This is a genomic window from Pseudomonas haemolytica (assembly GCF_009659625.1).
GTDB lineage: Bacteria > Pseudomonadota > Gammaproteobacteria > Pseudomonadales > Pseudomonadaceae > Aquipseudomonas > Aquipseudomonas haemolytica.
In genome coordinates this window covers 169411-226911 of record NZ_VOIW01000007.1, presented here as the reverse complement: position 1 = coordinate 226911, position 57501 = coordinate 169411, and the positions used below count along the sequence as shown (strand labels likewise).

Below are 57501 nucleotides of genomic sequence, written 5' to 3'. Positions count from 1 at the left end.
TACAGAAACATTCAGTAGCATGGGGCCATCTTCGCTGAAAAGCGTTCAGTCTGCACCAGCAAAACGACAGACTGAACGGTCAGGTTTTGACTTGGCTCAACTCCACATGAAAGCGGCAGCCATTGGGCTCCATGGTGCTCAAACTCACGCTCCAGCCTTGGCTCTCGCAGATCCGTTGCACCAGTGACAGGCCAAGCCCCAGGCCCTCGCCGCGGTTCTCGCTGCCGCGTACAAACGGCTCGAACATCGCTTCTCGCTTCTCTTCAGGAATGCCCACGCCGGAGTCCTCCACCACAAAGCCGCTGGGCTCCAGCGTGAGGCGGATAAACCCCTGCTCGGTGTAGTGCAGGGCGTTGCGCAGCAAGTTGCCCATCACCGCATGCAGGAACGTGGTGTTGTACCGCGTGTCCAGGGGGTTGCCGGGCCGATAGATCAACTCCAGGCCTTTTTTCTCGATGGGCTCCCGCCAGATGCCAAGCAGGTCTTCGGCGACCTGGGTCAGGTTGCCTTGGGGCGATGCGGCCGCATCGTCGTGTTTGGCGCGGGCCAGCATCAGGAAGGTCTGAACCAGTTCGCGCATTTCTCCACAGGCCCGGGCGATGCGTTCCACCTGGTTGCGGCCGCGCTGATCAATGGCAGGGTTTTCCAGCAACAGTTCGCAGGAACTGGCCAATACCATCAAGGGCGTGCGCAACTCATGGCTCACATCGCTGGTAAACAGTTGCTCGCGGGACAGCGCCTGGCGCAAGCGGCCCAGGGTGGCGTCGAACGCCACCGCCAACTCGCCCACTTCATCGGCGGCGTAATCCGGGGCCAAGGGCGGGGCCAGGCCCAACAGTTGGTCACGATGACGCACCTGCCGAGCCAGACGCACCACCGGCGCCATCACCTTGCGGGCGAGCACCCAGCCGAGGAATACCGCCAGCGCCAGGCTGAGCACGAACCCCACCAGCACCACAGCAAACAGCACACGCTCACGTTCTTCGAAATCGCTTTGGTCCTGCAGCAGCACATAACGCCGGCCATCGACCACTTCGACCATGGCGTGGTACGACAGCGACTCGCGGAACACCTCATGAAAACCCGGTTCCAGATGTCGCAAATCCTTGGGCAGCTCGAAATCGCCGCGCCCGCCGCTGAAATAAAACAGCTGGTCCGGCTCCGGCCGGTGGCTCCAGTCTTCGACACTGTCCATCAACAGCAGGCGTTGCAGATCACCGCCCAGGCCCGCCGAGATCAACTTTTCTTCCACCAGGTGCACCGTCGCAACGATCCCCATGGCGAAGGCCCCAGCTACCAACGCACTCATCAAGGCAAAGGCGATGATGATCCGCTGGGCAAGGCTTTGCTTAAACTCCATCACGCCCCTCGGCCAGCCGATAACCCACACCGTGCACCGTTTGCAGCAATGGCTTGGCGAAGGGCTTATCGATCACCTGGCGCAATTGGTGAACGTGGCTGCGCAGGCTGTCGCTGTCCGGGCAGTCATCGCCCCACAGGGCTTCTTCGAGAATTTCCCGGCGCAGTACGTGCGGGCTCTTCTGCATCAACACCGCCAGCAGTTTCAGGCCCACCGGGTTGAGCTTGAGCAGGCGCCCTTCGCGGGTGACTTCCAAGGTGTCGAGGTCGTAGTTCAGGTCACCCACCTGCAGGGCACGGCGCCCGCCACCCTGGGCACGACGCAGCACCGCCTCGATACGCGCGGCCAGCTCCGACAAGGCGAACGGCTTGAGCAGGTAATCATCGGCGCCGGACTTGAAGCCCTGCAGCCGGTCATCCAATTGATCTCGGGCGGTGAGCATGATCACCGGCGTATCGCGGCGCGCGTCTTCGCGCAGGCGTTTGCACAGGGTGTAGCCATCGATGCCTGGCAGCATGATGTCGAGCACGATCAGGTCGTAATGCTCGGTTGCCGCCAGGTGCAGGCCCGACAAGCCGTCCTGCGCACAGTCCACTGTGTAGCCTTTTAGCCCCAGGTAATCGGCCAGGTTGGCGAGGATATCGCGGTTGTCTTCAACCAATAGAATTCGCATGGGCAGTGTCTCCGTACGCGGTAACGGCCGTGTTGGCTCGCGCAGCTTAAGGCCAAGCGAAGCTCAGGGATAGAGCTGAAAAGCCCGTCGATAAAGGTTTTCAACTGATTGTATGGTCAAACGAGTTTTTCACTATAGCTTCACAAACTGACCACAGTCTCAGGGTGAAGATCGCGCCCCATTGATATAAGGAACTTCGACATGGGGTTTTTCAAAACAGCGCCAATGCGCTATTTGCTGTTGATAACCGGTGCCTGGTTATTGGTTTTCCTGCTGACCCGCAGCGTGCTGCTCATGACTCACCTGGATGAAGTTGGCGGCAACTTGCTGCCAGTATTTGGCGTGGGCGTGCTCTACGACCTGGGCTTCCTCACCTATGCAGCCTTGCCGCTGGGCTTGTATCTGCTGCTGTGCCCGCCTGCGCTGTGGCGCCGCCGCGGCCATCGCTGGTTCCTGCAAGCGGTGCTGACCATCAGCCTGTTCGCCATGCTGTTCACCTCGGTGGCCGAATGGTTGTTCTGGGATGAATTTGGTGTGCGCTTCAACTTTATCGCCGTCGATTACCTGGTGTACTCCGATGAGGTGCTGAACAACCTGCTGGAGTCTTACCCTATCGGCAAGCTGCTGAGCCTGCTGGCGATGCTGGCCATCCTCCTGAGCCTGGCCCTGCGTAAACCTTTCAATGCTGCCATGGCGGCGCCGTTGCCGACAGGGCGTGGCCGCTTGGTCAATGCCTTGGGCCTGCTGGTGGTCGCCGGCCTCACCCTGCAGCTGATCAGCCAGGACAGCCCGCGTGCCCAAGGCGGTAACGCCTACAAAAACGAATTGGCCAGCAATGGCCCTTATCAATTCTTCGCCGCTTTCCGCAATAACGAACTGGATTACACCCAGTTCTACAAAAGCCTGCCCACCGAGGTGGTCGCCCAGCAATTGCGCGCCGAACTCAGTGAGCCGAATGCACGTTTTATCGGCCAAGACCCGCTGGATATCCGCCGTGCCATCGACAACCCCGGCACCTTGCGCAAACCCAACATCGTCCTGGTGACCCTCGAAAGCTTCAGCGCCAAGTACATGGGCAGCAACGGCGATGAACGCAACCTCACGCCCAACCTGGATGCGTTGCGCAAACAAAGCCTGTACTTCAATAACTTCTATGCCACCGGCACCCGCACTGACCGCGGCCTGGAGGCCATTACCCTGGCAATCCCTCCCACACCAGGGCGTTCGATCGTCAAGCGCATCGGCCGTGAAAGCGGGTTCGCCAGCCTTGGGCAACAACTCACGGCCATCGGCTACGACAGCGTATTTGTCTACGGCGGGCGCGGTTACTTCGACAATATGAACGCGTTTTTCAGCGGCAATGGTTATCGGGTCGTGGACCAGAGCAGCGTGCCGGAGTCCGAAATCTCATTCAAAAATGCCTGGGGCATGGCCGACGAGGACCTGTTCAAACAGACCCTGAAACTGGCCGACGACGACTACGCCAAGCAGCAACCGTTCTTGCTGCAACTGATGACCACCTCCAACCATCGTCCCTACACCTACCCGGACGGGCGTATCGACATCAAGTCCGGCAAGGGCCGCGACGGCGCGGTGAAATACACCGACTACGCTATCGGCCAGTTCCTTGAGGCTGCGCGTCAGAAGCCGTGGTTCGATAACACGATATTCGTGTTCGTCGCCGACCACACGGCCGGCAGTGCAGGCAAGGAAGACCTGCCGATCACCAACTATCAGATCCCACTGTTTATTTATGCGCCCAAGCTGATCGACGCTCGGGAGTCCGCTCAACTGGCCAGCCAGATCGACCTTGCGCCGACGTTGTTGGGCCTGCTCAACCTGAGCTATGAGTCGACTTTCTTTGGCCGCAACCTGTTGCAGGACAACCCGCTGCCACCGCGAGTAGTGGTCGGCAATTACCAGCACCTGGGGTTGTTTGACGGCAAGGACCTGGCGATCCTCAGCCCTCGCCAAGGGCTGCGTCGCCACGACCAGGCCCTTGGAGAGAGCCAGGAATTGCGCGTGGGCAGCGATGACCCGTTGATCCAACGGGCGATCACCTACTACCAGGCCGCCAGTTATGGCTATAAACAGCAACTGCTGAGCTGGAAAGCGCCCAAGGACACCACGCACGCGATCAGCGCTCGCTGACGCCCACTACAGCCCTTGCCTCCCCCCAGGCAAGGGCGTAACACTGGCGGCCTTTCCCGGCAACGACACCTGTTCATGTCCGACACCCTGCTGTTGATTGAAGATGACCTGCCACTGGCCGCACTGACCGCCGAATTCCTGCGCGCCGAAGGTTTTACTGTCGCTGTCGAGCACCGTGGCGACCGCGCTGCCCAGCGTATTCTCGACGAACAGCCAGCGCTGTTGATCCTGGATGTGATGTTGCCGGGCATCGACGGTTTCACCCTGTGCCGGCAGATCCGCAACCAGTACCCCGGGCTGATCCTGATGATGACCGCGCTGGATGAAAACGCCGAGCAGTTGACCGGCTTCAACGTCGGTGCGGATGACTATGTGGTCAAGCCCATCGACCCGCTGCTGTTGCTGGCACGTATTCGCTCGCTGCTGCGCCGTCACCCTCAAGCGCCCCGCGCCACCTATCAATGGGGCAGTTTTCGCCTGGACCTGAACAGCCATTTCGCCTGGCTCGATACAACCCCCTTGCAGTTTTCGGTGGCCGAGTTCGAATTGCTGGCAATTTTCGCCCGCCATTGCGGCGTGTTGCTGACCCGGGAAAAACTGCTGCAGAGCCTGCGCGGCCTGGAGTACGACGGGCTCAACCGCTCGATTGATATGCGCGTGTCGCGCCTGCGCAAAAAACTGATGAGCCTGGCCTGCCCGGTGACCATCCAGACCATTACCGCCCAAGGCTATCTGTTTGTCGAAGTCCCGCAGGGCGACCAAGATGCTGGCTAAAGTGCGCCCCGGGATGGCCGTCGTGGCGGGCACCGCTTGGGCGACCTTGACGTTTTATCTATTGTGGCTGTGTGCCAACGCCTCGGTATTTGTCGGTGAAGACAGTTTCTTGCGCCTGATGGCCGGGCCGGGCTACCTGGTGGCCGAGCAGCTCAAAGCCTTGCCAGCCGACCAACGCGAAGCGCACATGGACACCCTGCGTGCACATTTCCAGTACCCCGTGGAGCTGGTCACGCTGGATGAGGTCGAGCTGCCGCCAGAAGCCTTGGTCATGCTGGAACATCAACAGCCGGCGCTCAATAGCGACGAAGACATCACCTACTTTCCGCTGGACGACGACACCGTGATCCAATTCGGCCCCATGTGGGGTACGGCCGAGGTCAAGGACCTGCTGGAGTTCCCCATTTACTGGGTAACCGCATGCGTCGCCGGCCTGCCGGTGCTACTGCTGCTTTGGGTTGGTTTACGTGCGCACCGTCGGCGTACCGCCGAACTGAACAGGCTTAATGCCTGCCTGGGCACGCTGGCGCACACGCCCAATGTGATGTTGCCCGCCATGGGCAAGGAATGGACACCGTTGCTGCTGACGTTGCAGCAACATGCCCAGGACATCAACGCCATGAACGAACGCCATCGCGAAGTCTCCCAGGCCGTGTCCCATGAACTGCGTACGCCACTGGCACGCATGCGTTTCGCCTTGACGCTGCTGAGCAAAAGCGACGACCCGCTCACACGTACCCGCCTGCAAGAACGTTTGCACACCGACGTCGAAGAACTTGAAGCCTTGGTGCGTGCCAGCCTGGCCTTTGCCCGTATGGCCGGCGCGCCCACCGACCTGCAACATGAACCGATCCCCATCCGCGACTGGCTGCATCAGGAGTTTGCCTTGCTGGACGGGCATCAGCGTCGCTTGAGCCTGGACACCGAGCCGCCGCAATTGCAGGTGATCGGCGACCGCGCCCTGTTGCACCTGATTGTGCGCAACCTGTTGAGCAACGCCATCACTTACGCACGCGATCAGGTGTGTGTCAGCGCCGCTTACCATGGCCAGGATCATCTGGTGTTGCATGTCGACGATGACGGCCCCGGCGTGCTGGCAGAAAACCGCGAAAAAATCTTCGAGCCCTTTGTACGCCTGGGTATGGGCGGCGATGAACCCACGGGGTTCGGCCTCGGCCTGGCGCTGGCCAAACGCGCGACCCAATGGCACCACGGCGAGTTGTCGGTGAGTCGCAGCCCCTTGGGAGGCGCACGCATGACGTTGATCCTGCCACTGCGCCCGCAGTAGGCAGCGTGTTACAGCCTGTGACAGTGAAGCCTGCTGATTGCTCGTAACCTCTCCGCCTGAATCCCAGGTTGGAGAGCCCTTTCATGCGTCGCCCCAAGCCGTTTTTGCCCACATGGATGCTGTCGCTGTGCATCGTGACCGGCGCACTGTTGTCCGGCAATGCGCGTGCCTTTATCTCGGCCACGCCTTATTACCCGGGCACGATCAAGCCCAGCCATATTTCCCAAGCCGTCATGGACCAGCAACTGACGGCGTTTTATACCGAGTGGAAAGCGCTCTACCTGTCCCAGGCGTGCAGCAGCGACAGCTACTTCGTCAACGTCAGTGCCGACCACAAGCCGGTGGGCGGCGGTACGGCGCCGAACACCCTCACCGCGTCCGAAGCCCATGGCTACGGGATGTTGCTCAGCGTGATGATGGCGGGCCAGGACCCTGACGCGCAAAAGATCTTCGATGGCATGGTGCGCTACTTCGAGGACCACCCGGCCAAGTCCGACCCTGGGCTGATGGCCTGGAACCAGGTCGAAGGCTGTGGCAATGCCATTGGCCGGTTTCGTGGCGACGCCAGTGCCACCGACGGCGACCTGGATATCGCCTATGCCTTGCTGTTGGCCGACCATGTCTGGGGCAGCCAAGGCAGCATCGACTACCGCAGCCAGGCCAACACAGTCTTGGCCGCGATCCTGAAACTTGAAGTGCACCCGCGTACCCATCATTTGATGCTGGGTGATTGGGCCGGCACCGATGGCGACACCGAACTCGAATATGCCACCCGCAGTTCGGACTTCATGCCGTCGCACCTCAACAGTTTTTTTGAGATGACCGGTGATAAACGCTGGCTCGCCGTGCGCGACAAAACCTACGCGATCATCGACACCTTCATCGCACGCTACAGTGCGCGTAGCGCCTTGGTGCCGGACTTTATCAGTCACCTCGACACAACACCCACACCAGCCCGCGCCGGCCTGGTGGAAGGCAAGCACGACGGTGATTACGCCTGGAATGCGGCCCGCTATCCCTGGCGCATCGCCCTGGATTACCTGATGTATGGCGACCCACGCGCACTGGACACCCTGAGTACCTTCAATTTATGGGCCCGCGCGACCACCGCGAATTCACCCGCTGCATTCAACAGCGGCTATCACGTCGATGGCAGCGCCTTGGACGCGGCCCCAGACGATCCTGCGTTTATTGCCGCATTGGGCGTCAGCGCGATGATCAGCCCCGACAACCAGCCATGGCTGAATAACATTTGGGACAACTTGCAACACCGCTCGCTCAAAGCCCACGACTACTACGCCAACACCCTCAAGTTGCTGGGCATGGTGGTCATGGCCGGGCATTGGGAGCGGCCCAGGCCCGCGCTCCATAAAAAGCCCACGCACCTGTCTGTCCATCATTCATTCAACGCAGCTGCTGCGCCGGGGGCCCTGGCACTTATGCCGCGTGCCGAATTGACCCTGGCACGCGGGTTCACCTTCAAGCGGTTATTGCGACGCCGCCTCATAGGCTGACGTAAAAGCCGCCCATAAAAAACCCCGCCTGCATCACTGCAGGCGGGGTTTTTCAGTGCCGGGTGAGGCTGGCTTACATCATGCCGCCCATGCCACCCATGCCGCCCATGTCTGGCATGCCGCCGCCCGCTGCGCCTTCAGCCTTCGGCTTGTCAGCGATAGCAGCTTCGGTGGTCAGGATCAGGCCACCGATGGAGGCTGCGGCTTGCAGCGCGGAACGAGTCACCTTGGTAGGGTCCAGGATGCCCATTTCGATCATGTCGCCATAGACGCCAGTCGCAGCGTTGTAACCGTAGTTACCTTTGCCGTTCTTGACTTCGTTGACCACAACGCTTGGCTCGTCGCCGGAGTTGGCAGCGATCTGGCGCAGCGGTGCTTCAACAGCACGACGCAGCACAGCGATACCGACGTTCTGGTCGGCGTTGTCGCCGGTCAGGTTGGTCAGCGCTTCCAGAGCACGGATCAGCGCAACGCCACCGCCAGGTACCACGCCTTCTTCAACGGCTGCACGGGTAGCGTGCAGGGCGTCTTCAACGCGGGCCTTCTTCTCTTTCATTTCAACTTCGGAACCCGCGCCAACCTTGATCACTGCAACGCCACCGGACAGCTTGGCCAGGCGCTCTTGCAGTTTTTCACGGTCGTAGTCGGACGAAGTCTCGGCAACCTGGGCGCGGATCTGAGTGATGCGCGATTGGATGTCGCCTTCAACGCCAGCACCGTCAACGATGATGGTGTTTTCCTTGGAGATGGTTACGCGCTTGGCACTACCCAGGTTTTCCAGGGTGGCGCTTTCCAGGCTCAGGCCGATCTCTTCGGAGATAACGGTACCGCCGGTCAATACGGCGATGTCCTGCAGCATGGCCTTGCGGCGGTCGCCGAAGCCTGGCGCCTTGACGGCTGCGACTTTAACGATGCCACGCATGTTGTTCACGACCAAAGTCGCCAGGGCTTCGCCTTCAACGTCTTCGGAGACGATCAGCAGTGGGCGGCCGGCTTTGGCAACGGCTTCCAGCACTGGCAGCATTTCGCGGATGTTGGAGATTTTCTTGTCGACCAGCAGGATCAGCGGGTTGTCCAGTTCGGCAACCATGGTTTCTGGCTTGTTGACGAAGTACGGGGACAGGTAGCCACGGTCGAACTGCATGCCTTCTACAACCGACAGTTCGTTTTCCAGGCCAGTGCCTTCTTCAACGGTGATCACGCCTTCTTTACCGACTTTTTCCATGGCTTCGGCAATGATGTCGCCGATGGAGCTGTCGGAGTTGGCGGAGATGGTACCTACCTGAGCGATAGCCTTGGTGTCAGCGCATGGCTTGGACAGGTTTTTCAGCTCGGCAACGATGGCGATGGTCGCCTTGTCGATGCCGCGCTTGAGATCCATCGGGTTCATGCCGGCAGCGACGGCCTTGTAGCCTTCGTTGACGATCGCCTGGGCCAGGACGGTAGCGGTGGTGGTGCCGTCGCCTGCGTCATCGTTGGCACGGGAGGCAACGTCTTTGACCAGCTGCGCGCCCATGTTCTCGAAACGGTCTTCCAGTTCGATTTCTTTGGCTACGGAAACGCCATCCTTGGTGATGGTCGGAGCGCCGAAGCTCTTCTCGATGATCACGTTACGGCCTTTCGGGCCCAGGGTCGCTTTTACTGCGTCAGCCAGGACATTGACACCGGTGAGCATTTTCTTGCGGGCGGAATCGCCGAATTTAACTTCTTTAGCAGCCATGATCGATATTCCTTAAATACTTTGTAGTAACGGGAAAATGAGCGGGAAAATCAGTCTTCCAGTACGGCGAGAATTTCGTTCTCAGCCATTACCAGCAGGTCTTCGCCGTCGACTTTCACAGTGTTGCTGCCGGAGTAAGGGCCGAAAACAACCTTGTCACCCACTTTCACGGCCAGTGCGCGTACATCACCGTTCTCCAGGGTCTTGCCTGGGCCAGCAGCGACGATCACACCGTGGTTGGCTTTTTCAGCAGCCGAACCTGGCAGAACGATCCCGCCAGCGGTTTTCTTTTCTTCTTCGCTGCGACGGATGACGACGCGGTCGTGCAGAGGACGAAGCTTGCTCATTGTCGATCTCTCCTAATTGTGTTTTTCATCGGCCGGTATCAATTCCGGCGGGTTAAATTCCGGCGGTGCCGGTCGCGGCTCGCTGGGCAAGACGCGGAAGTCTGTCTGGTGTTGCCACCAGAAACCTTGCGGTGACCGTTACATAAGGGCGCACAAGCTTATTACAAGGGGTCGAAGCGGAAATTTTTTCGTCTTGGTGCCCGGTCAAATGCAACACGGCACCCGAAGGTGCCGTGTCAGTGAAGCGCTTATTTGCTATCGCGGTGTTCGAACTCGCCTTCGATCACGTCGCCCTCACGCCCCAGGGGTTGGCGCGGGGCCGGGCCGCCACGGGGTTGCAGGTCGTCGGCGAAGGCGCGTTGGCGAATCGCGGCTTCTTCGGCGCGCTGGCGCATCTTGCCGGCCAGCAACTTGCGCGTGAATGGCAGCAGCAGGACCAGGCCAAGCACATCGCTGACAAAGCCCGGCAGGATCAGCAGGCCACCGGCCAGGGCCATCATCAGGCCTTCAAGCATGGTCTGGGCCGGCAGTTCGCCGCGGTTCAGGCTTTCACGGGCACGCAGCGCCGTGGCCAGGCCGGCGACGCGCAGCACCAGGACGCCAAGCATCGAGCCGGCGATGATCAGCAACAGCGCCGGGAAAAACCCGATCGCACCGCTGACTTGAACGAATACGAACAGCTCCAACACCGGGAATAGCAGAAAGAGCAATAAAAAAGGGCGCATCAAATGGTTCCTCAACGCAAGAATGCCTTGCCAGTCCACCTTAGATGACGTCGCCGTTTCGTGAATTCAAGCGCTGGCGGCGGTTTTTTTCGGCCAGGCCTCAGCATGAGCCAATGAAACCAAGGCTTCGCGTACTTGTGTCGGCGTGTTGCAAGGCTCTTCAAAAGGCAACCAATAAAGGGATTGGCCGATACGCAGGTGCATGCCTTCACTGTCGATGCCGGCCAGTTGCGCAGGCTCGGTGGTCGGCAAACCGCAGAGGTCGACGTAGTGGGCGATGGCCTTGGTGTGATCGCTGTTCATGTGCTCGATCATGCTGCGTTCGGCCTTGCCGGCGAACGGGTTGGCCAAGGTCAACTGGTCGACCCAGTGGATCGCGCCAAACCCACCGATATAACGGTGACGTACCGGTTTGAGCACCCAGAAATCGAAGTCGTGGGCCTTATGGTAGTTGGCCGAATCAGGGAAATAGCGGTAATAACGCTCGGCAGCGGCTTCAATCGCCGCGCCGTCTTCCAACTTCTCGGCTTCGGCCAGGTAGGTCAGGCGCCCTACCGCCTGCACATCATCGGCCTCGCGCTCACCCACCAGCAGCGAGCACTTGGGGTCTTTTTGCAGGTTATGGGTATGCTGGGCGATGCGGCTGATCAGGATCAGCGGGCGACCCTGCTCATCGAGGCAGTAAGGCACGACCGAGCCGAAGGGAAACCCGGGCATGGCTTTGGACAGTGTGGAGAGAGCCCCACGGTATTCCTTGAGCAACAGCTCTCGGGCGTTCTTGGCAACGTGCGCGCTCAACGTATGACTCCTCGGGTGTTCCGCCGCCCATGGCATATGGGAATGGATCTCAACACAAGGTAATCAATATCCGCGCAGGTTGCCAGAGCGACCGACGCAGGTTTTACCAGGCCACGCCAAAGCCTGCGGTGTAGCGGGTCTTGCTCAAGCTGCTGTCGGAATTGCCACTGACCTCGTTGCGCTCAGCCTTCAAATTGAGCGAGGCCCACTCGGTGACCTTGTAGCGCAGGCCCATCTCGGCATCCAGGGAATATTCGGCCGGCCCGGCAAGGGGTTTGCCCAATTCACCGTTGGTGAAGAACTCAACCGTCTTGCCCACCAGGTAGCGGTTGTAGTTCCACTTCATGGCCAGGGAATAGAAGTTGTCCTTGCCGCCGTCGGCATATTCGTAATCGGTGCGGTTGACCAGCGAACCGAGGGAGAATGCGCCCAGCTCATCGTCCCAGAACTGATAGCCCGGGCCGGTACCGACAACGCGCTGGCGAGCCAGGTCTTCGACCTTGTCACGCTTGTAGGTCAGGCGACCTTCCCAGAACCAGTGCTCGGTGATAAAGCGGTCCAGGTTGTATTCCAGCGCCCAGTTGTCGGTAGTGGTGACGTCATCCTGGAATTCGCGGTTGTATTCACCCTTGCCCGTATGACGCCACTGGCCGTGACGGGCCGAGGTCTTGAAGTCGATGTCGTAGTCGTTGGTGTCTTTGTCTGCGCGCTTGTAGTCCAGCGCCAGATCGACGTTGCCCTTCCACACCAGGTCTTCGATGACGGGCTTGGGCTTCATGATCTGCTGGATACTCGCCAGCTCCACAGTCTTGGGCGCCTCGCCATTGGCCAGCACCACCTTGCCATCATCCGACGCCTGCAAGGACTTGGCCTTTTCGCCGCTGTAGGCATCCTGCTTGACCAGCAGTTCCTGGTCGCTTTCCAGGGTCTTGACCTGCTTCCAGTCCACCGGAATGGAGCCTGCGTAGGCAGTTTGGATCAGCAATTTGCCACCGTCGAAGACTTTGATCTTGCCGGTCAGGCGATCACCGTTTTTCAACCAGACGGTATCGGCGAGCAAAGGCGTGGAAGCACTGAAAACAGCAAGGCACAACAGGGTTCTGGACAACATAAGCAGATACGGGGCTCAGGGTAGGCGAAAATAAGGGCGTTATAGTGTTACATGGCTAGAACTGACTCAAGGATTTATATTGAGTTCAATTCTCAACGCCATACTTACAGACGTTTCCGACAAAACAACGAAGATCTAAACGGATACCCTCACAGTGAACCCACCTGCCGATACACCGCAAAGCCCCGCCGAGATGCGCCGCACAGCCTTGTACCTGACGTTGGCGCAGGTGCCAGCCGGCTGTGTGGTGAGTTACGGCGAGCTGGCCCACTTGGCGGGGCTGGGCCGCGCTGCCCGCTGGGTCGGGCGCACCCTGAGCCAGTTACCCGAGGGCACCCGATTGCCCTGGCATCGAGTGCTGGGTGCCGGCGGTCGGATAAGCCTGCCGGTGGGCAGTGCCTCGGGTGACGAACAACGTGCGCGTTTGCGTAGCGAAGGCGTCACTATCCTGAACAATCGCGTGGATATTCAGCGTCATGGCTGGCGCCCGGTAGAGCACAGCGGTTAGAGTGCGCGCTTTGTTTCCGCAAACCTGAGGCAGACTCCAGCCCATGCCCCGTAAAACCTGGCGCGCCGCGCTCGCCGCCTATGCCAGCCCCTCGACGTTAGTGCTGTTGTTGCTCGGTTTCGCCGCCGGCATGCCTTATATGTTGGTGTTCTCGACGCTTTCCGTGTGGCTGCGTGAAGCCGGTGTGGCCCGCGAGACCATCGGCTACGCGAGCCTGATCGGTCTGGCCTACGCCTTCAAATGGGTCTGGTCGCCGCTGCTCGACCAATGGCGCCTGCCGTTGCTCGGCAAACTGGGGCGTCGTCGCTCCTGGCTGGTACTCGCCCAATCGCTGGTGATCCTCGGATTGATCGGCATGGGCTTCTGTGACCCGCAAAAGCACCTGTCCTGGTTGATCGCCATTGCGGTGGTCGTCGCTTTTGCGTCGGCCACGCAGGACATCGCCGTCGACGCCTATCGCCTGGAAATTGCCGACGACAGCCGCCAGGCCGCCCTGGCCGCGAGCTACATGTCTGGTTATCGCATTGCCGCGCTGCTGGCCACGGCCGGGGCGCTGTTCTTTGCCGAAGGCTTCGGTTCCACCGGCTTCAACTACAAACACTCGGCCTGGACCGGCACGTATGTGCTGTTCGGCGTGTTGATGATTCCGGCGCTGCTGACCACCTTGCTCATGCGTGAACCCGATGTGCCCCTGCGCACCCAGTTGCAGGCCGGTCGCTACAGCTTCGCGCACCAACTGGTGTCGGTGTTCGTACTGATCGTGCTGCTGGTGTCGGTGCCGGCGATGTTCACCCAGCTCTACAACACCGACTTTGCCAGCGTGCTGTTCCAGGGCGTGAGCCTGTGGGAACTGCTGATGGAAGACCGCGCGTTCCTGCGCGCCATCCTCTATATCACCCTCACTACGCTCTGCCTGTCAGCCATGGGTCGCCGGGGCTTGGCGCCAGTACTGACGCCGGTCAATGACTTTATCCTGCGTTACCGGTGGCAGGCGCTGCTGCTGCTCGGGCTGATTGCCACCTACCGCATGTCCGATACGGTCATGGGCGTGATGGCCAACGTGTTCTACATCGACCAGGGCTTTACCAAGGACCAGATCGCCGGGGTGAGCAAGATCTTCGGCCTGATCATGACGTTGCTCGGCGCCGGCATGGGCGGCCTGTTGATCGTGCGGTTCGGGATCTTGCCGATCCTGTTTATCGGCGGCGTGGCCTCGGCCGGCACCAACCTGCTGTTCGTGATGCTCGCCGACATGGGCCCCGACCTGCAGATGCTGATCGTCACCATTTCCCTGGATAACTTCAGCTCGGGCATGGCGACTTCTGCGTTTGTCGCCTACCTGTCGAGCCTGACCAACCTCAAGTTCTCCGCCACCCAATACGCACTGCTCAGCTCGATCATGCTGTTGCTGCCACGCTTGATCGGCGGGTATTCAGGGGTGATGGTGGAGAAGTTCGGGTACCACAATTTCTTCCTGATCACCTGTTTGCTGGGTGTGCCGACGTTGTTCCTGATTGCGTTGCACTGGTTCCAGGAGAATCGGCGGATTCGGTTGAGTCCAACACAAGACGACTGATACGACTCGGTCAATGTGGGAGGGGGCTTGCCCCCGATTAGCAGTGCGTCAGTTATAAGATACTTAGCTGACCCACCGCCATCGGGGGCAAGCCCCCTCCCACATTTGGATCTCCAATAGTCAGATCCCCCCGCAATGTCACGCCTGTACTCCGGCAGCAACCGCCCGTACAATCCCAAGTCATTTCAAGTCCAAGCAACCGACAACGGCCTACCATGCGTACCAGTCAATATTTGCTCGCCACACAGAAAGAAACGCCTTCCGACGCGGTTGTGATCAGCCATCAGCTGATGCTGCGCGCCGGTATGATCCGCAAACTGGCCTCCGGCCTGTACACCTGGTTGCCCATGGGCTTGAAGGTGATGCGCAAGGTCGAAGCCATCGTTCGTGAAGAAATGAACGCCGCCGGCTCTCTGGAAGTGTTGATGCCGAGCACCCAACCGGCTGAGTTGTGGCAGGAATCCGGGCGCTGGGAAGAGTACGGCCCTGAGTTGCTGCGCTTCAAGGATCGTCATGGCCGCGATTTCTGCGCTGGCCCGACCCATGAAGAAGTGATCACCGACCTGATGCGCAACGAGTTGAGCAGCTATAAACAGTTGCCGCTGAACCTGTATCAGATCCAGACCAAGTTCCGTGATGAAATCCGCCCACGCTTCGGCTTGATGCGTGGCCGCGAGTTCATCATGAAGGACGCCTATTCATTCCACGCCGACCAGGCTTCCTTGCAGGTCACCTACGACCGCATGCACAAGGCCTACTGCAACGTGTTCACGCGCCTGGGCCTGAAATTCCGCCCGGTTGAAGCGGACAACGGTTCCATCGGCGGCGCCGGCTCCCACGAGTTCCATGTACTGGCCGAGTCCGGCGAAGACGATATCGTGTTCAGCAACGGCTCTGACTACGCAGCGAACATCGAGAAAGCCGAAGCCGTGCCACGGGAAACTTCCCGTCCAGCACCGACTGAGGAACTGCGCCTGGTGGATACGCCAGAGACCAAGACCATCGCGGCACTGGTGGAGAAATTCAATCTGCCGATTGAAAAGACCATCAAGACCCTGATCGTGCGCGCCGAAGAAGAAGGCAAGCTGATCGCCCTGGTGATCCGTGGCGACCACGAGCTCAACGAAATCAAGGCTGCCCAGCAACCTGGCGTGGCCAGCCCGCTGGTCATGGCCACCGACGCCGAACTGCGCGACGCCATTGGTGCCGGTGCCGGTTCGCTCGGCCCGCTGAATCTGCCGCTGCCAATCATCATCGACCGTTCGGTCGAGATGATGAGCGACTTCAGTATCGGCGCGAACATCGACGACAAGCACTACTTCGGCGTGAACTGGGAGCGTGACCTGCCGGTTCCGACCGTGGCCGACCTGCGTAACGTCGTGGCCGGTGACCCAAGCCCGGACGGCAAGGGCACCCTGGAAATCAAGCGCGGTATCGAAGTCGGGCACATCTTCCAGCTGGGCAACAAGTACAGCAAGGCGATGAAGTGCGAAGTGCTGGGCGAGAACGGCAAGCCAGTCACCCTGGACATGGGCTGCTACGGTATTGGCGTATCCCGCGTGGTTGCGGCTGCCATCGAGCAGAACAACGACGAAAAAGGCATCATCTGGAGCGACGCCCTGGCGCCATTCCAGGTTGCCCTGGTACCGCTGCGCTACGAAACCGAGCAAGTACGCGAAGCCACTGACAAGCTGTACGCCGAACTGACGGCCGCCGGTTTTGAAGTGCTGCTGGATGACCGGGACAAGAAAACCAGCCCGGGCATCAAGTTCGCCGACATGGAACTGATTGGCATCCCGCACCGGATCGTGATCAGCGACCGCGGCCTGGCCGATGGCAATCTGGAATACAAGAGCCGGACCGAAGCCGAAGCCCAACCGTTGCCGGTGGCTGACGTGCTGTCTTTCCTCCAGGCGCGTATTCGTCGCTGAAAACCAGATCAAGAGAAGTCATGTTCAAGCGAAACACCAGAGCCCTGGGGGGCGCCGCCTTGTGCGGCGCCCTGCTGGTCAGCGGCTGCGCCAATCAGATGTCGCAACGCAGTGAGCACGAGGAGCGGATCGAGCGTAAGTTGCTCGATCACAGCCTGCAGATCGATGTAGGCGAACCCAAAGTGCTGGAGCTGCCGCAACGCCGGGTTCGCATTCATGAGCAGAAGACCTTCGAGGTCACCGAATTCGAAGTCACCCGTCGTTACGACCGCTATACGCCCTACCAGCCCTGGCGCAAACTCTATGAGATGCCGCTGGGTGCAGTGGCGTTGGTGGCCGGCGTGGGCGCCAACGTTGCGAATATCTTCGCCCTCGGCAACCTGCCCACGAGCGTGACCCGTGACTGGCTGAGCTACGGCGTGGACGGCATCAACCCGTTCATGAACGTGCAATCCCACGGCCGTGCGCAACAGAACCTGGCAGCTATCGATGAAGTCCAGCGTGACAAGCGCCTGGAGTATTCGAGCCTGCCCTGGAGCGAGCGCCCGGTACAGGTCAGCGCCGGCAAGCAGACCCATGAGCTGACCACCGACCGCAACGGCATACTGCGCCTGAACCTGTTGGACAGCCCATTCGCCGAGCAGGACCTGAACCGCGTCACGACCTTGAAGATCAGCGTGGAAGATGGCCAGGACGACGTGCATACGGACTCGACCCTGGCAGTCAGCAACAGCCTGCGCGGCAAATTGCTGGAAGCCCATGCCCTGATCTACGACGACCTGGAAGATGACGAAGTGAACCAGTGGGTACACCGCGTCAAGCGCCTGTCGGAACTGGGCCTGGAAGAAGAAGCCAGCGAACTGGAACAGAGCCTGATTGAACTGACTCGCAATGATCCGGAGTTGCAGCAGGAGTTTGTGCAGGCGCTGACCAAGGATGCGGGGCGGCTTGTCGCAGATCCCGGCGCACGCTGAAACCTGAGGACTACCGCAGATCTAAATGTGGGAGGGGGCTTGCTCCCGATAGCGGTGTTTCAGTCACTGAATACATTGACTGACCTACCGCCATCGGGAGCAAACCCCCTCCCACAGTTTTAATCCGGGTATCTACCAGGAGAACTCTAACTGTTCATTGCCGCCGCTTAGGTCCAGCAAGCGCACGCCAATTCCCAACAATCGCACTGGCTTCCCCCCGCGATTGAACGCCTGGGTCAGCAACTGTTGATAACTTTCCAGATCCCGCCCTGCCCCGGCTTGCTCCAAGGTGGTCTGGGTAAAGTCATGAAACTTCACTTTGACGAACGGCTTGCCCGCCCGGTAGCTACTGTCTATACGCGCAATGCGTCCAGCCAGGGTTTCCATCAGCTCGGGCAGTTTCGCCAGGCAGCTTGAAAGATCCGGCAAATCCACATCGTAGGTATTTTCCACACTGATGGACTGTCGACGGCTGTCGTTCTGCACCACGCGATCATCAATCCCACGGGCCAGGCTCCAGAGGCGCTCGCCAAAACTGCCGAATTCGCGCACCAGCGCCAATTTGTTCCACTCGCGCAACTGCAGGCAGTCTTCGATGCCCAGGCGCGCCAGCTTGTCTGCGGTTACCTTGCCGACCCCATGCAATTTGCTCACCGGCAATATCGACACAAAGTCTTCGACCTGGTCCGGGGTAATCACGAATAGGCCGTTGGGTTTTTTCCAGTCGCTGGCAATCTTGGCCAAAAACTTGTTCGGCGCCACCCCGGCAGACACGGTGATATGCAGCTGGTTGGAGACCCGCCGACGGATGTCCTGGGCAATACGCGTGGCACTGCCGCCAAAATGCGGGCTGTCAGAGACGTCGAGGTAGGCTTCATCCAGCGACAACGGCTCGATCAAGTCGGTGTAGTCGCGGAAGATCGTCTGGATTTCCTTGGACGCTTCTTTATAGGCATCCATGCGCGGCTTGACGATGGTCAGGTCCGGGCACAGCTTCAAGGCGTGGCGCGACGACATGGCGGAACGAACCCCGTACGCCCGCGCTTCGTAGTTGCAGGTGGCGATCACCCCCCGACGATCAGCCGAGCCGCCGACGGCCAACGGCTTTTGCGCCAGGCTCGGGTCGTCGCGCATCTCGATGGCGGCGTAGAAGCAATCACAGTCGACGTGGATGATTTTGCGCTGCGTCATATAAACGGGGTGTGAACCAACGGGTGGGCAGTATCGCATTCACCCCTGTATATAGCACCAGTAGTTTGATTCTTCCTTCCAAGTGGTAAGAAATTTCCCGGATGAATTTATTTTCTCAATCGAATTTAGCCTTCCGATAGAGCTGAAAGCCTTGGCCTGACTGGTCCCGAGCGGTTCACGACCTCGCATTGGAGAGCTAACCGATTGAACCACAAGCGCTTTTCTTTGATTCACAGGTTGACACACCCGCGTTCCTCTGTAGAATGCCGACACACAGACGCGGGATGGAGCAGTCTGGTAGCTCGTCGGGCTCATAACCCGAAGGTCGTCGGTTCAAATCCGGCTCCCGCAACCAAACATCAAAAAAGGCTACTCGAAAGAGTGGCCTTTTTTGTGCGCGCCTGTTTTTCATCCGCCGCTTCTGCAAAATGCGGCCAAGGCCTTGATTTCAGAATAATTAGCGCTTATTTACGCCATCGGCGCATTAACGGTTGACACCCTGCCGCTGGGCTGTAGAATGCCGCCCACAGACGCGGGATGGAGCAGTCTGGTAGCTCGTCGGGCTCATAACCCGAAGGTCGTCGGTTCAAATCCGGCTCCCGCAACCAAACATCAAAAAAGGCTACTCGAAAGAGTGGCCTTTTTTGTATCCGGTGAAAAAGTTCTTCTGAAACAATGGCATGGCATCTTTCATGAAACCGCACAGGGTTTGTGGAGTCCATCTCACTGCACGCTATGCTCAATGCTCAAGCGCTACCCTCTACGACCAATGGCCGCAGTCGCCGCACCCGGCGATCCGCGTTAATATTTGTAATTATTTTGTCCATAGGGATTGGTAACTTGGCTGGATACCTCCATCCTGTCGCGCACAATCCACGAGGTGATTGATGCGCGCCAACTCGTCTGAACCACACGACACCGTCACAGCGGAACAACCAATCGCCCCCACCCGTTTGCGTTGGCTGGAGCTGTTGAGCAAGTACCGGCAACCCATCGGCCTGGCCGTTACGCTGCTGTTGTTTGCAATCGCCTTGATCGCCTGCCGACACCTGCTGTTGGAACTGGACCTCTACGCCCTTCACGATTCGATTCTGGAAGTGCCCAAGCCAGCCTTGCTCGGTGCATTTGCGGCGGCGGTCGCCGGCTTCATTATCCTGCTCGGCTATGAATTCTCCGGCGCACGTTATGCCGGGGTGAAGTTGCCCGCCAAGACCCTGGCCCTGGGTGGCTTCACCGCTTTTGCCATCGGCAACGCCATTGGCTTGTCGATGCTCTCGGGCGGTTCGGTGCGCTACCGTTTATATGCACGCCATGGCATCGGCGCGTCGGAAGTGGCGCACATGACGGTGTTCGCCAGCCTGGCCCTGGGCTGCGCCCTGCCGCCACTGGCCGCATTGGCCACATTGAGCAACCTGCCGGCAGCCTCCACTTACCTGCATTTACCGCAAAGCCTGCTCGGCGGCGTCGCCGGCGCCGTGCTGCTATTGTCAGCCGCATTGTGCATCGGCATCTATCGCCGCCGCCTGCCGGAACAACCCTACCCCGACAACCTGCTGGTCAAGGCCGGGCGCCGTACATTGCGCCTGCCCGGTCGGCGCCTGACCTTCGTGCAACTGATCATCACCGCCCTGGACGTCGCCGCTGCCGCCACCGTCCTTTATCTGCTCTTGCCGGAAGCACCACCCTTCGGTCCATTCCTGCTGGTGTACCTGCTGGCCCTGGCCGCCGGTGTGCTCAGCCATGTACCGGGCGGCGTGGGTGTGTTCGAAGCGATCCTGCTGGCAGCCTTCGCCGACAAACTCGGTGCCGCGCCTCTGGCTGCTGCCTTGCTGCTGTACCGGATGATCTACGTGGTGCTGCCGCTGCTGATCGCCTGTGTGTTCCTGCTGGTCAACGAGGCACAGCGCCTGTTCCAGACCCAGCAGAGCCTGCGAGTGGCTTCGGGGCTGGCGGCGCCAGTACTGGCCGTCCTGGTTTTTTTGTCCGGCGTGGTCCTGCTGTTTTCCGGCGCCACGCCGGAGATCGACTCACGCCTGGAAAACATCGGCTTCCTGATTCCCCACCGCCTGATTGACGCGTCGCACTTTGGCGCGAGCCTGATCGGCGTGTTGTGCCTGCTGCTCGCCCAGGGCCTGCGTCGACGTTTGTCGGCAGCCTGGATGCTGACCATGGTGCTGCTGCTGGTGGGTGCCCTGCTCTCGCTGCTTAAAGGCTTCGACTGGGAAGAAGCCAGCCTGATGACCATGACGGCGGTGCTGCTGGCAATCTTCCGTCGCTCGTTCTACCGCGCCAGCCGCCTGACCGAGTTGCCGTTCTCGCCGCTGTACCTGGTGGCCAGTGTCTGTGTACTCGGCGCTTCGATCTGGCTGCTGTTGTTCGCCTATCAGGACGTGCCCTACAGCCATCAACTGTGGTGGCAGTTCACCCTCGACGCCAACGCCCCGCGAGGCTTGCGCTCATTGCTGGGCGCCGCCGTGCTGCTGGTGATTGTGTCGCTGACCTGGCTGCTGCGCACTGCACGCCCGGTCATCCACTTGCCTACACCTGAAGAACTGGAGCGCGCCACCAAAATCCTGATGGCCTCCTCCCAACCCGACGGCGGCCTGGCGCTGACCGGTGACAAGGCGCTGCTGTTCCACCCTAACGATGAAGCCTTCCTGATGTACGCCCGTCGCGGGCGCAGCCTGGTGGCCTTGTATGACCCGATCGGCCCGACCCAACCCCGCGCCGAGATGATCTGGCAGTTCCGTGACCTGTGTGACATCCACCACGCCCGCCCGGTGTTTTATCAGGTACGTGCCGAGAACCTGCCGTACTACATGGACATCGGCCTCACTGCGATCAAGCTGGGCGAAGAAGCCCGCGTCGACCTGAAACGCTTTGACCTGGAAGCCAAGGGCAAAGAGATGAAGGATTTGCGCTACACCTGGAACCGTGGCACCCGGGACGGTCTGTCCCTGGAGATCTTCGAGCCAGGCCAGGCACCGATGGATGAATTAAAAGTCATCTCCGATGCGTGGCTTACCGGTAAGAATGTGCGCGAAAAGGGCTTCTCCCTGGGCCGTTTCAGTGACGACTACCTCAAGCACTTCCGTATCGCGATCATTCGCTTCGAAGGTCGCCCGGTGGCTTTCGCCAACCTGCTCGAGACTTACAACCACGACCTGGCCAGCCTCGACCTGATGCGCGCCCACCCGGACGCACCCAAGCTGACCATGGAATTCATGATGGTTGGCCTGATTCAACATTATAAGAACCACGGCTACGCCCGCTTCAGCCTCGGCATGGTGCCGCTGTCGGGTCTGCAACCCCGCCGTGGCGCACCCTTGACCCAACGCCTGGGCTCGATGGTGTTCCGCCGTGGCGAGCAACTGTATAACTTTCAAGGTTTGCGCCGCTTCAAAGACAAGTTCCAGCCTGACTGGGAACCCCGTTACATGGCCGTGCCCGCAGGACTTGATCCGCTGGTGGCACTGGCCGATACCGCCGCCCTGATCGCGGGCGGCTTGACTGGATTGGTGAAACGCTGATGATTCGACGCTCCTGGCGGTATGTATTGGCCCTTGTAGTGCTGCTTGCGCTGATCGCGGCGGGTGGCTTTTGGTACTGGAACCGCCCTGCCCCGCAACCGACCCTGGAGCAATTGCCCCAGGCCGACGGTTCGGTGATGACCCGCGTGACCCCGGCCAGCGCCGCGAAAGCCCGCGTGGCCGTGGCCGTGATGGCCGACGAAGCCCTGACCGACAGCCAATTGATTGCCCTGAGCCAGGGCGGCGCAGCGCGAATCGTTCAGGTGATCCTGCCCAAGGCTGACTGCACATTGCAGGAACAAGCCCTGCAAAGCGCCCTGGCCCAGCTTAAAGGCCCTACGACGCTGGTCAGCGGCATCGGCCCTGGCGCCGCCCTCGCCTGGCGCTGGCTGGCCACACAGAACGACGACAAGGCCAACGCCATCTCCGTAGGCTTCGCACTGTCTCAGGAAGGGTGCAAGGACCCGCTGCCGAAAACCTCCGCCCATGGCAACTGGCTGGTGGCGTGGAACGACAACCCTGACGATGAAAGCGCCAGTTTCGTACGCGACACACCGCGTGCCACCACCAGCATCAGCGACTACGACATTCATTACCCGCAAGTACTGAACAATGAGTTGCGCAAGCAACTGATCGGCTCGGACAACGGCGGCCTGGCGATTCCGGTGGTGGAAGTGCCGGCTGGCCAAGCCAAGGACACCGTGACCCTGTTCCTATCCGGTGACGGCGGCTGGCGTGACCTGGACCGCGACGTGGCCGGCGAGATGGCCAAGCTCGGCTACCCGGTGGTCGGCATCGACACCCTGCGCTACTACTGGCAGCACAAGACCCCGGAGCAAAGCGCCAAAGACCTTACCGAGCTGATGCAGCACTATCGGCAGAAGTGGGGCACCAAGCGCTTTGTGCTGACCGGTTATTCGTTCGGCGCCGACGTGCTGCCCGCCATCTACAACCGCTTGCCGGAAAGCGAGCAACAGCGGGTCGACGCGATCATCCTGCTGGCATTCGCCCGCACCGGCAGCTTTGAAATCGAAGTGGAAGGTTGGCTCGGCAACGCCGGCAAAGAAGCCGCGACCGGCCCGGAAATGGCCAAGCTGCCGGCGGACAAAGTGGTGTGCATCTATGGTGCCGAGGAAGTCGACGAAAGTGGCTGCACTGACAAGACGGCCGTGGGTGAAGCGTTGAAGCTGCCGGGCGGGCATCACTTCGATGAGAACTACCCGGCGCTCGCCAAGCGTTTGGTGGATATCATCGTCAAGCACCAGGCCAAAACCGAATAGCTCCAGGGCTGTACACAAAACCAAATGTGGGAGGGGGCTTGCTCCCGATAGCAGAGTGACAGTCAATGATGTTGTGACTGCGCCACCACTATCGGGAGCAAGCCCCCTCCCACATTTGCCTTGTGCTGTGGCTGAGATTCAGCGTGGTTCGATGTGCGCGATCATCAACTGCACGGTTTCATTTCCACGAAACTCGTTCACGTCCAGCTTGTAGGCCAATTCCACCCAACGCACGGTCGGGTTCGGCCACACCTCACGGTCCACGCCAAAGGCAATGCCATCGAGCTTCACTGAACCGCATTCGGTCTTGAGCACGACCTTCAAGTGCCGTTCGCCCACGACACGCTGTTCCACCAACTGGAACACACCGTGAAACAACGGCTCGGGAAAGTGTTGCCCCCACGGGCCGGCATGACGCAGGGCGCGGGCCAGTTCGAGGTGGAACTCTTCCACAGCCAATGTACCGTCGGAGAGCAGGCGGCCGGTGAGGTCTTCTTCACGCAGTTGCCGACGCACTTCGGCATCAAAGGCTTCGGCAAACAGTGGGAAGTTCGCCTCAGGCAATGTCAACCCCGCCGCCATGGCGTGGCCGCCGTACTTGGTGATCAGGTTGGGGTGCTGGCTGGCGACCACAGCCAGTGCATCGCGGATATGAAAGCCCTGTACCGAACGCCCAGAGCCCTTGAGCAGGCCGTCACCCGCATCAGCAAAGGCGATGGTCGGGCGGAAATAACGCTCCTTCATGCGCGACGCCAGGATCCCGATCACCCCTTGGTGCCACTCCGGGTCGAACAGGCACAAGCCGTACGGCATCGACTCCACCGGCAAGTCCTTGAGCTGGGCCAGGGCTTCGCGCTGCATGCCTTGCTCGATGGATTTGCGGTCCTGGTTCATGCCGTCCAGTTGCGCGGCCATTTCCCGTGCGGCGGCAAAATCCGTGGTCAGCAGGCATTCGATGCCCAGGCTCATATCGTCCAGGCGCCCGGCCGCATTCAGACGCGGGCCGAGGATAAAACCCAGATCGGTAGAGGTGATGCGGGCATGGTCGCGCTTGGCCACTTCGAGGATCGCCTTGATCCCCGGCCGTGCCCGACCGGCACGAATACGCTCCAGGCCCTGATGGACAAGGATGCGGTTGTTGGCGTCCAGCGGTACCACGTCGGCAACGCTGCCCAGGGCCACCAGGTCGAGCAGTTCACCAATGTTTGGCTGTGGACTGTTGTCATACCAACCCAGGCTGCGCAAACGCGCACGCAGGGCCATCAACACGTAGAAGATTACGCCGACACCGGCCAAGGCCTTGCTGGGGAACCCGCAGCCCGGCTGGTTAGGATTGACGATGGCGTCCGCCGCCGGCAATTCATCGCCCGGCAAGTGGTGGTCGGTCACCAGTACCTTCAAACCCGCCGCCTTTGCCGCTGCCACGCCTTCGACGCTGGAGATACCGTTGTCCACGGTGATCAGCAACTGCGGCTCGCGCTGCAGCGCCACCGCGACAATTTCCGGGGTCAGGCCGTAGCCATACTCGAAGCGATTAGGCACCAGGTAGTCGACATGGGCCGCCCCGAGCAAACGCAGGCCCAAGGTACCCACCGTGCTCGCCGTGGCGCCATCGGCGTCGAAGTCACCCACGATAAGGATGCGCTGGCGCTGCTCCAGGGCAGTCACCAGCAAGTCCACCGCCGCGTCGATACCCTTGAGCTGCTGATACGGAATCAACCGCGCCAGGCTCTTGTCCAGCTCGGCTTGCGATTGCACCCCGCGTGCGGCATAGAGGCGGGTCAACAGCGGCGGCAATTCACCGAGAAAAGGCAGGACGGCGGGCAATGGGCGGGGATCGATACGCATGGGGTGACGGGCACTTCTCTTCTAATACAACGGTTAAACGACAATTCTTCAGGCAACACAGCTCAAATGTGGGAGGGGGCTTGCTTCAACCGCGCTCGCCAACCAGCCACTGCAGTTGCACTTCATGCTGGCCACGGTCGTCGGTGACGAAGATCGTGCCTTCGCTGATCATCACGTCCCACTTGATTACGCGGGGCATGTCCTTGGCCAGGGTCTCGAGGACTTCCTGGGGCACGGCGGCGATGTGCACGTTTTTCAGGTTGTTGGCCACCGGCACCACCTTGCCTTCCCACACGCGCAGGCTGCCATAGGCCAGCAGGCTGGTGCGTTCAGTGCGGCGCGAGCACCAGGTCAGGCGGTCGGCATCCGGCTGGCCGACTTCGATCCAGTGCAAAACCCGATCATCCAGGCTTTTTTCCCACAGGGCAGGCTCGTCTACATCTGACAGCCCACGCCCGAACGCCAACTGCTCGTTGTACCAAAGGGCGTAGGCCAGCAGACGCACGGTCATGCGCTCTTCGGTTTCCGAAGGGTGGCGGGCGATGGTCTGTTTAACGCTCTCGTACACCGAACGGTCGAGGTCGGTGAGGTTGAGTTCGAATTTGTAGGTCGTGGACGGCTGGGCCATGAACGGGCTTCTAGAGACAAGGAAAGGCGGCCAGTCTAACCGATGGCGAGGCCATTCAACGAATACTGCGCTGCATCATCCTTATCCCTGGGGCGCTCGCCTATGTTAAAAGGCAATACACCACCGTCCCGCGCTTGTAAGGATCCCCATGTCGCTTAATGCCAAACCACTTGCCGGCCTGAAAGTCATCGAACTGGGCACGCTGATCGCCGGCCCGTTTGCGTCGCGTATCTGCGCTGAGTTCGGTGCCGAGGTGATCAAGGTCGAATCCCCGGACGGCGGCGACCCGCTGCGCAAATGGCGCAAGCTGTATGAAGGCACCTCGTTGTGGTGGTTCGTACAAGCGCGCAACAAGCAGTCGCTGACCCTCAACCTCAAACACCCGGATGGCCTGGCGATCCTCAAGCAACTACTGGCCGACGCCGACATCCTGATCGAAAACTTCCGCCCTGGTGTGCTGGAAAAGCTCGGCCTGAGCTGGGAAACCCTGCACGCACTGAACCCCAAGCTGGTGATGGTGCGCCTCTCGGGCTTCGGCCAGACCGGGCCGATGAAGGACCAGCCAGGCTTTGGCGCGGTGGGCGAGTCCATGGGCGGTTTGCGCTATATCACCGGTTTCGAGGACCGCCCGCCGGTGCGCACCGGGATTTCCATCGGCGATTCGATTGCTGCGCTGTGGGCCGTGATCGGCGCGCTGATGGCGCTGCGTCATCGCGAAGTCAATGGTGGCCTGGGCCAAGTGGTGGATGTGGCGCTGTATGAAGCCATCTTCGCCATGATGGAGAGCATGATCCCCGAATTCGATGTGTTCGGGTTTATTCGCGAACGCACCGGCAACATCATGCCCGGCATCACCCCGTCCTCGATCCACACCAGCGCGGACGGCAAGCATGTGCAGATCGGCGCCAATGGCGATGCGATCTTCAAACGCTTCATGGCGACCATCGGGCGTGACGACTTGGCGAATGATCCGCAGTTGGCCAGCAATGACGGGCGTGACCTGCGCCGCGACGAGCTGTACGGCGTGATCGACCGCTGGGTCAATTCGCTGCCGCTGGATCAGGTGGTTGAGCAACTGAACAAAGCCGAGGTACCCGCCAGCCGCATCTACAGCGCCGAAGACATGCTGGGTGACCCGCAATTCCTGGCCAGGGAAATGTTCCTCAAGGCACAGCTTCCAGACGGCAAGGACTTCAAGATGCCAGGCATCGTGCCCAAGCTCTCGGACACGCCTGGCAGTTGTGAATGGGTCGGCCCGCAACTGGGCGAACACAACAGTGTGGTGCTCAATGCCCTGGGCTACGACGCCGCGGCCATCACCCGCCTGCGTGAGGATGGCGCGATCTGATGGCGGGGGGCGCCAAGCGTCGACTGCTGCGCCTGTGTCTTATCACGGGGTTGGTAGCCACTTGGCCGCTACCGGCGAGTGCCGAGGGCACGCTGACCTGGTTGCTGCGCGACTTGCCACCCCTGACCATCTTCGAAGGCCCGAAAAAAGGCCAGGGCGCGCTGGATCAGCTGTTGCCCAAACTGATCGAGCGCTTGCCGGAGTATCAACATCAGGTCCTGCACGTCAATCGCGCCCGCGGCACGCAGATGCTGCGGGCCGCCGCGTCGACGACCTGCGATCCCTCAATGCTCTGGACACCGGAGCGGGCGCAGTACGTTGCGTTTTCGGCCCAGGCATTGGTGGTGGTGAGCAATGGCGTGATGATCCGGCGCAGCCAGCAGCAGGCCATGGCGCCCTTCATTGCCGCCGGCGAGTTCGATCTACAGGGTTTTCTCGACACGCCCGGCACCCGCCTGGGCGCGACTGCCGAGCGCAGCTACGGCCCTGTCATCGACGACCGCCTCAAGCATGCAGAGTCACACAAGCTGGCATTGCATTACGGTAACGATGCCTTGGGCAGCTTGTTGCAAATGCAGCGTCTTGGCCGGTTGGAAGCGGTATTGGGTTACTGGCCCGAGATCCGTTATCACGCCTTGCAACAGCAGATCGCCGCGGATGACTTGAGGTTTTTCCCAATCAAAGGCACCGCGCCTTACCAGCGCATCCATATTGGCTGTTCGGACACCGCCGAAGGCCGCCAGGCCATCGAACGCATCAACCAGGTACTGCGTGACATCCCCCAGGCGCAGCTCCAGCAATCCTATGCCTCATGGCTGGACCCGCAGACCCGGGCGCATTATTTGCAAGATAACCCGCGCATTTTCCAGGACTCACCCGAGCCATGAAAAAATTCGTTGGTAAATCGCGGGCAAAAAGAAACCCCGAGCAGTGGGGAGACAACTCGGGGTTAAACGTGGCCTACAAAGACCAGTACAGCAAGCTACAAGCACCGGAGCACAATGCTCGCTCTTGCTGTTACGAACTCTGACTGACCGCCGCGTAGGAAGGTTCCGAAGAAAAATAATGTTTCATGCAAGGGCGCCGCCACGGGTTTGGGCGGCGTTGCGCAAGGCAGCAATGACAGAGGGTTCAAGGCGCCCTTCGGCGATTTTCAGGTCGCGTAGCAGGCAATCCACCACATCCACCAACACGCGTTTGTCGGTCAACTGCGCACGGTCGACTTCGCGTTCAACCACGATGGCACCACCGGGATTCTTCACGGTTACCAGGCAGTCGTCCCGCACACCAGAAGTGGTCAGCGTAACCTGATAAGGGCTCAGCGCTTCACTGAGCAATAGGTTGATACTTTCCATCTCGATCACCACTCAATCATTCGAAAAAGGTTCGAAAAACAAAAATGTCACGAAGAGGCTGACATTCAAGTGACCCGTGCTCAAAGCAGAAAGTTCTACATTTCGTGTAATCCACTGCTTAAGGAAAACGAGCATGCACGTAAAAGATGACAGAGAAAAAACATCCGCTCACAGGCTAGAATCCCTGGATTAACCCGGGAGCCTGCCTTGAGAGCCGCGTCTGAACCGCCTTTGCGCATCGTCATTGCCGACGATCACCCGATTTTCCTGATTGGCCTGCGCGCCGTACTCGAGCGTGACCCGCACATCAGCATCGTCGGCGAAGCCAACTCGCCACAAGCGCTCAATGCGTTGCTGCAACACTGTGCCTGCGATGTGCTGGTGACCGACTTCATGATGCCCGCCGAACCCCAGGCCGACGGGTTGCGCCTGATCGAGCAACTGCGCCGGCACTATCCGGACCTGCCCATTGTGGTGGTGACCATGCTCAATAATGCCGGTCTGTTTCATTCCATCCTGGCGTTGGGCGTGATGGGCCTGCTGAGCAAGGCCAGCCTTGCCGATGAACTGCCGCAGGCGATCCGCCAGGTGCGTCAGCAACGCCCCTATGTGGCCCAGACCATTCGCCAGGCGCTGAGCCTGGCCGGGGAAGTCGGCGCCGATCGCCTGCACTCCCAGGAACAGCTGTCACCCCGGGAGCTGGAGGTGATTCGCCTGCTGGCCAGTGGCATGACCGTGGGCGCGATCGCCGCCCACCTGCATCGCAGCAAGCAGACCGTCAGTGCGCAAAAAGTCGGCGCCATGCGCAAGCTGGGCCTGGGCAACGATGCCGCGCTGTTTATTTATGTGCAGGAACACGGGCTGGCCTAGCCTGGAATGCGATCCATTGCTTGAGCGCATCAGCGTCCATCGGCCGGGCAATGAAGCAACCTTGCAGCCACGCTGCACCCAGTTCCCCCACGGCGTGATAGTCGGCGGCAGTTTCCACGCCGGTGACCACCACGGCGATGTCCAGCCGCTTGGCCATGCTCATGGCTCCCGCCACCACCGCTGCCTTGCGGTCGTCTTTGGCCATCCCGCAGGCGAACGCCGGGGGAATTTTCAGTTCGGTGAAAGGCAATTCCAGCAAATGCTGCAGGCTGGTGCCGCCCATGCCGAAATCGCCGATGGACAACTGGCACCCCAACATTCGCAAGCGCAGCAACCCGGTGACATGGGCGCTGTCGGTTTTCAACGTTGAGGTTTCCACCAGTTCCAGGGTCAGGCTATGGGCGGGCACGCCATGAAGTTGCAGTAAGCCTTGCAGCACCTGGGGAAAGTGCCCGCGCTCGAGCATGCGCCCCGGAATATTCACCGCCACCGGCAGCACTTGGCCGGTCTCGCCCATGACCTGGTTCGCCAGGCCAAGCGCCTGTTCCAGCACGTGCCAGGTAAACGCCTCTTCCATGCCGGCAAACTCCAGCAGCGGCAGGAACTCGTCGGGCAGCAGCAACTCACCTTCCGGCAACTGCCAGCGCGCCAGCGCCTCGACACCTTGCAGCACACCAGCCTGGCTGACGATGGGTTGATACCAGACCCTGCCACAACGCGCGATGGTGGCCTGGCTGACATCCGCCGTCGGCGGCAACTGCTCCCTGTCGCTCAAGCCCAGCAACTGGCGCACGCGCTCCCAGGACAGCACCGGTGGCCCCGGGCGCAAGTGCGTCTGGCAATCGGCCAACACCTGCCCGATCAACGTTGCCGAGGCCGGTTTTGGCAAGCACGCCAACACCTTGAGCCCCATTTGCCGCGCCATGTTCGCCACGCCTTCCAGCACATCAGGCTCGGCATTGCTGAGCAGAATCAGCACCTGGGCCAGGCGACGCTCAGCCAATTCGCGGATCAGCTCCAGGCCATCGCCCTGCTCCAGGTACAGATCGCAGATGCCGATATCCACCGGGCCTTTGCTGTCCAGGGATTGGCGGGCCGTTTCGACATTTTCAGCGGTCAGTACATTGAACACGCCGTTGGCATTGAGCATCTGGTGCAGTGCCATCAATTGAAACGGGTTGTCTTCGAGGATCAGGACATTGAGAGATCGCATAGGGCATTGAGTCAGCATCGGGGCAGATGCCTGACACACTACTCAGAAGCCCCGCACAGCCCCATAGGACATGTCCTAATATTGGGCATCCAAGTAGGGTTGCAGGTCGCGACGAAACACCTTCAATACTTCGGACAACTTCAACCAAGGCTCCTCAAGCTCGGCGCCGCGTTGCTCACGCGCGCACTTTTCCAGGGCCACGCACGCCTTGGCCAGCGGCAGTGCGTCCACCAGTGAGCAAATGCCCTTGAGCCGATGCAACGCCGCATTCAAGCGTGCAACATCGCGCTCGGCCAGGGCGCTGGCCAATACCTCATGTTCGTGGTCCAGGCTCTTTGCCAGTTCCTTCAACATACTGTGCAGCACTGGCCCGTCGGCCTGGGTCATGGTGCGCAAGGCCTGGATATCGAACGACCGCTGCGGCGCAACTCGGGCCAGCACTCGGTTCCAGTGCTCCAGGGTCACCGGCTTGACCAACAGTTCATCCATACCGGCGTCCTCGCAGCGTCGTTGTTCATCTTTCATGGCGTTCGCGGTGCAACCGATCAACGCGCAACGGGTTCGTTGTTCCTCGGCTTCGATGCGCCGGATCGCCTCGCTCAAGGCATAGCCGGACATGCCCGGCATCTGGCAATCGGTCACCAGCACGTCGAAACGCTGCTCACGCCACCGTTGCAACGCGGCCTCGGCCGAATCCAGGGCAATCACCTGATGACCGAGGAACTGCAACTGCTGAGCCAGCACCAGGCGATTGGCCGCCAGGTCATCAACCACCAGCACCGACAGACTGCGCCCTACGGGTGGCAAGGTTACGGTAGGCGTCGCCGGCACATCATCGGTGCTGACTCGATCCAGACGCAGGTCAATACACACCACCGTACCCTCGCCCACCACGCTGTCGAGGTGAATGCGCCCGCCCATCAACTCCACCAATTGCTTGCAGATACTCAGGCCCAGCCCGGTTCCGCCATGTTCCGCCGCCGTCAATGCGCTCACCTGAGTAAACGGCTTGAACACCCGCGGATGTTGCTCGGCACTGATTCCGGGGCCGCTGTCCTCGACGCACAGGTGCAGGTATTCCGTATCGGTGTCATCCCTTTGGCAGGTGACACTGAGGCGAACACCGCCCTGCTCGGTAAACTTCAGCGCATTGCCCAACAGGTTGTGCATCACCTGGCGCAGGCGCAGCGGGTCGAACCAGTAATAGCCCTGGGCGGCGGGATCAAATGCCAGGGTCAAATGCAGGCCCTTTTTTTGCGCCGTGGCTTCGAACAGGCGCTGAATGCCTTCGAAGAAACCCTTCAGCTCAGTGGTCTGCGGAACCAGTTGCAGGTGACCGGCCTCGATCTTGGCCAAGTCCAGGCTGTCGCCCATCAGCGCAATCAGCTCGCGCGCCGAACGATGGGCCACCTGCAGCGCTTGGGAAACCGGCTGGCCGCTTGAAAGGCAGCGCTCCTGTTCCAGCTCGAGCAAACCGATGATGGCGGTCATGGGTGTGCGAATCTCGTGGCTCAAGGCCGAGAGAAATGCACTTTTGGCGTAGTTCGCTTCGTCGGCGGCCTGGCGGGCATCCATCAGTTGGTGCTCCAGGTCTTTGCGTTCGTTGATATCGATCCAACCGCCCAACAGTCCCTGCAAACGGCCCTGGGCATCGAAGAAGGGCACGGTCCACTGATAGACGTGAAAACTGCCGCCGTTGAACTCCAGCTGCCGGTCGACAAACAACGACTGCTGCGTGGCCAATTGCTCCATGTGGCTGGCGTGCAGGCGCGCCGCCGTCGCCTCGGGCATTACCCCGCTCTCCATCAGCGTCAGGCCCTGGATCAGCTCCAGCCGGGTCGCCAGTTGCTGTTCATAACTCTTGTTGCAGGTCATCAGCCGCCCGGCCAAGTCGCGCACGAACAGCGGGTTGGGCATGCCGTCGAGCAAGGCGCGCTTGAACGCCAATTGGTCATTGAGGCGCTGCTCGGCCTCCAGTCGCTGGCGAATTTGGCGCTTGAGCCGGCTGTTCCATACCAGCGATACCAGGACAAACAGCAACGCCGTGGCCACCGTCCAATAGGCCCAAGGCGGCACTCGTTGCCAGACCGGCAGCGGAATCGCCACGGCGCCAATCCAGCGCATGCGCAACGCGTTCAACTCGGCCACCGGCAACGCTTCCAGGGCCTTGTTCAGAATGCTCAACAGCTCAGGCTGGTCCTTGCGTACCGACAGGCAGTTGGATGACCACTTGCCGTCGACACTGCGGCCGATACGCAAGCCATCTTCGGTGTAACTCTGCACCTCGACTTCGGTCTGCAGCGTCGCCGCCGCCTCGCCGCGCTGCACCAGTTCACGGGCCTCGGCGTAATTGTTCACCAGGCGTAGTTCGATCCCAGGGTGCATCTGGCGGATATCACTCTCCAACACATGGCGCGCCGGCAGCGCCAGGACCTTGCCCTCCAGCTGTTTCAAACCGGTCAGCGGCGTGGCATCGGCGCGTTCGACAAACACCCAGCCGGAGCCACCAAAGCCATGACTGAAGTCGAGCAGCGCCCTGCGCTCCTGATTCGCCGCGAGGGTGGTGTTCATCTGCGCCCTGCCGGTTTCCAGCCACTCCAGGGTTTGCGCGGTGGAGTGCACCTCTTCGAAGACAAACTGCAAACCGGTCATGCGCGAGATGCGATGCAGCAGGTCGACGTTCATGCCTACCCAGTGACCGTCCTTGTCCTTGAATATGTAGGGCGACATCTGCTGGGCCACCACCACGACATGAGGATGCTGCATCAACCACGTGTGCTCCAAAGCCGACAGCTCAACACGCTCACCGGTGAAACCGACGCCGAGCCCGGTGGTCCAGCGGGCGAGGATTTCCCGTTGCACCGACTCGTCGATGCCCGCCAGGGCGCGGCTCATCATCGCCCCCAGTAAAGGCTCCGCAGCGCGAGTGGCGAAGGCAAAGCCGATGGGCGCCAGCCGGCTTTGCTCCTTGATCTGCAAGCCCAGGTAAGGCCGCAGCGACTTGTAGGCCCGCACAATCACTTCATTGCCGATAAACGCATCGGCGTCGCCTTGCTTGAGTGCTTCCAGGCCGCTGTAAAGGTTGGGCGCAAGCATAATGTGGCTGTCGGGATAGGCCGCCTGCACCTTATGCACATTGGCGTAACCGTCGAGTAGCACCACTTTCTTGCCCGCCAGGTCGTCCTCTTGAAACTCGTCACGACGCAGCACTACCACCGATTGGTCGGGCATGTAGTCCTGGGTGAACTGCAACCCGGGGGTATCACGTTCATAGCCATTGGCGCTGGTCAGGATATCGATGGCCCCACTGCGCAGCGCTTCAACCGCCTGGGCCCGCTCGGCAAAGCCCAGCACCTGCATGGGCATCTGCAGGCGAGCGCCGACCAGGCTCAGGTAATCGGCACTGATGCCCTGGTAGCGATTGCGGTCGCGGGTGATATCAATCGGCTGATAGTCATCAATGGAAATGCCCACCTTCAATGTCCGATGCGCCGCCAGCCACTGCTGCTCCGCGGGGGCCAGGGGCATAGGTTCAAGCGGGATAAACGCTGGCACCAGCTTGAAGGGCAAGCTGACGGCCGCCAGGCTTGCCGGTACTTGGGTGAGCCACAGCATGCACATCAGCCGCAATGTCCATTGGATCAAAACCTGCACCGATTGGGTTTCCTTGATTGGGCGAAAGGGCAAGTATGGCTCGCCAGAATGAAAAAGCCCGTCGCGAGGACGGGCGTGGCCTGACGGATGATCAGTATTCAACTGATGACCACGATTCAATCAGAGCGGCTTACCGCGATTACCATGCTGGCTGACAAACGCCTGCACCGCCTTCAGGTCATTCGCCAGCACCGTGCAACGCTCTTCACGCGCAAACAGGTCGGTCAGGTGCTCTGGCAGCTCCAGTGCCTTGCCAACACCTGCCTTCTCCACTGCTTCCGGGAACTTGACCGGGTGGGCGGTACCGAGGATCACCATCGGGATATCCAGGCTACGGCGACATTCGCGGGCGGCCTTCACACCGATGGCGGTATGCGGGTCAAGCACTTCGCCGGTCTGGGCATAGACCTCAGCGATGGTTTCGCAGGTCTGTGCATCGTCCACGGCCAGGGAATCGAACAGCTTGCGGGTTTCGGTCCAGCGCTCTTGCTCGACGCTGAAGCCGCCACCCTGCTTGAAGCTGTTCATCAGCTCGGCCAGGGCCGCACCGTTGCGACCGTGCATGTCGAACAGCAGGCGTTCGAAGTTCGACGACACCATGATGTCCATGGATGGCGACAGCGTGGCGTGCAGGGTTTCCTTGACGTACTGGTTGCCGCTCATGAAGCGGTGCAGGATGTCGTTGCGGTTGGTGGCGACGATCAACTGGTTGATCGGCAGGCCCATGTTGCGCGCCAGGTAACCGGCGAAGATGTCGCCGAAGTTGCCGGTGGGCACCGAGAACGACACCGAACGCGCCGGGCCGCCCAACTGCAGCGATGCATGGAAGTAGTAGACGATCTGGGCCATGATCCGCGCCCAGTTGATCGAGTTCACAGCTACCAGGCGCGTGCCTTTGAGGAAGCTCTGGTCAGCGAAGCTGTTCTTGACCATTTCCTGGCAGTCATCGAAGTTGCCTTCGATGGCGATGTTGTGGATGTTCTCACCGAAGATGGTGGTCATCTGCCGACGCTGCACTTCCGACACGCGCTTGTGCGGGTGCAGGATGAAGATGTCGACGTTTTCGCAGTGCTTGCACCCTTCGATGGCCGCCGAACCGGTATCACCGGAGGTGGCGCCGATGATTACCACGCGCTCGCCGCGCTTCTCCAGCACGTAGTCGAGCAAACGACCCAGCAGTTGCAGGGCGAAGTCCTTGAACGCCAGGGTCGGGCCGTGGAACAGTTCCAGGACCCACTCGTTGCCGTTCAACTGGCGCAGGGGCGCGATGGCGTTGTGGGAAAACACGCCATACGTTTCTTCCAGGATTTTCTTGAAATCCGCATCCGGGATGCTGCCGGTAACGAACGGGCGCATCACTCGGAATGCCAGCTCGTGGTACGGCAGGCCGGCCCAGGAGGCAATTTCTTCCTGGGTGAAGCGTGGCAGGTTTTCCGGCACGTACAGGCCGCCGTCGGTGGCAAGGCCTGCCAGCAAAACGTCTTCGAAATTCAGGGCCGGTGCCTGGCCGCGGGTGCTGATGTAACGCATGACTGGCTCCTCTAAAACATTCTCGAACAGAGGCCGCCGAACAGACGGGGCCCCTGGAACAAATCGGTTAGTTCAAGTGTTCGACGCGAATCCGCACCACCGGGCCGACCACGCCTTGCAGAGCTTCCAGGGCGTGGATGGCATCGTTGATATGCTGTTCGAGCACGCGGTGGGTCAGCAGGATCATCGGCACCTGGCCGTTTTGCTCCTCGACTTCCTTCTGCATGATCGACTCTATGTTGATGCCACGCTCCGACAGGATGCTCGCCACCTGGGCCAACACGCCCGGATGATCCTGGGCTTGTATGCGCAGGTAGTAGGCGCTTTCGCAGGCTTCGATCGGCAGGATCGGGTGGGCCGACAGCGAGTCCGGCTGGAAGGCCAGGTGCGGTACGCGGTTTTCCGGGTCGCTGGTCATGGCGCGAACCACGTCCACCAGGTCGGCGATCACCGACGACGCGGTCGGCTCCATGCCGGCGCCGGCGCCGTAGAACAGGGTAGAACCGGCGGCGTCACCGTTGACCATCACCGCGTTCATCACGCCATTGACGTTGGCAATCAGGCGGTCGGCCGGGATCAGTGTCGGGTGCACACGCAATTCGATACCCGCCGCGGTGCTGCGCGCCACGCCCAGGTGCTTGATGCGGTAGCCCAGGGCTTCGGCGTAGTTCACGTCGGCGGTGGTCAGCTTGGTGATGCCTTCGGTATAGGCCTTGTCGAACTGCAGCGGGATACCAAAGGCGATGGAGGCCAGGATGGTCAGCTTGTGGGCTGCGTCGATACCTTCCACGTCAAAGGTCGGGTCGGCTTCGGCATAACCCAGGGCCTGGGCTTCGGCCAGTACGTCTTCGAAGGTACGGCCCTTCTCGCGCATTTCGGTGAGGATGAAGTTACCGGTGCCGTTGATGATGCCGGCCACCCAGTTGATACGGTTGGCGGACAGGCCTTCACGGATCGCCTTGATCACCGGGATACCACCGGCCACCGCAGCTTCGAACGCGACGATCACGCCCTTCTCGCGGGCCTTGGCGAAGATCTCGTTGCCGTGCACGGCGATCAGCGCCTTGTTGGCGGTGACCACGTGCTTGCCGTTCTCGATGGCCTTGAGCACCAGCTCGCGGGCCACGGTGTAGCCACCCACCAGTTCGATGACGATATCGATTTCAGGGTTGGTGGCCACGGCGAAGACATCGTTGGTAATCGTAATACCGGTCGTTTCGAACTGAGGCTTTGGCGAACGCGTGGCAATTTGCGCCACTTCAATCCCGCGCCCTGCACGGCGGGAAATTTCTTCAGCGTTACGCTGAAGTACGTTGAAGGTACCGCCACCGACGGTCCCTAACCCACAGATGCCTACTTTGACCGGTTTCACTGAAGAACTCCCCATGAAACGGCCGACTCAAGGTCGGCCGTGGAAAACAGCCGCGCAACTGCGGCTCTCAATTAATGACCCGTCGACGGTTCGGCGGGTCATGATCGTCAAAGGCTCGACGATTAATGCTTACTTGGCACCCAGTGCCAGTTTGGCAACTTGCGGCGCCGGCTGGTAGCCCGGAATCACCTGGCCGTCGGCCAAAACGATGGCCGGTGTACCGCTCACACCAATGGACTGGCCGAGCGCGAACTGCTTGGAAACCGGGTTGGCGCATTTGGCCGCCTTGATTTCCTTGCCGTCGACCATCTTGTCCATGGCGGCCTTCTTGTCGGCCGAGCACCACACGGCTTGCAACTGCTCGTCACCCGGCGAACCCAGGCCCTGGCGCGGGAACGCCACATAGCGAACTTCCACGCCCAGCTTGTTCAGCGCAGGGACTTCGGCGTGCAGCTTGTGGCAGTACGGGCAGGTGGTGTCGGTAAACACGGTGATGTGGGTCTTGGTTTCACCGATGGCGGGGTAAACCACGGTTTCAGCCACCGGGATGCCGTTGATCAACTTGGACACGCCCAGGCGCTCGGCTTTCTCGGTCAGGTTGACCGGCTTGCCGTCCTTGAGCTGGAACAGGTAGCCCTGGACGATGTACTGGCCATCGGCACTGGCGTACAGCACACGGCTGCCCTTGAGCTTGACTTCATACAGGCCGGCCATGGGGCTGGCGCTGATGCTTTCGATAGGCGTGTCGAGCTGCAAGTTGGCCAGGCTCTTGCGAATGGTTTGCTCGGCCGCATCATCGGCGACAGCAAAGGTGGAAACCAACGCAATGGCTGCGGCGGCGATAATCTGGGTCAAGCGCATGGGAACTCCTGAAGGCAGAGGCAGGGACGGGGGCAGAATATCGACCTGGAACACAACTCGGGCCGTCCCCTTTGCGAACCGGCAAAGCCTACCACAGTTGGGCCGGGGGGCAGACTGTGGCAGGTAAATTGGGCCGTTTCTGACAGTTTTTATCCGCGAGGATGGTGCTTGGCGTGCATGTCCTGCAAACGTGCCCGTGCCACATGGGTGTAGATCTGGGTTGTGGATAAGTCACTGTGGCCGAGCAGCATTTGCACCACGCGCAAATCCGCGCCATGGTTGAGCAAATGGGTGGCGAATGCATGGCGCAAGGTATGCGGTGACAGGGCCTTGCCGATTCCGGCTACTTTGGCCTGGTGCTTGATGCGGTGCCAGAAGGTCTGGCGGGTCATTTGCTCGCCGCGCAGGCTGGGGAACAGCACATCACTGGGGCGGCCACCGAGCAACTCGTGGCGCGCATCGCGCATATAGCGCTCCACCCACACAATCGCCTCCTCGCCCATCGGCACCAGCCGCTCCTTGCTGCCTTTGCCCATTACCCGCAACACGCCCTGGCGCAGGTTGACTTGCTCAAGCGTCAGGCTGATCAGTTCGGTCACCCGCAAGCCGCAGGCATACAACACCTCTAGCATGGCGCGGTCGCGCTGGCCGATGGCTTCGCTCAGGTCCGGAGCGGCGAGCAAGGCGTCGACGTCGGCTTCCGACAGAGATTTGGGCAGCGGCCTACCGAGTTGCGGCATGTCGATTTGCAGGGTCGGGTCGAGGGCAATAAGCTTTTCCCGCAGCAGGTAGCGATAAAAACCGCGTACGCCAGAGAGAAATCGTGCAGTGGAGCGCGGCTTGTAGTTCTGCTCCAGGCGCCAGGCCAAGTGATCGAGAATCAGCTCGCGCCCGGCATTGATCAGTTCGAGATTTTTCTCCTGTAGCCAACCGTTGAACAGGGCCAGGTCACTGCGATACGCCTGGCGCGTGTTGTCCGACAGGCCTTTTTCCAGCCAGAGGGCGTCGAGGAAGCGGTCGATCAAAGGGTGGTCGATGGCAGGCATGGGTACTCAAGCTACGCGGCACGGGGCTTGGCGCAAATTATTTAGTGAACTGTGGCAAGGGTCGCTAGTCTTTCATAGCCCGCTACTTCAAGGAACAGGAAGCTTCAATGAACGAACAACAGATTCTGCTGGCCTTCGGTGGCATTGGCGTGGCGGCACTGGGCTGCCAATGGCTGGCCTGGCGCCTGAAGCTGCCGGCGATTCTCTTCCTGTTATTAACTGGCATCCTGGTCGGGCCGGTGCTCGGCTGGCTCGACCCTCAGGAGATGTTCGGCCCGTTGCTGATGCCACTGGTATCCCTGGCCGTGGCGCTGATTCTGTTCGAAGGTAGCCTCACCCTGCACCTTTCGGAATGGAAGGAAATTGGCAGCGTGGTGCATCGCCTGGTCACGGTCGGCGCCCTGTCGACATGGGCGGTGATCACCCTGGCCACCCACTGGCTGCTGGGGTTTGACTGGATGCTCGCCCTGCTGTTCGGCACCCTGACCCTGGTAACGGGCCCGACCGTGATCGTGCCGATGCTGCGCGTGGTACGCCCCAAAGCCTCGATTGCCAACATCCTGCGCTGGGAAGGCATCGTCATCGACCCGATTGGCGCGCTGCTGGCGGTGGTGGTCTATAGCTTCATCATTGCCCGGGCCTCGGGCGACGGTTTGAGCCATAGCCTGCTGACTTTCGGCGGCGTGATCCTGTGCGGCAGCCTGTTCGGTATTGCCGGAGGCTGGGTGCTGGGGCAGATCATGCGCCGGCAGTGGTTGCCGGAATACCTGCATAACCTGGCGACGCTGGCCGGCGTGCTGGGCATCTTTATCGCCGCCAACCAGGTGATGCATGAGTCCGGCCTGCTGGCGGTCACGCTGATGGGCATGTGGATGGCGAATATGAAGGGCGTGGATGTAAGGCACATCCTGCACTTCAAGGAAAACCTCAGTGTGTTGCTGATTTCCGGGCTGTTCATCCTGCTGGCGGCGCGCCTGGACTTGAATGCCTTGATCGCCCTGGGACCGTTCGTATTGATCCTGCTGTTGATCATCCAATTTATTGCTCGCCCACTGAACGTCGCGCTTTCAACCTTCGGCTCCGGACTGAACTGGCGTGAGCGCGCACTGCTGGCATGGATCGCTCCACGGGGCATTGTGGCAGCGGCGGTGTCGGCGATCTTTGCGATCCGCCTGGACGAGGCGGGTCACGAAGGCGCGTTGCTGCTCGTACCGCTGACCTTCGCGGTGATCATCGGCACCGTAGTGCTGCAAAGCGCCACGGCTCGCCCTTTGGCCCGCCTGTTGAAAGTTGCCGAACCTGCGCCCAGTGGTTTCCTGATTGTCGGTGCCAACGGCCCGGCGCGGGCCCTCGGCAAGGCATTGCAGCAATTGGGCAGCCGAGTGTTGCTGACGGATTCCAGCTGGGAAAACATACGCGCCAGCCGCATGGAGGGGCTGCCCACTTATTTCGGTAACCCAGCCTCACAGCATGCCGAGTCCCATCTGGATCTGGTTGGCCTCGGGCATTTGCTCGCGCTCTCGCCTTCCGGGGAACTGAACGCCTTGGCCACCATGCGTTTTCGCCATGACTTTGGCCATCGCTTGTTCGCCCTGGCTAGCAGCCAGGAAAGCCGTCGCACCGACAAACACAAGGCCAGCCACGAACACCGTGGCCACCTGCTGGGCAGCCAACCCTTGAGCTACGCCAAATTGGCCAGCCTGCTGGGCCAGGGCGCGGAGTTGTACAGCACCCACCTCACCGAGGGCTTTGGGTGGGAGCAATACCAGGCGCTGCATGGGGAGCGGGCCACCTTGCTGTTCGCCCGGGACACCAGCGGCTGGGTGCACGTGGTGACACCCGAGAGCAGCGTGAAACCTGGCGCCGGCTGGACCTTGCTGGCGGTGATCCAGCCAGAGAACAGTACTGTCGGGTAATCAGTCGGCAAACCCAGGCAGTACCGGTACAGGGCGTTTGTCTGCATCAATCGCGACAAAGCTGAACACGCCCTGGATCGCCTTCTCACGGCCATCGACGCTCATGCTCTCGACAAACACCTCTACTTCTACCTTGAGGCTGGTGTTGCCGACCTTGATCACCCGGCCGATCAACTCAACGATGGAGCCCGCCGGGATCGCGTGATTGAAGTCGATACGGTCGGTAGACACAGTCACCAGGGGCAAGCGACAGAAACGCGTGGCGGTGATGAACGACACTTCGTCCATCCACGCCAATGCGGTGCCGCCGAACAGGGTGTTGTGGTGGTTGGTGGTCGGCGGGAACACGGCCTTGGTCACATGGGTGACGGACAGATCGGTGCGGCGCTGGATTTCTTCGAGGCGGGTGGTCATGGCTGGATACCGGCAAATAGACAAATTTCAGGCACAAAAAAGCAGCCCGTAGGCTGCTTTTTTCTGCATCGGGAAGCTGGACTTAAGCCAGTTTTTCCTTGATGCGAGCTGCTTTACCGGACAGGTCACGCAGGTAGTACAGCTTGGCTTTACGTACGTCACCGCGACGCTTGACGGCCATGCTGTCGATTTGCGGGCTGTAGGTCTGGAAAGTACGCTCTACGCCAACACCGTTGGAGATTTTACGAACAGTGAAAGCACTGTTCACACCACGGTTACGCTTGGCGATTACCACGCCTTCGAACGCTTGCAGACGCGAACGGTCGCCTTCCTTCACTTTCACCTGAACGACAATGGTGTCGCCCGGGGCAAAGGTAGGGATCTCTTTGGTCATCTGCTCTGCTTCGAGTGCAAGGATGATTTTGTTAGTCATGCTGTGCTCCTAAGGTAAGTCAATGGACCTACCATCGATACGTTGTTAACTATCGTCCCGCGCGAGGATGTATTCCTCGAGCAGCTTCTTCTCTTCTCCAGAAAGCGAGCGGCTTTCCAGAAGATCGGCGCGTCGTTCATAGGTCCGACCAAGGGACTGCTGTAAACGCCAACGCCGGATGTGTGCGTGATTGCCACTTAGCAATACGTCGGGAACACGCTGATCCACATACACCTCCGGACGGGTGTAGTGCGGGCAATCCAGCAAACCATCCGTGAAGGAATCTTCCTCCGCGGAGTCCGCATGCCCTAAAGCTCCGGGCAGCAGTCGTGTAACCGCATCTATCAGGACCATCGCCGGCAGCTCGCCGCCAGACAGGACATAGTCCCCAATCGACCACTCTTCATCGACATGAGCTTCAATAAAACGCTCGTCAATGCCTTCATAGCGACCGGCAATCAGGATCAGTGCTTCCTCATTCGCCAGTTCGCGTACCGCCGCCTGTTTCAGCTGACGGCCTTGAGGGGACAGGTAAATCACCTTCGCCTTCTCCCCGGCGGCTGCCTTGGCCTGAACCAATGCATCTTCCAGGGGCTTGATCTTCATCACCATGCCCGGGCCACCGCCAAATGGGCGATCGTCCACAGTGTGATGTCGATCCGTCGTGTAGTCTCGCGGGTTCCAACAGGTAAGCTGCAACAGCCCCTGTTTCACCGCCCGACTGGTGATGCCGTACTCGCTGATGGCGGAAAACATCTCGGGAAACAAACTGATCACTTCAATGCGCAAATTAGCCACGCTTAGAAGTCCGCGTCCCATTCCACCTTCATCTCGCCCGCTGCCAGGTCGACGGCCAACACGCATTGCTCGGTATAGGGCAACAGGCGTTCGCGATCATCCAGGCTGCCAGCGCAAGGCTTGACCACCATTACATCATTGGCGCCGGTTTCCAGAAGATGATCGATTTTCCCCAGCAATTGCCCGAGTTGATCAATAACCTTCAGACCTTCCAGCTGGTACCAGTAGTACTCGCCGTCGGTCAATTCAGGGAACAGGTTGCGCGGCACACAGATCTCATAACCGGCCAGAAGACGAGCTTCCTCACGATCATCAAGACCCTTGAGCTTTGCGACCAGGAACTTATCGCTCCCGCGTCCACTGACCAGCTCGACCTGTTTCACACTACCTTCGCGCTTGAGCGTCCAGGCCTTGTACTGCAACAGGTTTTCAGTCGGATCAGTAAAGGAATACACCTTCACTTCGCCGCGAACGCCATGAACAGAGTAAATCTTGCCGATAACGATCAAATCATCAGCAACAGCTGGCGTCGCGTTCATATTGCTCAGGCTGCGGCCTTAGCCGAGTCCTTCAACAGTTTTGCAACGCGCTCGGATGGCTGTGCACCAACGCTCAGCCAGTAGGCTACGCGCTCTTGGTTCACGGACAGACGAACTTCTTGACCACGAGCAACAGGGTTGAAGAAACCAACCTGTTCCTTGTGCGAACCGTCACGCGGGTTGCGGCTGTCGGTTACGGTCAAGTGGTAAAACGGGCGCTTTTTGGAGCCGCCAAGGGCAAGACGGATTGTTAGCATGTGAACATCGTTCCTGTAGTCGGTGCTGCAAATCTAAATGCACAGCGGGCATAGGTGCCCGAAAGGCCGCATATTCTAAGGAATATCCCGACTTTTGCAAATGTCTTTTTCTGGCGCCTATCAGCGTGCCACTCAGATCTGCTATAGAGCCGTCGGTTAAAACGGCGAGTCAGCGCCCGCCAACGGCGGGTTTGCTGGAGATCCCACATCCCTGTGGGTCGGAGCAGGAGCTGGGCTCCCGCTCGAATACTTTACATTTTCGGCATGCCGCCGCCGGGCAACATACCGCCCATGCCGCGCATCATCTTGGCCATACCGCCTTTGGCGGAGAATTTCTTCATCATCTTCTGCATCTGCTTGTGCTGCTTGATCAAGCGACCAATGTCCTGCACCTGAGTGCCGGAACCCATGGCGATCCGACGTTTGCGCGAACCGCTGATCAGCTCAGGGTCGCGGCGCTCGGCCGGGGTCATGGAGTTGATGATGGCTTCCATCTGCTTGAACTGCTTCTCTGCCGCGCCCTGGGCGTTGCCCATTTGCGCCAGGTTCACACCGCCGATGTTCGGCAGCTTGTCCATCAGGCCGCCGAGGCCGCCCATGTTCTTCATCTGTTGCAACTGGTCGCGGAAGTCTTCGAGGTCGAAGCCCTTGCCCTTTTTCAGCTTTTTGGCGAGTTTGTCGGCCTTGTCCTTGTCGAGCGTGGCTTCAGCCTGTTCGATCAGGCTGAGCACGTCACCCATGCCGAGGATACGCGAGGCAATACGCTCGGGGTGGAACGGCTCGAGTGCGTCGCTCTTCTCGCCCATACCGATGAACTTGATCGGCTTGCCGGTGATGGCACGTACCGACAGCGCAGCACCGCCACGGGCGTCGCCGTCGACCTTGGTGAGGATCACGCCAGTCAGCGGCAGTGCGTCACCAAAGGCCTTGGCGGTGTTGGCCGCATCCTGGCCGGTCATGGCGTCGACCACGAACAGCGTCTCGACCGGGCTGATCGCGGCATGCAGCGCCTTGATCTCGCCCATCATCTCTTCGTCGATGTGCAGGCGACCGGCGGTATCGACGATGACCACGTCGATGAACTTGAGCTTGGCTTCTTTAATAGCTGCGTTGGCGATGTCGACCGGCTTCTGGCTCAGGTCGGACGGGAAGAAGGTCACGCCTACTTCGCCTGCGAGCATTTCCAACTGCTTGATGGCCGCCGGACGGTACACGTCGGCCGATACCACCATCACGGATTTCTTCTTGCGCTCTTTAAGGAAGCGCGCCAGCTTGCCGGCGGTGGTGGTTTTACCCGCGCCCTGCAAACCCGCCATCAGCACGACGGCCGGTGGCACGGCGCTGAGGTTCAAATCTTCGTTGGCCGCGCCCATCAGGCTTTCGAGTTCGGCCTGGACGATCTTCACAAAGGCCTGGCCCGGGGTCAGGCTGCGAGACACTTCGGTGCCGACCGCGCGCTCCTTGACCGAGTTGACGAAGTCCTTCACCACCGGCAAAGCCACGTCGGCTTCCAGCAACGCCATGCGCACTTCACGCAGGGTGTCTTTAATATTGTCCTCGGTCAGCTTGGCCTTGCCGGTAACGTGGCGCAGCGTCTGCGAGAGACGGTCAGTCAGGTTTTCAAACATGCGCGATCCTTTCAGGCCCTATTCAACAAAATGCATTGGTAGACCGAGGTAGTGGCGGCCCAGGCTGTGGTAAATCGCTATTAAAAACAGCGCTCGGCGAGCCTGCGGCGTGGGCAGGTCGCGGATTATAGCGAAGACTGCGCCCATGCACACCCGCTGTCTGGCCCATGAGTCTTTCGTGGAGCGCAGGTGTGTGCCAAACTCAGCGCCTTTCGGGCTTGTCTATCAGGATTTATGCTCCCCTTGTCACCCAGTTTGCTACCCAGCCTCGCCGCCGCCATCCTGTATGCCGCTGCGACCCTCTATCAGGGCACTCGTCTGGCCCAAGGCACTAAAGCGGACAAACGTCTGCTCGTCGGCCTTGGCGTGCTGGCCCTGCTGGCCCATGCCGCCAGCCTGTTTACCCACCTGATGACCCCTGTGGGCCTGGGCCTGGATTTTTTCAGCGCCGCCAGCCTGATCGCCGCGGCCGTCATCGCGCTGACGCTGCTGGCCTGCTACCGCATTCCCGTCGAGAACCTGCTGGTGCTGCTATTCCCACTGGGAATGCTGACGGTCCTGCTGGCGCAATTTACGCCCACCGGCACCGTGCAGGTGATCGATGAGGAGCCGGGCATCCTTGCCCACATCCTGTTGTCGATCCTTGCCTACGGCATGTTCACCATTGCGGTGTTCCAGGCCCTGCTCCTGCTGCTGCAGGATCACCAGCTCAAACACAAGCACCCGTCCGGGCTGATCAAGAACTTCCCGCCGCTGCAAACCATGGAAAGCCTGCTGTTCGGCTTCCTGTGGGCCGGTTGGACCCTGCTGTCGCTCTCGCTGATCTCCGGCTGGCTGTTCGTCGAGAACCTGTTCGCCCAGCACCTGGTGCACAAAACCTTGCTGGCGTGCCTGGCCTGGGTGGTGTTCAGCGTGTTGCTGTGGGGCCGCAACCGCCTCGGCTGGCGTGGGCACAAGGCGATCCGCTGGACCCTGGCCGGTTTCTGCCTGCTGATGCTGGCCTATTTCGGCAGCAAGCTGGTTCGCGAATACATCCTGCATATCTGACGGGCAGCGATCATGGACAACTTGCCCTTAGGGCCGATGCTCGCCGTAATTGCCCTGCTGATTTTATGGGCGGCGCTGTTTACCGCCATTGAAGCCGCGCAACAACACCTGCTGGCCCTGCGCCCCGGTACACGCCAGGGCGACAAGGCTGCCGCGCGCCTGAGCTTCCCGCGCCATAGCCTGATCCTGTGCAACAGCTTGTGCCGCGCCGCGGTGGTGATCCTCTGCACGCTGCTGGCAATCTATGCCTGGGCGCAGAACGGCCCATGGCTCGGCTGGCTGATCTCCTGCGCACTGCTGCTGATACTGGCCGACTACCTGCCCCGCGCCCTCGCCACCCGCCATCCGCAAGCGGTGCTGGGTTTCGGTAACACCCTGCTGGGCGTGCCGCTGAAAATCCTCTATCCCGCAGCCTGGCTGCTCAATGGCATCAGCCTGTTGCTGCTGCGCCCGTTTGCCCGCAAGGCCGGCGTGGTAAAAAACAGCGACGAGCCGCTGCCCCACCACGACGACGAACCGCAGCCCGAAGCCGACGACGACCGTACGCCCGGTATGCCTGGCATTCATGCCCTGGACAACATCACCGTCAATGACATCCTGGTGCCGCGCAGCGAAGTGGACGGTATCAACCTGGATGACTCGATCGACGAGATCATCGAACAACTGCGCAGCTCCCAGCGCACCCGTCTGCCGGTGTTCCACAGCGATATCAACCAGGTCGAAGCGGTGCTCAACACCCGGCAGGTCCAGCATCTGCTACCCGACGCCAGCCTGACCAAAGAGGCGCTGCTCGCGGCCTGCCACGAACCCTACTTCGTCCCGGAAAGCACGCCCCTACAGCTGCAACTGCTGAATTTCCACAAGCAGCAGCGGCGTCTGGGCATGGTGGTGGATGAGTACGGCGAAGTGCAGGGCATCGTCACCCTGGAAGATATTCTTGAAGAGATCGTCGGCGAATTCGAAAACGACCCGGCTGTGGATAACCCACATATCGAAGCCCAGCCCGATGGCCGCTACATCATCGACGGTGCTGCCTCGATCCGCGAACTGAATAAAAGCCTGGGCTGGCACCTGCCCAGCGATGGCCCCAAGACCCTCAACGGCCTGGTGACAGAGGCGCTGGAGACCATTCCGGATTGCGCGGTGTGCCTGAAGATCGGCCGCTACCGCCTGGAAATCCTCGAGACCGAGGACAACCGGGTGAGCAAGGTGTTGATCTGGCATACCAGCCATGTGCCCGTCGCCGCATAACCTCTGACAGCCCACATTTGGTTTGCGGCACTCCAGCCACTTGTTGTATTTCCAAACCCCTTCCTATAATCCCTGCGGCTTACCCAAGCCCCGCCCGACCGCGTGCTACCCGCACTCAGCGCGTCCAGGCACTGCTTCATGTCCGACCGGTGTTTGCTCCCATCCCGAGCCGCCCCGCGCACAACCCTGATCCATGGGTGTTCGACCAATAATAATCCGCGTCCAAACGCGCAATGACCGTCAGGGATACCTCCATGAGTACCACCTACCAAGAGGCTGCGACCGCCGCCCCGACCAACTCGACCGCCCGCGTCGCCACGGCGAGCATCGTCGGCACCGCCATCGAGTTCTACGACTTCTATATCTACGCCACGGCTGCTGCGCTGGTGATCGGCCCGGTGTTCTTTCCCCAGAGCTCCGGCACGGCGCAGATGCTGGCGTCGTTCCTGACCTTCGGCATCGCCTTTATCGCCCGCCCGCTGGGCTCGGCGCTGTTCGGCCACTTCGGCGACCGTATCGGGCGCAAATCAACCCTGGTGGCTTCGCTGCTGTTGATGGGTGTGTGCACCACCTTGATCGGCTTGCTGCCCGGCTATGACAGCATCGGCGCCTGGGCGCCGATTCTCTTGTGCGTATTGCGTTTCGGCCAGGGGCTGGGCCTAGGCGGGGAATGGGGCGGCGCGGCATTGCTGGCGACCGAGAACGCGCCCAAAGGCAAACGCGCCTGGTTCGGCATGTTCCCGCAATTGGGCCCGTCGATTGGCTTTCTGGCGGCCAACGGGCTGTTCCTGATCTTGGCCATGAGCCTGGACGACGAGCAGTTCCGCAGTTGGGGCTGGCGCATTCCGTTCATTCTCAGCGCCGCACTGGTAATGGTGGGCCTGTATGCACGCCTGAAGCTGCATGAAACCCCAGTGTTCGCCAACTCCGTAGCCAAAGAAGCACCGGTGAAGGTGCCACTGGTGGAGCTTTTCAGCCAGCATTGGCTGCCGGTGCTGCTGGGCGCTGCGTCGATGGTGGTGTGCTACGCGCTGTTCTACATCACCACGGCATTTTCCCTGAGCTACGGGGTTTCCACACTGGGCTACAGCCGCGAGACATTCCTCGGTTTGCTGTGCTTTGCCGTGCTGTTCATGGGCTTGGCGACGCCACTGGCAGCGCTGGCCAGTGATCGTTATGGACGTAAGCCGGTGCTGATCGTTGGGGCGATCCTGGCGATTCTGTCGGGCTTTACCATGGAACCACTGCTGAACCATGGCTCGACCTGGGCCGTGGCGCTGTTCCTGGCCCTGGAGCTGTTTTTGATGGGCGTGACCTTCGCGCCGATGGGCGCCATGCTGCCGGAATTGTTCCCGACCCGTGTGCGTTATACCGGCGCTTCGGCGGCGTATAACCTGGGGGGGATCGTCGGGGCGTCGGCAGCACCGTTCTTCGCGACCAAGCTGGTGGCGATGGGTGGCCTGAGTTATGTCGGTGGGTATGTGTCGGCGGCAGCGTTGTTGAGTTTGATTGCGGTGATGTGTCTGAAAGAGACGCGGGATAATGATTTGAACAAGGTCTCCTGACAGACCGCTATCGGGGGCAAGCCCCCTCCTACACTTGATCGGGTTCACATCGTTGGATTTGTGAATACATTCAAATGTGGGAGGTGGCTTGCCCCCGATGCTTTTAAAGCTCTACAACAACAGCCTTCGAAGCGCGGGTCGCTTTAGCCCGAGCCGCTTCAATCGACTCATCCCGCGCCAACGCCACACCCATGCGGCGCTGGCCATTCACTTCTGGCTTGCCAAACAGACGCAACGCCGTGTCCGGCTCGCTCAACGCAGCGCCCAGGTTAGCGAATGCTGTCTGGGTCGACTGCCCTTCCACCAGGATCACCGCCGAAGCCGAAGGCCCGAACTGACGGATCAATGGGATCGGCAAGCCCAGGATGGCGCGAGCGTGCAGCGCGAACTGCGACAGGTCCTGGGAAATCAGTGTGACCAAACCGGTGTCATGCGGGCGCGGCGACACTTCGCTGAACCACACCTGATCACCCTTGATGAACAACTCCACGCCAAACAAACCACGACCACCCAAGGCTTCGGTCACCGCCTTGGCAACACGCTCGGATTCGGCCAGGGCAATCGGGCTCATGGCCTGTGGCTGCCAGGATTCCTGATAGTCGCCTTTCTCCTGGCGATGACCAACCGGTGCACAGAAAGTGGTGCCGCCGGCATGACGCACGGTCAGCAAGGTGATTTCGTAGTCAAAATCGATAAAGCCTTCGATGATCACCCGGCCTTTACCGGCACGCCCGCCTTCCTGGGCGTAATCCCAGGCTTTGCGCACATCATCAGCGCTGCGCAGCAGGCTCTGGCCCTTGCCCGACGAACTCATCACCGGCTTGACCACACACGGGAAGCCCAGGTCCTGGACGGCCTTGCTGTAGTCTTCAAAGGTGTCGGCGAAGTGATACGGCGAGGTCGGCAGGTCCAGTTCTTCGGCGGCCAGGCGGCGGATGCCTTCACGGTTCATGGTCAGCGACGTGGCGCGGGCGGTCGGGATTACGGTGAAGCCTTCGGCCTCCAGCTCCACCAGGGTCGCAGTGGCGATGGCTTCGATTTCCGGCACGATGAAGTGCGGCTTCTCGGCCTCGATTACCGCACGCAGAGCGGCACCGTCGAGCATGTTGATCACATGGCTACGGTGCGCCACCTGCATGGCCGGCGCATTGGCGTAGCGATCCACGGCAATCACTTCAACGCCCAGGCGCTGCAGCTCGATTACCACTTCCTTGCCCAGCTCACCGCAGCCACACAGCAAAACGCGGGTCGCGGTTGGCGACAATGGAGTTCCGATTCGGGTCATCTCAGGTCCTCAGGGGAGCGGATCATGGGGAGAAAGGCCGGCATTTTACATGAACTGTAAAAATTGGCCTCAGTTGGCGACCGCTCGCTTACGCAGGCGCCAGGCCATGATCAGCCACACCACCGTAACCCCGGCGAACTTCGATACCAGCGCCGTGCCCGCTACCGCAGGTGTCAGTGCGCCAATCAGGCCGAAAAAGATAAAGGTGTCGAGGGGAATGCTCAGCGCCGAACTTATCCACAGGCGGTCATGGAGCGGGCGCTTGGTGATACTGAACACCAGCCAGTCGATGCACTCGGACACCGCGAATGCCGTGGCGCTGGCCAGGGCGATGGACGGATCGGAGGTGATATACGACAGCACCAGCGCCGCCAGCATGGCAATGATTGCGCCGTGGCCGAAGCGGGTTTGCACCATGTCGCGCAGGATAAAGACCAGGCCACCCCAGGCGGACCAGATCACATCCAGGTGCGGGGCGGTGGAGAAAGCGAAGTTGATCAGCACGACGCTGCTGATGTAGGCGATCAGGAAAAGCATGGGGATGGACCTGTGAACAAGGGGCACAGGGTACTTCACATTTGGAACTATGTCGTCTGGGAGGGCCTCATCGGGAGCAAGCCCCCTCCCACACTTGAATGTGTAAACAAATCAAAATGTGGGAGGCGCTTGCCCCCGATGGCGGTCTATCAGGCGCCGGATTTACCAGAAGCCATAAACACCAACCCACCCGCCACCGCCCGCTCATGACACAACCCCAGCACCACCCGCCGCTCGACGTTGTCCATGCGGCTCCAACGCGTAATCTCGTCCACCGTACGCTGGCAGCCGGTACAGATATCCTCCTCGTCCAGCGCGCAAATATTCACACAGGGCGAGGCTACAGGCCGTTCAACCGCACTCATTCTTCCTGCTCAACCAGATCACGCGCATAGCGCTGCGAGTTATGCACATAGTGCGCGGCGCTGGCTTCGAGCATGCGTTTCTGCGCCTCGGTCAGCTCCCGTACGACTTTGCCCGGCGAGCCCACGACCAGTGAGCCATCGGGGATTTCCTTGCCCTCGCCGATCAGCGAATTGGCACCGATGATGCAGTGCTTGCCGATCTTGGCACCGTTGAGGATCACTGCGTTAATGCCGATCAGGCTGTAGTCATCGACGGTGCAGCCGTGCAGCATGGCGTTATGGCCGATGGTCACGCCGGTGCCGAGGGTCAGCGGGTAGCCCATGTCGGTGTGCATCACGCTGCCGTCCTGCACGTTGCTGTTCTTGCCGATCAGGATCAGTTCGTTGTCGCCGCGCAACACCGCGTTGAACCAGACGTTGGCGCCCTCCTCCAGCTTGACCTTGCCCACCAGCGTGGCATTCGGTGCTACCCAACTGTCGGGATGCGTCTCGACGCGGGCGTCGCCCAGGCGGTATTTCATGGTTTTTCCTCACGGCTTGCCATTCAAACGATGGCTTAGATATTGATGAAGCTCTTGGGCGGCTGGTGCAGGCTGATGTTGGCATCGTCATAGAGCAGATTGATCAACTCGACGATCATGATCGCGGTCAGGCCCCAGATCTTGTATTCGCCAAAACGATAGCTGGGCACATACCAGCTGCGGCCCTGGTAATCGATCCGGTGGGTATGTTCGCGCGGGTCCTGTCGGAAAAAGTCCAAAGGCACGCTGAAAACCGCGGCAATCTCGGCATCGTTGGCCAGGTATTCGACATAATCCGGGATGACGCCCACGTACGGGGTCACGCGAATGCCATGCAGGGAAATCAATGGGCTCAACGGCCCGATCACTTCGACCAGCCCCGGTGGCAGGCCGATTTCTTCTTCGGCTTCGCGCAAGGCGGTGAAAATCAGGTCCGGGTCTTCGGGGTCACGACGCCCGCCAGGAAAGGCCACTTCGCCACCGTGGGTCGACAGGCCGCTGGCGCGCAGGGTCAGGATCAGCTCAGGTTCGTCACTGCGGGTAATCGGCACCAGCACCGCGGCCTCGGGGAAACGCCCGTCAGTCTCCAGGGTGTGGGGTGTGTGATTGCTTACCCGGCGAAGTAGCTCGTCCAGCATGAGTCATCTCGGTCTGTTGGCTACCTTGCATCATGCACCAAAGCGTGCGGGCGCCCAAGCCCAAAACCCCGTGCATGTCGCGAAACGACAACTTGCAGGAAAGCCTGGCACCGAGCCAAGATGTGCCCATTCTCCAGGAACCCCAGCATGAATTTTTGCAGCCAGTGCGGTAAACCGGTTACCCAACGCATTCCCGAAGGCGACGCACGCCTGCGCTATGTGTGTGACCACTGTTCGACCATTCACTATCAGAACCCCAATATCGTCGCCGGCACCGTGCCAGTATGGGGTGATCAAGTGCTGCTGTGCCGCCGCGCCATCGAACCGCGCCTGGGTTACTGGACCCTGCCCGCAGGCTTTATGGAGAACGGCGAGACCGTAGAACAGGCGGCCATGCGCGAAACCCAGGAAGAAGCCTGCGCCCGGGTGCGTAACCTGAGCATCTACACCCTCATCGATGTGCCGCACATCAGCCAGGTGCACATCTTCTACCGTGCCGAGCTGATCGACCTGGACTTTGCTGCCGGCCCCGAAAGCCTTGAAGTGAAGCTGTTCGATGAAGCCGACATTCCTTGGTCCGAGCTGGCTTTCCGCACGGTCGGGCGTACCTTAGAATGCTTCTTCGCTGACCGCCGCCAGCAGCTGTTTCCGGTGCGAAGCGAGTCAGTGCCGCCGATGACACGTCCAGCCGAATAACCTTCCAGGCAGCACCTTTATCAGGAACCGTTTTAATGCGTTGGTTGCTCGCTCTTATCTGCCTGTCGTTCGCTACCCTGTCTTGGGCTTCCACGGTGGAAACCATCGGCGGTAAAACGGTCGAGAAAGTCCTGGTGCTCAAGTCCGCCCACCAGTTGCAATTGATCAACGACGGCAAGCCCCTCAAGACCTATCGCATCTCCCTGGGCAAGAACCCCAAAGGCCACAAGCTGATCGAAGGCGACCGCCGCACGCCCGAAGGCCTCTACTGGATCGACTGGCGCAAGACCAGCGACCGCTTCAACCTGGCCATGCACATCTCCTACCCGAACATCAGCGACGCCGCCCGCGCCCGCCGCGAAGGGGTTAAACCGGGCAGTATGATCATGATCCACGGCACGCCCGACAGCGAGGAATACCCGGAGCAGTGGTTCCACACCCTGGACTGGACCGACGGCTGCATCGGCATGCGTAACGTAGACATGCGCGAAGTGTGGAGCCTGGTCAAGGACGGCACCCTGATCGAGATTCGGCCGTAATTTCGCACCGTTCGTAAAATAATTCGAAAATAATTCCTGCCCCTGGCAGCGCCTGCCGGTGAATACCAGTTCACCGCGCAGGACAGTGCACTTCTGCGCGCCATCAAGACCTCTCTAATACCACTTTATACCAAGCACCCTTAAGGTGCCCTGAAACCGGGGTTCGCACCGTTTTGGCAGCATTGACATGGTATTTAAGTGGTATTAATTTCCGGCCATTACCGGGCGACAACACTCCAATAACCGCATCGGAAACCTGATAGATGAACCCCATCCTTACGCTGCGCCCCGACGACAAGCAATCCACGCCGCTGTACCTGCAACTGGCCCGTAACCTTGAAGCGGCGATCCATGCCGGCCAGTGGAAATCCGAGCAGGCTCTGCCCTCGGAGCGCGTCCTCAGCGAGCAGTTGAGTATCTCGCGGGTTACCGCCCGTAAAGCCTTGGAAGTGCTGTTTGCCCAAGGCCTGATCCGCCGCAGCCAGGGTTCCGGCACGTTTATCACGCCGCGCCTGGAACAACCGCTTTCACGCCTGTCGGGCTTCAGCGAGATGCTGCGACTGAAGGGCTTTGTTCCCACCTCGCAGTGGCTGGAGCGCGACATCACCCCGCCGACCCACGAAGAACTGATCCGCCTGTGCCTCTCGCCCACCGACAAAGTGGCGCGCCTCAAGCGTTTGCGTAAAGCCGATGACACAGTGATGGCGATTGAGATGACGGCCATGCCCGCCTCCGTGCTGCCGCACCCGCAAGCCATCGGCAATTCGCTGTACGAATACCTGGAAGGCATCGGCAAGCCCATCGTGCGCGCTCTGCAACATATCCAGGCAATCAATGCCTCGGATGAGTTCGCCAAGCTGGTCGGCATCGCCCCCGGTACCGCGATGCTGCTGATGACCCGGGTCGGCTACACCGCCGACAACACGCCGATTGAAATCACCGACACCTACTGCCGCAACGACTACTACGACTTCGTCGCAGAGCTGCGTCGCCACGACTATTCCGCTGAATTGCGAATCTAGAGAAGTGCCCATGCCAGAAGACAACATCCTCACGCCCAGCGGCTGGATTCGCGGCCGCCTGGTGCACGAGCACGGCAAAGTAATCGCCATCGAAGGCACGCCGTGCGATCCCTCTGACAACGACCTGCCCTACCTGCTGCCAGGCTTTATCGACCTGCATGTACACGGCGGTGGCGGCAAAGACATCATGGAAGGCGTTGAAGCCTTCGAGACCATCACCCGCACCCACGTGCGTTTTGGTACCACTTCGCTGCTGGCCACCACCATGACAGCGCCGGTGGATGAGATCTCCAGTGTGCTCGGCCAGCTGGGTACTTTCTGCGAACAACGTCCTACCGGCAGCGCCCGTGTACTCGGCGTGCACCTGGAAGGCCCCTACATCAACCCAGGCAAACTCGGCGCCCAGCCCAACTTCGCCCACACCGCGTTGATGGCGGAAGTCGAAACCTACCTGCGCCTGGCGCCGATCCGCGTGATCACCATCGCCCCGGAAATTGCCGGCCACGACGGCCTGATCCGCGCCCTCAGCCAACGCGGCGTGCGCATGCAGATCGGCCATACCCTGGGCAGCTATGAAGAAGGCGTCGCCGCCCTCGCCGCCGGCGCCACCAGCTTCACCCATTTGTACAACGCCATGAGTCCGCTGCATCACCGCGAGCCCGGCATCGTCGGGGCTGCGCTGGCCCATGCCCAATACGCCGAGCTGATTCCGGACCTGCTCCACGTTCATCCCGGCGCCATACGCGTGGCCTTGCGTTCAATCCCGTGCCTGTACTGCGTCACCGACTCCACCGCCGCCGCCGGCATGCCCGACGGCGAATACAAGCTGGGCAGCCACACCGTGACCAAATGCCTGGGCGGCGTGCGCTTGGCCGACGGCACTCTGGCCGGCAGCACCCTGACCATGGATCAGGCGCTGCGCAACCTGGTGAAGATCGGCCTGCCCATCAGTGAAGCCTCTCAACGCCTGTCGCAATTTCCTGCGGACTACCTGGGCCTGGAAGAACGCGGCCGCCTGCAACCCGGCAGCTTTGCCGACTGCGTGCGCCTGGACCGCTCCCTGACACTCACCGACGTAATGGTCGAAGGAGACACCATTGACTTCAAAAATGCTTGAAGAGGCCCTGGCCTCCTGCGACGCCGTCGCGGCGCAACTGCAACGCCTGGACCCGCTGCTGGAAGAAATCGCCGGTCGCCTGCGCCGTCAGCCGCCGCAAGTGGCGATGACCATCGCCCGCGGCAGCTCCGACCATGCCGCCAGTTACTTCGCCTACCTGGCCATGCAACACGTGGGCATCCCGGTGGCGTCGCTGCCGATGTCGGTGGTAACCCTGTTGCAAGCGCCGATGAAAGTCAGCGGCCAAGTGGCGTTTGGTTTCTCCCAGTCGGGGCAGAGCCCGGACCTGGTCAACAGCCTGCGCCTGTTGCGCAAGCGTGGTGCCCTGAGCATCTCGCTGGTGAATGCCGAAGACTCGCCGCTGGAAGCCGCCTGTGAATTCCATGTGCCGCTGTGTGCCGGGCCGGAACTCAGCGTGGCCGCGACCAAAAGCTTTATCGCCACCCTCAGTGCCAGCGCGCAATTGATCGGCCACTGGAACCAGGACCTGTTGCTGCTGCAAGCCTGTCAGGCCCTGCCCGAAGGTTTGCGTGAAGCCGCCAAACAGAATTGGACCAGCGCTATAGAGGCCTTGCGCGACAGCCAGCGCCTGATCGTGATCGGCCGTGGTGCGGGTTTCGCCATCGCCCAGGAAGCCGCGCTCAAGCTCAAGGAAACCTCGGCGATCCAGGCTGAAGCCTTCAGCAGCGCCGAAGTGCGCCACGGGCCGATGGCACTGATCGACAAGAACTACCCGCTGCTGGTGTTCGCCCCACGCGGCGCCGAGCAAGCCGGCCTGTTGAGCCTGGCCGCCGATATGCGCCAACGCGGCGCCCGCGTGCTGCTGGCCGCGCCGGACGACATCGCCGAGCGCGACCTGACCCTGAGCCGCGCCGAGCACCCGAGCCTGGACCCGATCCTGGCCATCCAGAGTTTCTACGTGATGGCCGCCGGCCTGGCCGTTGCCCGGGGCATGGACCCGGACCAGCCGCGTCACCTGAGCAAAGTTACCCGCACTCACTGAGTGGCGTTTTCCTGATGAGTACCGTGCCCATGTCCAACAACAATAATGTACTGACCCTCAGCGCTCCCCTCAGTGGGCCGGTGCTGGCCCTGGGCAACGTTCCCGACGAAGTGTTCGCCAGCGGCGCCATGGGCGATGGCCTGGCCATCGACCCGCTGAATGATTGCCTGCAGGCGCCCTGTGACGGCGTGATCATCCACGTTGCCCGCACCGGGCATGCGTTGACCATTCGCGCCGACAACGGTGCCGAAGTGTTGATGCATGTGGGCATCGACACCGTGGAGCTCAATGGCGAAGGCTTTGCCTTGCTGGTGAAGGAAGGCGCACGGGTGAGCGAAGGCCAGCCGTTGGTGCAGTTTGATCTGGACCGCATTGCGCGCCAGTGCAAAAGCCTGGTCAGCCTGATCATCCTGACCAACAGTGAACGCTTCGAGCTGCAACCGATTGCGAGCAAGACGGTAAAGGTCGGTGAAGCGCTGATGCGGATTGCCGTGCGCACATCCGCATCGGTTCAAACCGCTGTGGATAACTCGGCCGCTGAAGTAGCTGCCTGCGTGCGTATCACCCACCGTGGCGGCCTGCATGCGCGCCCTGCTGCACTGATCCGCAAGACCGCACAGGGTTTCAGCAGCCAATCGCAGCTGCATTTCGGTGATAAGTCGGCGGCCTGCGACAGCCTGATCGGCCTGATGGGGCTGGGGATTGGCGAGGGCGACGAGGTGCGGGTGAGCTGTCGTGGCAAGGATTGCGAAGC

General features: G+C 60.6%; 51 protein-coding genes and 2 tRNA genes (1 of these 53 only partly in view). 25 read left to right on the top strand and 28 right to left on the bottom strand.

Annotation, left to right across the window (positions count from 1 at the left end):
- Positions 1-79: 79 nt before the first annotated feature.
- Entirely contained in the window at positions 80-1360 is a 1281-nt protein-coding gene (locus FRT59_RS22740) for a sensor histidine kinase (RefSeq protein ID WP_034115825.1), read from the bottom strand.
- Positions 1350-2033, bottom strand: coding sequence for a two-component system response regulator ColR (gene colR, locus FRT59_RS22735; protein ID WP_003208587.1), 684 nt, complete (start codon positions 2031-2033; stop codon positions 1350-1352). The genes FRT59_RS22740 and colR overlap by 11 nt, the downstream gene beginning before the upstream one ends.
- A gap of 201 nt (positions 2034-2234) precedes the next feature.
- Here colR and FRT59_RS22730 point away from each other — a divergent pair, with 201 nt between their 5' ends.
- The 4 genes from FRT59_RS22730 (at position 2235) to FRT59_RS22715 (ending at position 7760) form a co-directional block, all read left to right on the top strand.
- Complete coding sequence (locus tag FRT59_RS22730) at positions 2235-4184, top strand: LTA synthase family protein (protein ID WP_153872453.1); 1950 nt, start codon at positions 2235-2237, stop codon at positions 4182-4184.
- 75 nt (positions 4185-4259) lie between these two features.
- Positions 4260-4958 carry a response regulator gene (locus FRT59_RS22725; protein WP_153872452.1) on the top strand — a complete coding sequence of 233 codons (699 nt, stop codon included), beginning with the start codon at positions 4260-4262 and terminating at the stop codon, positions 4956-4958.
- Entirely contained in the window at positions 4948-6246 is a 1299-nt protein-coding gene (locus FRT59_RS22720; protein WP_153872451.1) for a sensor histidine kinase, read from the top strand. The genes FRT59_RS22725 and FRT59_RS22720 overlap by 11 nt, the downstream gene beginning before the upstream one ends.
- Before the next feature lie 83 nt (positions 6247-6329).
- The gene (locus FRT59_RS22715) at positions 6330-7760 is read left to right on the top strand and encodes a family 8 glycosyl hydrolase (RefSeq protein ID WP_153872450.1); all 1431 of its coding nucleotides are present in this window, start codon (positions 6330-6332) and stop codon (positions 7758-7760) included.
- A 73-nt stretch (positions 7761-7833) separates the two neighbouring features.
- Here FRT59_RS22715 and groL read toward each other — a convergent pair whose 3' ends face one another.
- From groL to FRT59_RS22690, 5 genes are all read right to left on the bottom strand, one after another.
- Positions 7834-9480: a chaperonin GroEL gene (gene groL / locus FRT59_RS22710; protein ID WP_034115830.1), complete on the bottom strand. Its 1647-nt coding sequence runs from the start codon at positions 9478-9480 to the stop codon at positions 7834-7836.
- A 50-nt stretch (positions 9481-9530) separates the two neighbouring features.
- Complete coding sequence (locus FRT59_RS22705; protein ID WP_003175874.1) at positions 9531-9827, bottom strand: co-chaperone GroES; 297 nt, start codon at positions 9825-9827, stop codon at positions 9531-9533.
- Positions 9828-10075: 248 nt separating this feature from the next.
- Positions 10076-10552 (bottom strand): FxsA family protein, encoded by a 477-nt coding sequence (locus tag FRT59_RS22700; protein ID WP_124401781.1) that lies wholly within the window; start codon positions 10550-10552, stop codon positions 10076-10078.
- A gap of 66 nt (positions 10553-10618) precedes the next feature.
- Positions 10619-11350 carry a HugZ family pyridoxamine 5'-phosphate oxidase gene (locus tag FRT59_RS22695; RefSeq protein ID WP_153872449.1) on the bottom strand — a complete coding sequence of 244 codons (732 nt, stop codon included), beginning with the start codon at positions 11348-11350 and terminating at the stop codon, positions 10619-10621.
- 103 nt (positions 11351-11453) lie between these two features.
- A complete protein-coding gene (locus FRT59_RS22690; RefSeq protein ID WP_034115833.1) occupies positions 11454-12461 on the bottom strand; it encodes a DUF481 domain-containing protein in 1008 nt (335 codons plus the stop codon).
- A 193-nt stretch (positions 12462-12654) separates the two neighbouring features.
- Here FRT59_RS22690 and FRT59_RS22685 point away from each other — a divergent pair, with 193 nt between their 5' ends.
- The 4 genes from FRT59_RS22685 (at position 12655) to FRT59_RS22670 (ending at position 17450) form a co-directional block, all read left to right on the top strand.
- Entirely contained in the window at positions 12655-12969 is a 315-nt protein-coding gene (locus tag FRT59_RS22685) for an MGMT family protein (RefSeq protein ID WP_052224498.1), read from the top strand.
- Positions 12970-13012: 43 nt separating this feature from the next.
- Entirely contained in the window at positions 13013-14545 is a 1533-nt protein-coding gene (locus tag FRT59_RS22680) for an AmpG family muropeptide MFS transporter (protein ID WP_153839108.1), read from the top strand.
- A gap of 215 nt (positions 14546-14760) precedes the next feature.
- The gene (locus FRT59_RS22675) at positions 14761-16476 is read left to right on the top strand and encodes a proline--tRNA ligase (RefSeq protein WP_153872448.1); all 1716 of its coding nucleotides are present in this window, start codon (positions 14761-14763) and stop codon (positions 16474-16476) included.
- A gap of 20 nt (positions 16477-16496) precedes the next feature.
- Positions 16497-17450, top strand: coding sequence for a lipoprotein (locus FRT59_RS22670; RefSeq protein ID WP_034115837.1), 954 nt, complete (start codon positions 16497-16499; stop codon positions 17448-17450).
- 132 nt (positions 17451-17582) lie between these two features.
- Here FRT59_RS22670 and dinB read toward each other — a convergent pair whose 3' ends face one another.
- Positions 17583-18641, bottom strand: a complete 1059-nt coding sequence (gene dinB / locus FRT59_RS22665) for a DNA polymerase IV (RefSeq protein WP_034115838.1) — start codon at positions 18639-18641, stop codon at positions 17583-17585.
- A gap of 278 nt (positions 18642-18919) precedes the next feature.
- Here dinB and FRT59_RS22660 point away from each other — a divergent pair.
- From FRT59_RS22660 to FRT59_RS22645, 4 genes are all read left to right on the top strand, one after another.
- Positions 18920-18996, top strand: a tRNA-Met gene (locus FRT59_RS22660).
- A gap of 176 nt (positions 18997-19172) precedes the next feature.
- Positions 19173-19249 (top strand) — tRNA-Met (locus tag FRT59_RS22655).
- A gap of 279 nt (positions 19250-19528) precedes the next feature.
- Positions 19529-22171 (top strand): bifunctional lysylphosphatidylglycerol flippase/synthetase MprF, encoded by a 2643-nt coding sequence (gene mprF / locus FRT59_RS22650; RefSeq protein WP_153872447.1) that lies wholly within the window; start codon positions 19529-19531, stop codon positions 22169-22171.
- Positions 22171-23451 carry a virulence factor family protein gene (locus tag FRT59_RS22645; RefSeq protein ID WP_153872446.1) on the top strand — a complete coding sequence of 427 codons (1281 nt, stop codon included), beginning with the start codon at positions 22171-22173 and terminating at the stop codon, positions 23449-23451. The genes mprF and FRT59_RS22645 overlap by 1 nt, the downstream gene beginning before the upstream one ends.
- Before the next feature lie 138 nt (positions 23452-23589).
- Here FRT59_RS22645 and recJ read toward each other — a convergent pair whose 3' ends face one another.
- Positions 23590-25299: a single-stranded-DNA-specific exonuclease RecJ gene (gene recJ, locus FRT59_RS22640; protein ID WP_153839112.1), complete on the bottom strand. Its 1710-nt coding sequence runs from the start codon at positions 25297-25299 to the stop codon at positions 23590-23592.
- An 85-nt stretch (positions 25300-25384) separates the two neighbouring features.
- Positions 25385-25927 (bottom strand): YaeQ family protein, encoded by a 543-nt coding sequence (locus FRT59_RS22635; protein WP_003193952.1) that lies wholly within the window; start codon positions 25925-25927, stop codon positions 25385-25387.
- A gap of 148 nt (positions 25928-26075) precedes the next feature.
- Between FRT59_RS22635 and FRT59_RS22630 the strand changes: the two genes are divergently transcribed.
- Both FRT59_RS22630 and FRT59_RS22625 read left to right on the top strand, forming a co-directional pair.
- Positions 26076-27275, top strand: a complete 1200-nt coding sequence (locus tag FRT59_RS22630; protein ID WP_034115842.1) for a CaiB/BaiF CoA transferase family protein — start codon at positions 26076-26078, stop codon at positions 27273-27275.
- Positions 27275-28162 carry a TIGR02285 family protein gene (locus tag FRT59_RS22625; RefSeq protein WP_153872445.1) on the top strand — a complete coding sequence of 296 codons (888 nt, stop codon included), beginning with the start codon at positions 27275-27277 and terminating at the stop codon, positions 28160-28162. Before FRT59_RS22630 ends, FRT59_RS22625 begins: the two co-directional genes overlap by 1 nt.
- Before the next feature lie 183 nt (positions 28163-28345).
- Here FRT59_RS22625 and FRT59_RS22620 read toward each other — a convergent pair whose 3' ends face one another.
- On the bottom strand, positions 28346-28630 hold the full coding sequence (locus FRT59_RS22620) for a DUF3509 domain-containing protein (protein ID WP_153839114.1): 285 nt from the start codon (positions 28628-28630) through the stop codon (positions 28346-28348).
- Positions 28631-28837: 207 nt separating this feature from the next.
- Here FRT59_RS22620 and FRT59_RS22615 point away from each other — a divergent pair, with 207 nt between their 5' ends.
- Positions 28838-29500 carry a response regulator gene (locus tag FRT59_RS22615; protein WP_034115844.1) on the top strand — a complete coding sequence of 221 codons (663 nt, stop codon included), beginning with the start codon at positions 28838-28840 and terminating at the stop codon, positions 29498-29500.
- Here FRT59_RS22615 and FRT59_RS22610 read toward each other — a convergent pair.
- From FRT59_RS22610 to xerD, 6 genes are all read right to left on the bottom strand, one after another.
- Positions 29469-30713 carry an EAL domain-containing response regulator gene (locus FRT59_RS22610; protein WP_153872444.1) on the bottom strand — a complete coding sequence of 415 codons (1245 nt, stop codon included), beginning with the start codon at positions 30711-30713 and terminating at the stop codon, positions 29469-29471. The two genes, FRT59_RS22615 and FRT59_RS22610, sit on opposite strands and share 32 nt — an antisense overlap.
- Positions 30714-30788: 75 nt before the next feature.
- The gene (locus FRT59_RS22605; protein WP_198832836.1) at positions 30789-34367 is read right to left on the bottom strand and encodes an ATP-binding protein; all 3579 of its coding nucleotides are present in this window, start codon (positions 34365-34367) and stop codon (positions 30789-30791) included.
- A 120-nt stretch (positions 34368-34487) separates the two neighbouring features.
- Positions 34488-35897: a threonine synthase gene (thrC, locus tag FRT59_RS22600; RefSeq protein WP_034115846.1), complete on the bottom strand. Its 1410-nt coding sequence runs from the start codon at positions 35895-35897 to the stop codon at positions 34488-34490.
- 67 nt (positions 35898-35964) lie between these two features.
- Complete coding sequence (locus FRT59_RS22595; RefSeq protein ID WP_034115847.1) at positions 35965-37269, bottom strand: homoserine dehydrogenase; 1305 nt, start codon at positions 37267-37269, stop codon at positions 35965-35967.
- 129 nt (positions 37270-37398) lie between these two features.
- Entirely contained in the window at positions 37399-38130 is a 732-nt protein-coding gene (locus FRT59_RS22590) for a disulfide isomerase DsbC N-terminal domain-containing protein (RefSeq protein WP_034115848.1), read from the bottom strand.
- 149 nt (positions 38131-38279) lie between these two features.
- The gene (xerD, locus tag FRT59_RS22585; protein ID WP_153839117.1) at positions 38280-39176 is read right to left on the bottom strand and encodes a site-specific tyrosine recombinase XerD; all 897 of its coding nucleotides are present in this window, start codon (positions 39174-39176) and stop codon (positions 38280-38282) included.
- Positions 39177-39283: 107 nt separating this feature from the next.
- Between xerD and FRT59_RS22580 the strand changes: the two genes are divergently transcribed.
- Positions 39284-41092, top strand: a complete 1809-nt coding sequence (locus FRT59_RS22580) for a cation:proton antiporter (protein WP_153872443.1) — start codon at positions 39284-39286, stop codon at positions 41090-41092.
- Here FRT59_RS22580 and FRT59_RS22575 read toward each other — a convergent pair whose 3' ends face one another.
- From FRT59_RS22575 to ffh, 6 genes are all read right to left on the bottom strand, one after another.
- Positions 41093-41506 (bottom strand): acyl-CoA thioesterase, encoded by a 414-nt coding sequence (locus FRT59_RS22575; RefSeq protein WP_034115851.1) that lies wholly within the window; start codon positions 41504-41506, stop codon positions 41093-41095.
- Between the two features lie 82 nt (positions 41507-41588).
- A complete protein-coding gene (gene rplS, locus FRT59_RS22570) occupies positions 41589-41939 on the bottom strand; it encodes a 50S ribosomal protein L19 (RefSeq protein WP_003175895.1) in 351 nt (116 codons plus the stop codon).
- 45 nt (positions 41940-41984) lie between these two features.
- On the bottom strand, positions 41985-42758 hold the full coding sequence (trmD, locus tag FRT59_RS22565; protein WP_153839118.1) for a tRNA (guanosine(37)-N1)-methyltransferase TrmD: 774 nt from the start codon (positions 42756-42758) through the stop codon (positions 41985-41987).
- Positions 42740-43276, bottom strand: a complete 537-nt coding sequence (gene rimM, locus FRT59_RS22560) for a ribosome maturation factor RimM (protein WP_124401795.1) — start codon at positions 43274-43276, stop codon at positions 42740-42742. Before rimM ends, trmD begins: the two co-directional genes overlap by 19 nt.
- Positions 43277-43281: 5 nt before the next feature.
- Complete coding sequence (rpsP, locus tag FRT59_RS22555) at positions 43282-43533, bottom strand: 30S ribosomal protein S16 (protein ID WP_003175899.1); 252 nt, start codon at positions 43531-43533, stop codon at positions 43282-43284.
- A gap of 251 nt (positions 43534-43784) precedes the next feature.
- A complete protein-coding gene (gene ffh, locus FRT59_RS22550; RefSeq protein WP_034115852.1) occupies positions 43785-45161 on the bottom strand; it encodes a signal recognition particle protein in 1377 nt (458 codons plus the stop codon).
- A gap of 234 nt (positions 45162-45395) precedes the next feature.
- On the opposite strand from ffh, the gene FRT59_RS22545 reads away from it, so the two are divergent.
- The 3 genes from FRT59_RS22545 to FRT59_RS22535 all read left to right on the top strand — a co-directional run bounded on the left by FRT59_RS22545 (position 45396) and on the right by FRT59_RS22535 (position 49024).
- On the top strand, positions 45396-46208 hold the full coding sequence (locus FRT59_RS22545) for a cytochrome C assembly family protein (RefSeq protein WP_034115853.1): 813 nt from the start codon (positions 45396-45398) through the stop codon (positions 46206-46208).
- A 12-nt stretch (positions 46209-46220) separates the two neighbouring features.
- Positions 46221-47459: a transporter associated domain-containing protein gene (locus tag FRT59_RS22540; protein ID WP_153839120.1), complete on the top strand. Its 1239-nt coding sequence runs from the start codon at positions 46221-46223 to the stop codon at positions 47457-47459.
- Positions 47460-47713: 254 nt separating this feature from the next.
- Positions 47714-49024, top strand: a complete 1311-nt coding sequence (locus FRT59_RS22535) for an MFS transporter (protein ID WP_153872442.1) — start codon at positions 47714-47716, stop codon at positions 49022-49024.
- Positions 49025-49127: 103 nt separating this feature from the next.
- On the opposite strand, the gene purT is transcribed toward FRT59_RS22535, so the two are convergent.
- From purT to FRT59_RS22510, 5 genes are all read right to left on the bottom strand, one after another.
- The gene (gene purT / locus FRT59_RS22530; protein WP_034115856.1) at positions 49128-50309 is read right to left on the bottom strand and encodes a formate-dependent phosphoribosylglycinamide formyltransferase; all 1182 of its coding nucleotides are present in this window, start codon (positions 50307-50309) and stop codon (positions 49128-49130) included.
- Positions 50310-50378: 69 nt separating this feature from the next.
- The gene (locus FRT59_RS22525; protein WP_034115857.1) at positions 50379-50846 is read right to left on the bottom strand and encodes a VUT family protein; all 468 of its coding nucleotides are present in this window, start codon (positions 50844-50846) and stop codon (positions 50379-50381) included.
- Positions 50847-50995: 149 nt separating this feature from the next.
- Positions 50996-51211, bottom strand: a complete 216-nt coding sequence (locus FRT59_RS22520) for a DUF1289 domain-containing protein (protein ID WP_153839122.1) — start codon at positions 51209-51211, stop codon at positions 50996-50998.
- Positions 51208-51732 carry a gamma carbonic anhydrase family protein gene (locus FRT59_RS22515; protein WP_153839123.1) on the bottom strand — a complete coding sequence of 175 codons (525 nt, stop codon included), beginning with the start codon at positions 51730-51732 and terminating at the stop codon, positions 51208-51210. Before FRT59_RS22515 ends, FRT59_RS22520 begins: the two co-directional genes overlap by 4 nt.
- Positions 51733-51767: 35 nt before the next feature.
- On the bottom strand, positions 51768-52370 hold the full coding sequence (locus FRT59_RS22510; protein WP_034115860.1) for a CoA pyrophosphatase: 603 nt from the start codon (positions 52368-52370) through the stop codon (positions 51768-51770).
- A gap of 147 nt (positions 52371-52517) precedes the next feature.
- On the opposite strand from FRT59_RS22510, the gene FRT59_RS22505 reads away from it, so the two are divergent.
- From FRT59_RS22505 to ptsP, 6 genes are all read left to right on the top strand, one after another.
- The gene (locus tag FRT59_RS22505; RefSeq protein WP_153872441.1) at positions 52518-53066 is read left to right on the top strand and encodes an NUDIX hydrolase; all 549 of its coding nucleotides are present in this window, start codon (positions 52518-52520) and stop codon (positions 53064-53066) included.
- A 35-nt stretch (positions 53067-53101) separates the two neighbouring features.
- On the top strand, positions 53102-53605 hold the full coding sequence (locus tag FRT59_RS22500) for a L,D-transpeptidase family protein (protein WP_034115862.1): 504 nt from the start codon (positions 53102-53104) through the stop codon (positions 53603-53605).
- 263 nt (positions 53606-53868) lie between these two features.
- A complete protein-coding gene (locus FRT59_RS22495) occupies positions 53869-54627 on the top strand; it encodes a GntR family transcriptional regulator (protein ID WP_153872440.1) in 759 nt (252 codons plus the stop codon).
- Positions 54628-54637: 10 nt separating this feature from the next.
- Positions 54638-55744: an N-acetylglucosamine-6-phosphate deacetylase gene (nagA, locus tag FRT59_RS22490; RefSeq protein WP_153872439.1), complete on the top strand. Its 1107-nt coding sequence runs from the start codon at positions 54638-54640 to the stop codon at positions 55742-55744.
- Positions 55725-56747 carry an SIS domain-containing protein gene (locus FRT59_RS22485; RefSeq protein ID WP_153872438.1) on the top strand — a complete coding sequence of 341 codons (1023 nt, stop codon included), beginning with the start codon at positions 55725-55727 and terminating at the stop codon, positions 56745-56747. The genes nagA and FRT59_RS22485 overlap by 20 nt, the downstream gene beginning before the upstream one ends.
- Before the next feature lie 29 nt (positions 56748-56776).
- On the top strand, positions 56777-57501 hold the 5' portion of the coding sequence (gene ptsP / locus FRT59_RS22480) for a phosphoenolpyruvate--protein phosphotransferase (RefSeq protein WP_153872538.1). Its footprint extends 1789 nt past the window's final position; only the first 725 of its 2514 coding nucleotides appear in the window; it begins with the start codon at positions 56777-56779; its stop codon lies off the right edge, out of view.

Excerpts from the sequence above, each read along its gene's own strand:
- mprF (WP_153872447.1), top strand. The coding sequence starts at position 19,529 with ATGCGCGCCAACTCGTCTGAACCACACGACACCGTCACAGCGGAACAA.
- trmD (WP_153839118.1), bottom strand. The coding sequence starts at position 42,758 with ATGGGACGCGGACTTCTAAGCGTGGCTAATTTGCGCATTGAAGTGATC.
- FRT59_RS22690 (WP_034115833.1), bottom strand. The coding sequence starts at position 12,461 with ATGTTGTCCAGAACCCTGTTGTGCCTTGCTGTTTTCAGTGCTTCCACG.
- FRT59_RS22520 (WP_153839122.1), bottom strand. The coding sequence starts at position 51,211 with ATGAGTGCGGTTGAACGGCCTGTAGCCTCGCCCTGTGTGAATATTTGC.
- FRT59_RS22675 (WP_153872448.1), top strand. The coding sequence starts at position 14,761 with ATGCGTACCAGTCAATATTTGCTCGCCACACAGAAAGAAACGCCTTCC.
- FRT59_RS22545 (WP_034115853.1), top strand. The coding sequence starts at position 45,396 with ATGCTCCCCTTGTCACCCAGTTTGCTACCCAGCCTCGCCGCCGCCATC.
- colR (WP_003208587.1), bottom strand. The coding sequence starts at position 2,033 with ATGCGAATTCTATTGGTTGAAGACAACCGCGATATCCTCGCCAACCTG.
- FRT59_RS22610 (WP_153872444.1), bottom strand. The coding sequence starts at position 30,713 with ATGCGATCTCTCAATGTCCTGATCCTCGAAGACAACCCGTTTCAATTG.
- rimM (WP_124401795.1), bottom strand. The coding sequence starts at position 43,276 with ATGAACGCGACGCCAGCTGTTGCTGATGATTTGATCGTTATCGGCAAG.
- rplS (WP_003175895.1), bottom strand. The coding sequence starts at position 41,939 with ATGACTAACAAAATCATCCTTGCACTCGAAGCAGAGCAGATGACCAAA.
- ffh (WP_034115852.1), bottom strand. The coding sequence starts at position 45,161 with ATGTTTGAAAACCTGACTGACCGTCTCTCGCAGACGCTGCGCCACGTT.
- FRT59_RS22505 (WP_153872441.1), top strand. The coding sequence starts at position 52,518 with ATGAATTTTTGCAGCCAGTGCGGTAAACCGGTTACCCAACGCATTCCC.
- groL (WP_034115830.1), bottom strand. The coding sequence starts at position 9,480 with ATGGCTGCTAAAGAAGTTAAATTCGGCGATTCCGCCCGCAAGAAAATG.
- FRT59_RS22625 (WP_153872445.1), top strand. The coding sequence starts at position 27,275 with ATGGCGGGGGGCGCCAAGCGTCGACTGCTGCGCCTGTGTCTTATCACG.
- FRT59_RS22670 (WP_034115837.1), top strand. The coding sequence starts at position 16,497 with ATGTTCAAGCGAAACACCAGAGCCCTGGGGGGCGCCGCCTTGTGCGGC.
- FRT59_RS22535 (WP_153872442.1), top strand. The coding sequence starts at position 47,714 with ATGAGTACCACCTACCAAGAGGCTGCGACCGCCGCCCCGACCAACTCG.
- FRT59_RS22715 (WP_153872450.1), top strand. The coding sequence starts at position 6,330 with ATGCGTCGCCCCAAGCCGTTTTTGCCCACATGGATGCTGTCGCTGTGC.
- FRT59_RS22590 (WP_034115848.1), bottom strand. The coding sequence starts at position 38,130 with ATGCGCTTGACCCAGATTATCGCCGCCGCAGCCATTGCGTTGGTTTCC.
- FRT59_RS22730 (WP_153872453.1), top strand. The coding sequence starts at position 2,235 with ATGGGGTTTTTCAAAACAGCGCCAATGCGCTATTTGCTGTTGATAACC.
- FRT59_RS22740 (WP_034115825.1), bottom strand. The coding sequence starts at position 1,360 with ATGGAGTTTAAGCAAAGCCTTGCCCAGCGGATCATCATCGCCTTTGCC.
- xerD (WP_153839117.1), bottom strand. The coding sequence starts at position 39,176 with ATGCCTGCCATCGACCACCCTTTGATCGACCGCTTCCTCGACGCCCTC.
- FRT59_RS22580 (WP_153872443.1), top strand. The coding sequence starts at position 39,284 with ATGAACGAACAACAGATTCTGCTGGCCTTCGGTGGCATTGGCGTGGCG.
- FRT59_RS22495 (WP_153872440.1), top strand. The coding sequence starts at position 53,869 with ATGAACCCCATCCTTACGCTGCGCCCCGACGACAAGCAATCCACGCCG.
- recJ (WP_153839112.1), bottom strand. The coding sequence starts at position 25,299 with ATGCGTATCGATCCCCGCCCATTGCCCGCCGTCCTGCCTTTTCTCGGT.
- FRT59_RS22510 (WP_034115860.1), bottom strand. The coding sequence starts at position 52,370 with ATGCTGGACGAGCTACTTCGCCGGGTAAGCAATCACACACCCCACACC.
- FRT59_RS22620 (WP_153839114.1), bottom strand. The coding sequence starts at position 28,630 with ATGGAAAGTATCAACCTATTGCTCAGTGAAGCGCTGAGCCCTTATCAG.
- FRT59_RS22500 (WP_034115862.1), top strand. The coding sequence starts at position 53,102 with ATGCGTTGGTTGCTCGCTCTTATCTGCCTGTCGTTCGCTACCCTGTCT.
- FRT59_RS22645 (WP_153872446.1), top strand. The coding sequence starts at position 22,171 with ATGATTCGACGCTCCTGGCGGTATGTATTGGCCCTTGTAGTGCTGCTT.
- FRT59_RS22525 (WP_034115857.1), bottom strand. The coding sequence starts at position 50,846 with ATGCTTTTCCTGATCGCCTACATCAGCAGCGTCGTGCTGATCAACTTC.
- dinB (WP_034115838.1), bottom strand. The coding sequence starts at position 18,641 with ATGACGCAGCGCAAAATCATCCACGTCGACTGTGATTGCTTCTACGCC.
- FRT59_RS22630 (WP_034115842.1), top strand. The coding sequence starts at position 26,076 with ATGTCGCTTAATGCCAAACCACTTGCCGGCCTGAAAGTCATCGAACTG.
- FRT59_RS22680 (WP_153839108.1), top strand. The coding sequence starts at position 13,013 with ATGCCCCGTAAAACCTGGCGCGCCGCGCTCGCCGCCTATGCCAGCCCC.
- FRT59_RS22685 (WP_052224498.1), top strand. The coding sequence starts at position 12,655 with ATGCGCCGCACAGCCTTGTACCTGACGTTGGCGCAGGTGCCAGCCGGC.
- nagA (WP_153872439.1), top strand. The coding sequence starts at position 54,638 with ATGCCAGAAGACAACATCCTCACGCCCAGCGGCTGGATTCGCGGCCGC.
- FRT59_RS22575 (WP_034115851.1), bottom strand. The coding sequence starts at position 41,506 with ATGACCACCCGCCTCGAAGAAATCCAGCGCCGCACCGATCTGTCCGTC.
- FRT59_RS22700 (WP_124401781.1), bottom strand. The coding sequence starts at position 10,552 with ATGCGCCCTTTTTTATTGCTCTTTCTGCTATTCCCGGTGTTGGAGCTG.
- thrC (WP_034115846.1), bottom strand. The coding sequence starts at position 35,897 with ATGCGTTACATCAGCACCCGCGGCCAGGCACCGGCCCTGAATTTCGAA.
- rpsP (WP_003175899.1), bottom strand. The coding sequence starts at position 43,533 with ATGCTAACAATCCGTCTTGCCCTTGGCGGCTCCAAAAAGCGCCCGTTT.
- purT (WP_034115856.1), bottom strand. The coding sequence starts at position 50,309 with ATGACCCGAATCGGAACTCCATTGTCGCCAACCGCGACCCGCGTTTTG.
- FRT59_RS22725 (WP_153872452.1), top strand. The coding sequence starts at position 4,260 with ATGTCCGACACCCTGCTGTTGATTGAAGATGACCTGCCACTGGCCGCA.
- FRT59_RS22540 (WP_153839120.1), top strand. The coding sequence starts at position 46,221 with ATGGACAACTTGCCCTTAGGGCCGATGCTCGCCGTAATTGCCCTGCTG.
- FRT59_RS22705 (WP_003175874.1), bottom strand. The coding sequence starts at position 9,827 with ATGAGCAAGCTTCGTCCTCTGCACGACCGCGTCGTCATCCGTCGCAGC.
- FRT59_RS22720 (WP_153872451.1), top strand. The coding sequence starts at position 4,948 with ATGCTGGCTAAAGTGCGCCCCGGGATGGCCGTCGTGGCGGGCACCGCT.
- FRT59_RS22635 (WP_003193952.1), bottom strand. The coding sequence starts at position 25,927 with ATGGCCCAGCCGTCCACGACCTACAAATTCGAACTCAACCTCACCGAC.
- FRT59_RS22515 (WP_153839123.1), bottom strand. The coding sequence starts at position 51,732 with ATGAAATACCGCCTGGGCGACGCCCGCGTCGAGACGCATCCCGACAGT.